This window comes from Saccharomonospora xinjiangensis XJ-54 (assembly GCF_000258175.1).
GTDB classification, from domain to species: domain Bacteria; phylum Actinomycetota; class Actinomycetes; order Mycobacteriales; family Pseudonocardiaceae; genus Saccharomonospora; species Saccharomonospora xinjiangensis.
Genome location: NZ_JH636049.1, coordinates 2,326,439 through 2,384,109, shown reverse-complemented (window position 1 = coordinate 2,384,109; position 57,671 = coordinate 2,326,439). Strand labels below are relative to the sequence as shown.

Genomic DNA, 57,671 nt, shown 5'->3' with positions numbered 1-57,671 from the left:
GCCCGACCGAACCCTGGAGGGTGAGGCGGAGGATGCCGCCGAGTTGCTCCCTGTGCAGCTCGGTGTGCCCGATCGCGAACTCCTCGACCGCCGTGACAGGACCGGTCACCGTGACGGCCTGCGAGCGAAGGGACTCCGAGCTGTCGTCCATGAGAATCCGCCCCGAGTCGATCACGATGACGTGTTCGATCAGATCGGCGACCTCGTCGATGAGGTGGGTGGACAGCACGATCGTGCGGGGATGCTCCGTGTAGTCGGCGAGCAACCGGTCGTAGAACATCTGCCTCGCCACGGCGTCGAGCCCGAGGTACGGCTCGTCGAACAACGTCAGTGGCGCGCGGGCGGCCAGCCCGATGATCACCCCGACAGCCGAGAGCTGGCCACGGGAGAGCTTCTTGATCCGCTGCTGGGTACGCAACCGGAACTCGTCAACGAGTTCGGCGGCGAAGTCGTCGTCCCAGTTCGGGAACACCAGGCTCGCGGCCTCGAAGGCGTGCCGCACCCGGAAGATGTCCGGATACTTCTGCGACTCCTTGATGAAGCAGATGTTCCGCAACACCTCGGCGTTCTCGTACGGCGAGGCGCCGAACACCTCGACGCTGCCCCCGGTGGGCACGTCCTGGCCGGTGAGCATCCGCATCACCGTGCTCTTGCCCGCACCGTTGCGGCCGAGCAGGCCGTGGATGCGGTTCTCCCGCAGGTCGAAGGACACGTCGGACACGGCGGTGGTCGAACCGTAGCGCTTGACCACCCCGCGCAGGCTCGCCACGGTCATGCCTCGTCCTCCCAGCTGTCGATCATCTTCTTCAGGTCCTCCGCGTCCATCCCCAGGCGTCTTGCCTCGGCGAGCAACGGCGCGATGAACTTCTCCGCGAACCCGTTGCGGCGCCGCAGCAGCAACGTCTCGCGCGCCCCGGCTGTCACGAACATTCCGACCCCCCTCTTCTTGTAGAGCAGCCCGTCGGCCACGAGCTTGTTGATGCCGTTCGCGGCCGTCGCCGGGTTGATCCGGTGAAAAGCGGCGAGTTCGTTGGTGGACGGCGCCCGGCTCTCCTCAGGCAGGGAGCCGTCGATGATCGCGTCTTCGAGCTGCTCCGCGATCTGCTGGAACAGCGGGCGACCGTCATCCATCAAGCGCTCCGCCCGTCGAACCATCTTGGTTCATTAGTCATGTGGGTAACCATGACACCATGGAGGCCGAGCTGTCAACGTGCCGAAAAGCTCGGGCCGCCCTCCTCGAACGGCGGGCGGCCCGATCCGGTCAGTCCTCCAGGAGCGGTTGTCCGAGGTACTCGCCGTCGCGACAGCCTCGCGGCACGGCGAACACCGCCGATCCGATCGGCGTCGTCCAGTCGTTGAGCGAGTCGAGTTCGGCCAGCCTGCGCTGGATCGGCGTGAACTGCGCCTCGACGTCGGCCTGGAAGGTGATGAACACGAGACCGCTGTTCGACAGCTGCCCTGCGGGGGGAGGGTCGTCGTAGTTGTAGCTGCGGCGCAGGAACCGCTGGCGCGGGTCGTCGGAGCGGGATCGGCGGATGTGGGCGAACTTCGGGATGACCGAAAGCCCTCCCGGCCCTGTCGCCGCGAGGTCCGGCTCGTCGTGCTCCGCCACGCCGGTCAGCGGCGCTCCCGTGTCCAACCGCCGCCCGATCACCTGCTCGCGCGCCGAGCGGTCGAGTTCGTCCCAGGTGTCGAGGTTCATGGCGATGCGGCGCACCACCATGCTCGTGCCACCCCGGAGCCATTCCGGCCCCTGCTCCCCGATCCAGATCAGCCGATCGTCGTCGGCACCCGGCCGCAGGTTTCGCGTGCCGTCCACCTGGCCCATCAGGTTGCGCATGGTGGTGCCCTCAGGCACCGTGCCTGGGCTGTTGCGGAAACCGCGTTGCACCCAGCGGGGACGGGCGAACGTCCGCGCCTGCCTTGTGAGCACCCTGACCGCGTGCGCGACGGTGATCTCGTCGTCGGCACCCACCTGCACCACGAGGTCGCCACCGCTGTACTCGTCGCGAAGGCGATCGATCGGGAACGGCGGCAGCGGGGCGAGCCAGCGGGGCCGCAGCCGTTCACGCCGCGCGACGGCGAGGAAACCGGGGCCGAAACCGACCGTCACGGTGAGCCGCGCCGGCACAGTGGCCAGCTCCGGTTCCGTGTCGGACAGCGCGGGCCGTCCACCGGTGAGCCGCTCGATGTCGTCGGTCCAGACCCGCATGAGCCGCACGAGTGCCGCCCTGTCAACACCGTCGAGCAGATCGAACGCCACCAGCGTGGCGAAGGACTGCGGCGGCGTGCCCACACCGGCCTGCCGGGGACCCCGGAACGGCACGGTGGCCGTTCCGGCCGTTCCCCCGCCCGCCCGCACCCCGTACGGTGTCTGCTCGTCACCGTCGAGCAGTTCCCTTCCACCGAGTGCGGCGGCGCCACCCAGCGCCGCCGCTCCGGTGACAAGGAACGCCCGGCGGCCGATTCGCCGGGCGGACATCAGTGCCCGCCGTCGTAGGACTCGTTCGCGCCGCTGAACGACCGCGCCACCACAGTGAACTCAACCGTGGAGCCGTCCTCAGCGGTGAGGGTCACCGGCACGTCCTGGCCGGCGAGAACGGGTTCGGAGAGGTCCATCAGCATCAGGTGATCACCGCCGGGTTCGAGGACGTACTCGCCGCCAGCCAGAACGACGAAGCCACCCTCCTTCTCCCTCATCTTCGGCTTCGGGCCCCCGCCGCCCATGCCGCCCACCGTCTCGTGCAGCTCGCCCGTACCCGCGACAGGCGAACTCATCTCGACGACCCTGACGTCGGCATCGGAACCGTTCGTCAGGGTGCCGAAAACACCGGTCATGTGCCCGTCCGACGCCTTGGCCCACCCGTCTTTCAGGGTGAGCGCGGACGCCCCGTCCGAGGCGTCCTTCCCCGGGTCGGGCGCGGCTGTCTCGGCCGCACCGCACCCGGAGAGCAGCAGGGCCAGCGCGGAAACACCGGCGACGCCGATGATGCGTGTACGTGAAGAACGCATGTCGTCTCCTCCAGGAACAAGAACTTCGAGAACACGCCACGGGCACGCGCGGACAACCGGCCCTTGAGCAAGCCGGATCGCTCCGCGCGGCGGAACGCGCGGCGTCAAGCGGCCCGTGTCATCCGGACACGGCCGCGCGGAAGGAGACGATCCACGGTGGCCCTCGACGCGAGGCGGCACTCACCAGCCCTCGGCGGGCACGTGACCCGCGTCGCTGCCCACGCGGGCGAGGCGGGGAGGCCGGTCCAGCAGGCGACGGCAGGCGGATCGCGGCGGCGACCGCGCGGCTCAACCACGACCACACCGCCCACAACAGACGCTCGCCGCGCGTGAGCCACATCGCCGTGATCCCAGTCGCCACGAGGTGGGCGCCTGCCATACCGGGAGACCACAACGAGATGGCTTCGGCCTCGTGGTGCCGGCCCGCTGCGGTGAAGACGTGGTGGAGCACGACCTGCCCCGACAGCAGGAGCAGCGACAGGGTGCGGAAGGACAACCGCCGCCGCGACACGACGAACACGGAAGGCAGGACGATCAACGATCCCGCCACGAGTGTCGAGGCATCGACGGGCGCGCCGCCGACAAGATGCGCGATCGCGGACAGCACGACGACCGTCGCCGTCACCGCCGTGACCCGCACAAGTCGAAGAACCCCGGCAACGGGGGTCCCGCTGAGCCGCGCACCCACGTCGGCGACGCTACCAGCGGCGTCGCTCCCACCAGCGGGAATGTGGGCGGATCGTCACCTCCTGCACGCGCGGCGCGCACCGCGTTCGCCCCTGTCGGGGAAGGTGGTGAGATGGTCCTTGTGAGCAGCGGCATGGGAGCGCGGGAAGCGACCAACCGCCGCATGCTCAGGGCACGGGACGCGATGGACCGCGACTTCGCGAAACCGCTCGACGTCCCCGCACTCGCGCGCATCGCGCACGTCTCGGAGGCGCATTTCACGCGCACGTTCCGCGCCACGTTCGGTGAGACTCCACACCGCTACCTGCAACGCCGCCGCGTCGAGCGCGCCATGTTCCTGCTCAGGGAGACCGAGCGCAGCGTCACCGACATCTGCTTCGAGGTCGGGTTCGGCAGCCTCGGCACGTTCAGCCGCACCTTCAGCGCCATCGTCGGCCGCTCGCCACGGACCTATCGCGGGGAAACGGCCTCGGCCGTCGTCCCGACCTGCTTCATGATGACCTGGGCACGGCCACGCGACTGAACCACAGGGCCAGGGCGATCTGAGCAGTTCCGGAGAAGTAACGGGGTGCGGCTCGCCCATAGTGTCGTGGACATGTTCAACGCCATCACACACTCGCAGATCTACGTACTCGACCAGGACGAGGCACTGGAGTTCTACGTCGGCAAACTCGGCCTCGACATCGCCGCCGACATCGACATGGGATTCATGCGCTGGCTCACCGTCTGCGTCCCCGGCCACCACGAGCGGCAGATCTTGCTGGAGAAGCCCGGAACTCCGGGCATGTCCGAGGAGACGACGCAGCAGGTTCGCGACCTCGTCACCAAGGGAGCGATGGGCGGCTGGCTCATCTTCACGACGGACGACTGCCGCAAGACCTACGAGACCCTGCTCGCGAAGGGAGTCGAGTTCACGGAGGAACCGACGGAACGCCCCTACGGCATCGACTGCGGGCTTCGTGACCCGTTCGGCAACCGCATCCGCTTCACCGAGCCCAAGAGCTAACGCGTGGGCCTCGGACGGATGGTGACCTCCGTGAGGTGAGCGTCGGGGCTCGCGGTGACGGCGGCCACGACGGCGGCGGCGACGGACTCGGGACGCAGGTACTGCTCCGGCGAGTACTCGCCGCCCTCGTGGCTCACCACGGCCCGCTGCATGTCGGTGTCGGTGCGGCCCGGGTAGACGCTCGTGACCCGAAGGCCACGGCCGGACTCCTCGGCGCGCAGCACATCGGCGTAGGCACGGAGGGCGAACTTGCTCGCCGCGTAAGGGCCCCAGCCCTCGCGTGCCGCGAGTCCCTGGCCGGAGTTGACGAAGACGACGTGGCCCTTCGCAGCACGCAGCGCCGGCAGTGTCAGCCGGGTCAGCTCTGCGACGGCGACGACGTTGACCTCCAGGTTCTGCCGCCACACCTCGGCCTCGGAGTCCGCCACCGAACCGAGTTTCGCCACACCGGCCGAATGCACGAGCACGTCGAGTGCGTCGATCGACGCGCACGCCTCGCGAAGCGCCTCCGCGTCGGTGAGATCGACCGGCCACGGCTCGGCCGCGGGCAGCTCCCGCGCACGCTCCGCCAGCACGTCGGCGTTCCTTCCGCCGAGCAGCAGCCGGTGAGTCGGAGCGAGGGCAGCGGCCACGGCCGCGCCGATGCCGCGAGTGGCACCTGTGACAAGAGCGAGGGGTCGGTCGGCCATGCGTCCACCGTAGACGCACGGCCGACCGGCCCCTCAGCTCGCGGGTGTCAGACCATCAGGAACCGATGCGGCCCGACCGCCCCCACTTGCCCTTCTTCCACACCGCGACGATCGACGGCCTCGGCTGGGCCGCACCGCCGTCGGGCCAGTGCGACTCCGGGTTCTCGGCCGTGCCGCCCTCACCGGGGTGCTGCACGGCGACGAGCACGACGTCGTCGGTGATCACCGGGCCACACGCCTCCGCGCCGATCGGGACGGTCAGGAACTGCTTGACCTGGCCCCGGTTCGGGCCCTCGACGGGAACGGCGAACAGGCCGTCGTTCGAGCCGAGCGCGTTGCCGTCCGTGGAGATCCACAGGTTGCCGTGACTGTCGAACGCTACGTTGTCGGGGCAGGAGATCGGGCTGACCTTGCTCTTGTCGAACCCACCGAAATAGGTGTCGGCCTCGGCGGGGTCACCACACACCAGCAGCAGGCGCCACGCGAACGTCGTTGACGCCGCGTCGCCGCGGTGCTCCTCCCACTCCAGCACGTGGCCGTTGCGGTTGCCGTTGCGCGGGTTGGCTTCGTCGGCCGCCGCCTTGCCGGCCTTGCCACGGTCGCTGTTGTTGGTCAGCGCCGCGTACACCCTGCCGTTGACCGGGTTCGCCTCGATGTCCTCGGGACGGTCCATCTTGGTGGCTCCGACCTTGTCGGCCGCGAGGCGCGTGAAGACGTACACCTCCTCGGCCGTCATGCCCGGAACGTGCGAGACGTTGCCGCTGGCCAGCGGAATCCAGGTGCCCGTTCCGTCGAACTCGCCGTCGGAGGGCAGCCTGCCGCTGCCGTCGATCTCGTTCGCGGGGCTGTCACCGGTGAACTTCGCGACGTAGAGCGTGCCGTCGTCGAGCAGGCGCGAGTTGTGCCTGCGGGCGTGTGCGCTGCGACCGGGCTTGTACCTGCCGTTGGAGACGAACTTGTAGATGTAGTCGAAGCGCTCGTCGTCACCGGAGTAGACCGCGACGCGGCCATCCTTCGTGATCTTGATGTTGGCGCCCTCGTGCTTGAACCGGCCGAGCGCGGTGTGCTTGATCGGTGTCGAGTTCGGGTCGTTCGGATCGATCTCCACGACCCAGCCGAACCGGTTGGCCTCGTTCGGTTCCTGTCCGAGGTCCCACCGCTTGTCGAACCGCTCCCACTTGCGCCTCGACGCACCCGCCTTGAACCCGTAGCGGCGGAGCCGCTCGGCCTCGACCGGATCGGTCACCGCGTCCGCGTTGGCGAAGTACTGGTTGAAGTTCTCCTCGCCCGACAGCACGGTGCCCCACGGGGTCACCCCGCCCGCACAGTTGTTCTGCGTGCCCAGCACGACACGCCCCGAAGGGTCGGCCGACGTCTTGAGCAGGTCCGAACCCGCGGCGGGACCACGCACCTCGAACTCGGTGTCCATGGTGATCCGGCGGTTGTACCGGCTCGGAACGACCTTGAGACCACCCTGCGGGTCACGAACGGTCTGCACGACCGACATACCGTGCGCGGCCCACGCGATGCGCACCTGCTCCTCGGTCGGGTTGTTCGGGTCGTACGTACCTGCCGGGAACATGTGGGTCTCGGTGGTGTACTCGTGGTTCACCACCATGAGGTGGCGCCATCCCGAGGAGTCCTGCGGGATCAGGCCGACGAAGTCGTTGTTGTACCCGAACTGCATGGCCTGCGCCGCAGCGGTCTGGTTCCGGTGGTCGAACCGGGGAGCGCCGGGCAGCACCGGGTCGCCCCAGCGGATCACGACCTCCTGGTCGTAGCCGTCCGGGATCACCACGGCGTCGGCGGTGTTGGGCGCGACGGGCGTGAAGTCGGTGCCGGGTACGGGACGTGACGGCTTGCCGTGGCCGTTGCCACGACCGGCGAGTGCGGCGGGGACCTCCGCCGCCGCCGTGCCGGACAGCGCGGCGAACCCGGCCGCGGTCGCCGACATCACGGCGGTGGCCTTCAGCGCACCGCGCCGGGAGAGCACGCTCTTCGCGACGTCGCCGAAGTAGGTGTTGTCGGAGGTGTTGGGGGCGGGGTGGGCGCAGGCGTTACCGCAGCGGTACTCGCACGTGACGGCCGAACGGCCAGGACGGTGAGAGCTCAGCAGGGGCAGCAGTCGTCTCGGCTCAGTGGACACACTGTCTCCATGTCACTCGATCAGGGCAAGCTCCGGTGACGTTAGGTGCGCAAAGCAAGCCACGGTATGCCTGACGGTGAACATCAAACGAACGGGCTAAACCACCCATTCCCATCGTGCTACCAGCGAGGGCGGGCTCGCGGACGTTCGAAGCCCTCGACAACGCGAAGGGGCCGCCCCGCCCGACGGCGGAAACGGCCCCACACTGCTCGATGTGACGACGGACGCGCTGCCTCAGCGCTCCACGTCGCCGCGGATGAAGCTCTCGACGGCGTCGCGGGCGGTGGAGTCGTCGTACTGCTGCGGCGGCGACTTCATGAAGTACGACGACGCGGACAGCAGCGGGCCACCAACACCCCGGTCCTTGGCGATCTTCGCCGCGCGAACGGCGTCGATGATGATGCCTGCCGAGTTCGGCGAGTCCCAGACCTCCAGCTTGTATTCAAGGTTCAGCGGCACATCACCGAACGCCCTGCCCTCCAGCCGCACGTAGGCCCACTTGCGGTCGTCGAGCCACTGCACGTAGTCGGAAGGACCGACGTGCACGTTCGCCTTGCCGAGGTCCCGCTCGATCTGGGAGGTGACGGCCTGTGTCTTGGAGATCTTCTTCGACTCCAGCCGCTCCAGCTCCTTCATGTTCTTGAAGTCCATGTTGCCGCCCACGTTGAGCTGCATCGTGCGGTCGAGCTGGACACCGCGATCCTCGAAGAGCTTCGCGAGCACACGGTGGGTGATGGTGGCGCCGACCTGCGACTTGATGTCGTCACCGACGATCGGCACACCCGCCTTCTCGAACTTGGCGGCCCATTCGGGGTCGGATGCGATGAAGACCGGGATGGCGTTGACGAACGCGACACCGGCGTCGAGCGCGGCCTGCGCGTAGAACTTCGACGCCTCCGAGGACCCCACAGGAAGGTAGGACACCAGGACATCGACCTCGGCGGCCCGCAGCGCCTCGACGATATCGACCGGCTTCTCGTCCGACTCCTCGATGGTCTCCTGGTAGAACCGGCCGAGCCCGTCCAGCGTGTGCCCACGCTGCACGGTCACCCCGAGCGGCGGGACGTCGCAGATCCGGATGGTGTTGTTCTCGCTGGCGAGGATCGCCTCGGACAGGTCCTGCCCCACCTTCTTCGCGTCAACGTCGAAGGCCGCGACGAACTCCACGTCCCGCACGTGGTACTCGCCGAACCGCACGTGCATCAATCCGGGCACGCGCGAGGCCGGGTCGGTGTCGCGGTAGTAGTGGACCCCCTGAACAAGCGACGCCGCGCAGTTGCCGACGCCAACGATGGCCACCCTTACGCGGCGGTTCTCGCCCATGCCGGTATCTCCTTACTAGTCATTGCCGGGTACTGATGCCGAGCGGCGGTTCAAGGGACTTCAGCCCTGTTGTCCCCGCTGCTCGGCCTGTTCGTGCGCGATCAGCTCGTTGAGCCAGCGCACTTCCCGTTCGCTGGCCTCCAGCCCGAGCTGGTGCAGCTCACGGGTGTAGCGGTCGATCTTCTCCTCAGCCCTGGCCAACGCTGCCCGAAGACCTTCGCGACGCTCTTCGACACGGCGTCGCCTGCCCTCCAGAATCCGCATCCGAACGTCGGCCGGAGTCCTGGAGAAGAAGGCCAGGTGCACCCCGAAACCCTCGTCGTCCCAAGTCTGGGGACCGGCGTCGGCGAGGAGTTCGGAGAAACGTTCCTTTCCCTCGGCCGTCAGCTTGTAGACGCGCTTCGCGCGCCGGTTCCAGCCGCTGGTGGCCTCGGCCTGTTCCTCGACGATCCACCCTGCCCTGAGCATCCTGCGCAGGGTCGGATAGAGGGAGCCGTACGAGAAGGTGCGGAACATGCCGAGCGTTTCGTGAAGGCGCTTGCGCAACACGTACCCGTGCATCGGTGCCTCGTGCAGCAGCCCCAGGATCGCGAGCTCCAACACAGTGCACCTCCTCACGGGAACGTCGAGCATGTCGCCCGGCGTTGGCTTCAATGGCCGACATGGCCGACATGGCCCACAGGTGCCTGTCGCACGCCGGCGAAAGCCACCTGGTGGACCAGTCGTGCCACCGGGACCTTCCGCGATCCTCGCGAGGTCACGAAGGTCCTCGTTTCTTCGAGTACCCAACCTACCCCGGTTTTATATCGGGTCGATACATCGAAGTGGTGGAGCTAACCCGCACCTTGCCGACCACACGCAGCCTGTTCACCAAATCGTTACCCAAACGTCGGCGTGTCCGGCCTGTCACTCAGCGTCCTTCCGTCGAGTCCAAGCCGACACCACTGCGAAAACCCGTACCCTGTCAGCGTGCGAAACCAGCGGCAGATCGTCGATTACGCGCTCCAGCGGCGCGCGGTGCTGGCCGAGTTCTACTCGGGCAGGGTCAGCACCCTCGATGTCTGCGATGCCACTCCATACCTGCTGCGGGCCGCCAAGTTCCACGGCAGCCCGAGCCCCGCGACATGCCCGGTGTGCCGAGGTGACGCGCTGACCGAGGTCGCATGGGTCTACGGTGACGAACTCCGCCACGCGGCAGGATCGGCAAGGGCACCGGAGGAACTCGACCGAATGGCCAACCACTTCAGCGAGTTCACCGTCTATGTGGTCGAGGTGTGCCGGTCGTGCGGCTGGAACCATCTCGTCAAGTCATACGTCCTCGGAACCGGGGCTCCGCATCCGCCGTCCCGGAGGACCGCGGGACAGTGACACACGACACCGGCTGCACACTCGTTGCCACACTCGCTGCCGTAGCGCACGTAGGTTCGGTTCGCAGAACGGCGTGTCAGCAGGCGCCGATCTGGGAGGGTCTTGAGTGAACGACCAGGGAAACCACCACTGGCCTGAGGAGGAACCGGGAGATCGCCGACGGCCCGGTTCGCCCGGCACCGGCGGCACACCGTCCGGGCCATCCAGGCCTTCCGGGCCACAGTGGCCGACGGGCGACGAACGCCCGCGTGCACCCCGCCCTCCGGAGCGCGGTCCCGCACGGCAGGCCCAGCCCGGCAGGCGTCCTCGACCGCCTCAGGGTGTCCCTCCTGCCGGTGCGCGGCAGCAGCGACCTCCTCAAAACCCACAGACCCCACAGACCCCACAGAACCCGCAGACCCCACAGAACCCGCAGCGTCCTCAGCGACCTCAGGGTCCGCCCGGCGCTCCACAACCACCGCAGGGTCAGCGACGGCAGGCTAGACCGGACCAGCGGCCAGGCGCCGAACGGGGCACCAGGCGCGTGCCGGGCGAACGACCCGTACCTCCTCCACAGGCACGCAGGCAGCCGCCCCAGGCCACCGCCCGCTCCGGCGAGGGCGCCCCACCGCAGGCAGGGCGAAGGCCGGGATCGCCGGGGCAGCGACCCCCTCGCAGGCCGGGTGAACGTCCCGCGAACTCCGCTGCGGCGGGAGCCGCGGCAGGAGCGGGCGCGGGCGCGCTGGCCGGGTCGGGGGAACGGGAACCGGAACTCATCACCCACCGCGCGTACAACGGCACCGCCGACGCACCCGGTGACTACGACCGGTTCGACGACGACGGTTTCGACGGCGGCGATCGCCTTGATGACCGGGTGGAGGAGCGGCACCACGAACCCGGCCTCGGCGACGAGGGGGACGGCGACGCACCCCGGAAGAAGAAGGGCAAGGCGGCTCTCACCCCAGCCCAGCGCCGCAAGCGCCGCTGGAAGATCATCCGACGTAGCCTCTACGCCTTCGTCACGCTGTTCTTCGTCCTTCCCGCCATCGCGTTCGCCATCACCTACTTCCTCGTGGATGTCCCCTCGCCCGAGGAGGTCGCCGAACAGCAGGCCAAGGTCGTCACCTACTACTACGCCGACGGCAAGACCGAGATGGGCCGCGACGTCCCGCCCGACGGCGGCAACCGCATCCTGCTCAAGCCTCACGAGATCACGCCACAGGTGAAGCACGCCGTCTACGCGGCCGAGGACGCCACGTTCGAGACCAACCCCGGTTTCGACGTCAGCGGCATCCTGCGCGCGGTGTACAACCAGCTCACCGGCGGCGTGGGCGGTGGTTCCACCATCACCCAGCAGTACATCAAGAAGGCCACGGAGAACGAGGAGTACTCGATCACTCGTAAGTGGACCGAGCTCGTCAAGGCGTTCAAGATGAGCAACGAGCAGTCCAAGGACGAGATCATCACCGCCTATCTCAACACGATCTACTTCGGCCGTAACGCCTACGGCATCGAGACGGCGGCGCAGGCGTACTTCGGGAAGTCGGCCAAGGAGATCAACGCCTCGGAGGCGGCGTTGCTCGCCGGGATGATCCAGCAGCCGGGCCGCTCCGAGTACCCGGAGGTCCGGGAGAAGCGCTGGAACTACGTGATGGACCAGTTGGTGGCCAACGGCTGGCTCACCAAGGCCGAACGCGACGCGGCGAAGCTGCCCCAGCTCATCGACCTGGAGGATTCGAGGCCCGAATCCATCAGCGGCCCCGAGCGGTTCATCCAGCAGCGGGTGAAGGAAGAGCTTGAGGCGAAGGGCTACCCGGAGGAGAAACTCCAGGCAGGCGGCTACCGGGTCTATCTCACGATCGACCAGAAGGCGCAGGAGGCAGCCGAGCAGGCCGTCAAGCAGGTGATGGAGGGTGAGGACCCCGAGTTGCATGAGGCACTCGTCGCCGTCGATCCCAAGACCGGCGCCGTGCGTGCCTACTACGGCGGGCCTTACGACCCCGAAGTGCCCGGCGGCCAGTACGACTGGGCTTCGGCCCAGCGCAACCCGGGCTCGTCGTTCAAGCCGTTCGACCTCGTCGCGCTACTCAAGAAGGGCAAGGGCCTCGGGGAAACCTACGACGGCACCTCACCGAGGATGTTCGGCGATCGCCCGGTGCGGAACTCGAACAACGAGAGTTGCGGCCCCAACTGCACCGTCGAAGAGGCGATGAAGCGCTCCATCAACACCGTGTTCTTCGACATCGTCGTGAACGAGGTCGGCCCGCAGGCCGTCGTCGATGCGGCCACCGAGGCAGGCGTCCCTGAGGAGGGCAGTGGTGTCGATGGCAGGCCCACCATGCCGACCCTCGACGGCAACATCTCCATCGGTGGTGGCGACACGATGGTCTCGCCGCTGCACATGGCAGCTTCCTACGCCACCTTCGCCGACGACGGCATCCGGCACGAGACGCACTTCGTCGCGAAGCTGACCACCGCGGACGGCGAGGTCGTGTTCGACGAGACCTCGGAGGTCGCCACCGAGGGCGAACCCGCTTTCTCGGACGACCCGGCCGAGAGCAAGCAGATCGCGGGCAACGTCACGAAGTCGCTGATTCCCGTGCTGGAGCACTCCGAGTTGATGTGTGCGGGCGAGCGGGACTGTGCGGGCAAGACGGGAACGCACCAGTACGTTGACCCGTCGGGCGCGACGGTTGACGAGAACGCCGAGGCGTGGATGGTCGGCTACAGCCCGCAGATCTCGGCCGCGGTGTGGGTCGGTACGGGAAAGAACAAGCCCATCCGGGATGCCGCAGGCAACCGGGTCTACGGCAGCGGCCTTCCGGGCGAGATCTGGAAGCTGTTCATGGACGCCTACCACGAGGGCAAACCGCTGATGGAGTTCCCCGAGGTGGAACCCATCGGCAAGATCCCGACCACGCCGCTACCGGAGACGTCGCAGCCGCCCGTGACTAATTCGAGTTCGTCCGCAGTCGTGACCTCCAGTTCCGCGGCCACCTCGGAGTCGTCGAGGCCGTCGAACACCGACTCGAACCGTCCTTCGAACACAACGGGCAACGGCGACGAGGACGACGGCAAGACCACCGACGTCACCAATCCCGGAGGTGAGCCGGGAAGGCCGGGCGACGAATGGGACTGGCTACGCGGAAGGGAAGCTGACGCGAGCGAAACCCAGTAGCCGAAGGGCGAGGCGGCCACTCGGCGGCGACACGTAACATTCGCGACGTGTCCAGCGATATTCATGGTTCGCCTGAAGCCCCGACGCCCGACACCGCGTCGCTGGACGCCACCCAGCGGGAGATTCCGAGTTGGTCCGACCCACTCGTGGAAGGGGCCACCCGCCCCGTCGGCGGACCGCTGGGCACACACGCGGCTGTCGGAAGGCACTGGTTCTGGACCCCGCTGCGGGTGTGCCTGCTGCTGGCCATCCTCGGCCTGACAGCGGGCTGGTTCGGCAAGGCCGCCTGCATCCAGCAGTACGTCACCGACGACGGTGGCGTCGAGCTGGACTGGCGGTCGGGCAGACAGTACGTGGCGATGTGCTATTCGGACATCGTCCCTCTCTACACCGCCGAGCGGCTGGACGATCCTGGCACGTTCCCCTATGCCACGAGCTGGGTCGAGAACCAGGGGACCGAGCACGAGCAGGTGCGGTACATGGAGTACCCCGTCCTCTCCGGCCTGTTCCAGTGGGTCAACGCGAAGCTGACCCACGCCTGGACCGGCGCCGCGCAGGCGGGCTGGCTTCCCGCGGCATTGCCGGTGGCGGTGTACTTCAACATCACCGCCTTCTTCCTGTCGGTGGCGTGGCTCGTCACCGTGTGGGCTGTGGCGAGGACAGCGCGACGGCGGGTGTGGGACGCCGCCATCGTCGCGGTGTCGCCGCTGGTGGTGGTGCACGCCTTCACGAACTTCGACGCACTCGCCACCGCGGCCGCCGCCACGGGACTACTCGCGTGGTCACGCAGCAGACCGGTACTCGCCGGCGTGCTGTTCGGGATCGGCGCCGCGACGAAGCTCTATCCGCTCTTCCTGCTCGGCCCTCTGCTCGTGCTGTGTCTGCGGGCAGGGCGGATGCGAGCGTGGAGCGCCGCAGCCGGTACCACCGCCCTCACCTGGACGATCATCAACCTGCCCTTCATGCTCTTCCTCCGCGAGGGCTGGTCGGAGTTCTTCCGCCTGAACACGCAACGGGACATGGACCCCGACTCGCTGTACAACGTGATCTCGTACTTCACCGGGTGGCAGGGCTTCGACGGGCCGCTCGCGCCCGGCGAGGCGCCTGCGGTACTCAACACGGTGAGCGGGGCACTGTTCCTGGCGCTGTGTGCGGGTATCGCCTACGTGGGGCTCTCCGCTCCCCGCAGGCCGAGAGTGGCGCAACTGTGTTTCCTCGTCGTCGCGGCTTTCCTGCTCACCAACAAGGTCTGGAGCCCGCAGTACTCGCTGTGGCTCGTGCCGCTGGCCGTGCTCGCGCTGCCCCGCTGGCGGCTTCTGCTGGGGTGGATGGTGATCGACGCCCTCGTGTGGGCTCCGAGGATGTTCTACTACCTCGGCACCGAGAACAAGGGCCTGCCCGAAGGCTGGTTCCTCGGGACCGTGGTCGTGCGCGACATCGTCGTGGTGCTGCTGTGCGTCGTCGTTCTGCGGGAGATCTATCGCCCTTCCCGCGACCCGGTGCGGGTCGCGGGCATCGACGATCCCGCTGGTGGTGTGCTGGACGGCGTGGCGGACTCCGTCGTGATCAGGCGGCGGCGTGGACCGGACCGGCGTGAGGCGCGCCGCGATCAGAGTCTCGCGCGCAGGAACTCGATGTCGGCCGCCTGACCGTCCTGCGGGGTTTCCACGATCACCGGAGCCCCGGCTTCCCTCGCCACCGCGACGAGCAGTTCCGGGTCGATGGTGCCCTCACCGCCGACGACGCCTGCGTGGCGGTCGCGCTGCGAACCGTGCTCGTCGCGCGAGTTGTTGAGGTGGACGAGATCGATCCTCCCCGTGATGGCGAGCACTCGGCCAACGGCCTCCTCGAGATCCCATCCCGCCGCGTAGGCGTGGCAGGTGTCCAGGCAGAACCCGGCGCCGAAGTCGGCCACCTCGTCCCACAGGCGGGCGAGCATGTCGAGATCGCGTGCCATGGCCCCCTCGCCGCCCGCGGTGTTCTCGATGAGCAGCGGGACGCCGAACCCGCCCTGCTCCTGCTGCCGCTCGAAGAGCTTGCGCCAGTTGGCAAGGCCCTCGGCAGGCTCCTCACCCTTGCGGACGTGGCCGCCGTGCACGATCAGTCCACGCGCCCCCGTCTCGGCCGCGGCTGCGGCGTGCGCGGCAACGGTCTTGCGAGAGGGAATCCGGATCCGGTTGTTGAGCGAGGCCACGTTGAGCACGTACGGCGCGTGGATGTACACCGCGATCCCCGCTTCGGCGAGTTCGGTCGCCTGGGGATGCGAGTGCGGGGTCTTCCAGCTCTGCGGATCGGCGAGAAAGAACTGCACCGCTTCCGCCGCTCGCTCTCGTGCCGCCGACAAAGGGTCGTCATCGCGGACATGCGCGCCGATCTGCATCGTCAGAGGGTAACGATTCGCGGCGCCCGAAATCGAGTACGGTGACCGTGTCCCAGACATTTGACCAAGATCACATCAATGGAAAGCGGGACGGGGACCGCACCCGAGAGTGAGGGCGACACGGCTCATGGAAAGCGGGTATCGGCACATGCGCATCGGCTCGGCGGGATTGGCTCTGGCGACGATGGCGGGGCTGGCGTGGCCGTCGAACGCGGCCGCCGAGGAGACTGAACATGTTCTCGCAGGTGACTGCGTCGAATGGTGGTCCGAGCAGGACGAGGGCAGGGCGCTGTCGGCGCGGCCGGGTCTGCTGAGCCTGAACCTCGGCCGGCAGGAACGAACGACGCTCGAGGTCGGCGAGGACAGCCCCGAGAGCGGCGAGCACCAGTCCGGTGACAGGGTCCTGTCGATCTCGCTGCCCGGCAACATCAGCCTCGGCGGGGCAGGCACGCTCACCGAACTCACAGGCGAGGGCTGCGAACCCGGAAATGACACCGATGACGGTCTCGCCGAACCCGATCCTGGCGACGGTGAAACAACTGCCCCCGATTCGGGTGACACACCGCAGGATGAATTCGGTCAGAACGAGACGACGAATCCCGGCCACACCGACGCTATCCATTCACCGCCCATTTCCGAATCGGCCGCTCCTGGCACGACAACCGCGCCGTCCCCGACCGGGCACACGGCTGCGGTTGCGGGGCCCGGAGCGGGAGCCGACGGCGGAGGGCCGGGCAGGGTCAGCCTCGACCAGGCACCGGGCACAGCCGAGCGGACTCCCTCAGCACAGCGATCAGCGCAGCGGGAGGAAGGGAGCACGTTCGTCGCAGTGCCCCACGACTCTCGTGCCACGCAGGACGCCAAGGCCGCCAAAGCCGTCGAACGGCTTCCGTTGCTGCTGGCGATCCTGTCGCTGGTGCTCGTGGCCGCTGCCCTCGTCCACACCTGGGCGAGGAGAACCCTGCTGCGCTGACCGGCGGAGGGGGCCTGTGTAGCCCAGGTCACTCCCATCCGGCGCGTCACCTCCGGCGTACCCCTGTCGTTGTCCTTGTCAACACGTCGTCAACGAGGAGGACGCCCGTGCGGATCAGCTCCGCCGCTCTCACCCGGGTGGCTCGAAGGACGCTCGCAACGACCGCAGTCCTCGCGGTCCTCGCGGGCACGGCGGTGGCGACAGCGGGCACGGCCTCGGCGGCCACGGTCACAGCGGAGCACTGCACCTCCGTTGTCGGGGGCAGGGTCGGCGACACTGTGCTCCTCGACGGCGCCGCGGTGTCCGAATTGGTGCGCCAGGGTGCCGAGCAGGCCAGGACCATCGTCGTCGTCCACCACCTCACGATCTGGCCGAACCATCTCGCGAGAAAGATCGAGGGTGAGCAATTCGAGGTCGGCACGATCGCCGACAAGCGCGTCGGCACCATCGGCGGCGAGGCCATCGGTGAGGTCGTCAGGGACGCGCTGGAGGGCAGCGCGGGTCTCGGCGCCCTTCCCTCAACGCAGGAGACGACGCTCGACACCATCGCCGCGCGCGTCGCCGGTGCGTGCTCGATGACGGTCGAGGCCACCAACTACACAGCTCCGAGCAAGACGAAACAGCCTGCTGAGAAGCGTGATCAGGACAGCTCGCAGAATTCGCAAAGCGGGACAGAACCGAGGTCCGGCTCCGATTCCCGCGCCGAGGGACGGCAGTCCTCCGCAGACGGCGGCTTCCAAACCACAGGAGACGCCACGGCTGCGCGCCGCGACTACGGCGGCATCCCCGTGGCAGAGGCCCCCGGAGCGGGGATCTCCGTGCCCGAGGACCTGCGCTACGGACCGTCGAGCGGCCTTCCCGGCGAACTGACCACGCCCAAGTACGGTGTCGTCGGCGATCCCGAGGGCAGCGGCGGGCACGGTTCCGCCGACGTCCGCGACGCGGGCGAAGCCTCCGCACTCGCCGTACAGGACCAGCGGCAGGCGGTACAGCTGCCCATGCTGCTCGCCGTCGTGGCGCTGGCCGCCGTCACAGCAGGGCTCGTGCGCACCTGGGTGCGCCGGCGCACCGCCTGAGCCACCGCGTCCTCCGCTCCTCCACGGGGCGGAAACGGCCTGGTCGGACCCGGCGGCTAGACTCTGTTCTCGACAACCCTCCTGCCACGGACAGTCCGTGGCCGCTCAAGCCCGTAGGAGGTGAGTGGTTGTGTCACGCCATTACGAGGTCATGGTGATCCTCGACCCTTCGCTCGACGAGCGCACCGTCGCTCCGACCCTGGAGAACTTCCTCCAGGTCATCCGCTCGGCCGGTGGCAACGTCGAGAAGGTTGACGTGTGGGGCCGCCGCAGGCTGGCTTACGAGATCGCCAAGAACGCGGAAGGCATCTACGCCGTCCTCGACCTCTACACCGACCCCGACGCGGTGAAGGAACTCGACCGGCAGCTGTCACTTCAGGAGACCGTGCTGCGCACCAAGGTCGTCCGCAGGCGCGCTCCGCGCGGCGCGAAGAAGGCCGCCAAGGCCGCCGCGAAGGCCTGATACCGATGGCCGGAGACACCATCATCACCGTGGTCGGCAACCTCACCGCCGACCCGGAGCTGCGGTTCACGCCGTCCGGTGCGGCCGTCGCGAACTTCACCGTCGCCTCGACGCCGAGGACCTTCGACCGCCAGACCGGTGAGTGGAAGGACGGCGAGGCCCTGTTCCTGCGCTGCAACATCTGGCGCCAGGCCGCCGAGAACGTCGCGGAGTCCCTCACGAGGGGGGCCAGGGTCATCGTTCAGGGCAGGCTGAAGCAGCGGTCGTTCGAGACCAAGGAAGGCGAGAAGCGCACGGTCGTCGAACTCGAGGTTGACGAGATCGGCCCATCACTGCGTTACGCCACGGCGAAGGTCAACAAGGTCAGCCGGGGCAGCGGCGGAGGCGGATTCGGCGGAGGAAGCGGCGCGCCTTCCGACGACCCGTGGGGCTCCGCACCTCCCACCGGCGGCGCGGGCGGCTTCTCCGACGAACCGCCGTTCTGACGGGCCTGCGGCCTCGACCTGAACCAACCACATCGACGTTCCCCAGGAGTACATCGTGGCGAAGCCACCAGTTCGCAAGCCGAAGAAGAAGGTCTGCGTGTTCTGCAAGGCCGAGAAGCAGGGTCACCCCGAGCTGATCGACTACAAGGACACCAACATGCTGCGGAAGTACATCTCCGACCGCGGCAAGATCCGGGCCCGCCGGGTCACCGGCAACTGCAGCCAGCACCAGCGCGACATCGCCACCGCGGTGAAGAACTCGCGCGAGATGGCGCTGCTTCCCTACACATCGACGGCTCGCTGAGGAGGGCGTCGGACATGGCTAAGATCATCCTGACGACCGACGTGGCGAACCTCGGAGGCCCCGGCGACATCGTCGAGGTCAAGGACGGCTACGCCCGTAACTTCCTGTTGCCGCGCGGCCTCGCCATCACGGCGACGAAGGGCGCGGAGAAGAACATCCGCACCATCCGGCGGGTCCAGGAGGCGCGGCGCATCCGCGACCTCGACCACGCCAAGGAGATTCGCTCCACACTGGAGGGTCTCGGCACCGTCCAGGTCAAGGGCAAGGCCGCGGAGGGTTCGAAGAAGCTCTTCGGCTCGATCACGGCCGCCGACATCGTCGGCGCGATCTCCTCTGCCGGTGGCCCGCAGCTCGACAAGCGGATCATCGACACCGGCCAGCACATCAAGACGCTGGGCAAGCACCAGATCAAGGCCCGCCTGCACCCCGATGTGACGGTGGACCTGCGACTGGAGGTCGTCCCCCAGTAGGGGCCCGGACCTCATGAGGAGGACAACGGCGGAATCTCGTACGCGAGGTTCCGCCGTTGCCGTTTCGAGACCACGAACGGGAACCCACGGGCGCCCCGGGGCGTCGGACGTAACGGGCGACAACAGCGCTTGACGCGCTTCGTCCGCCCTGAGCAGACTGCTTCTCACCGCACGGCGTTGAAGGGGACAGGGCATGGTAAACGCGGCAGTGGATGGTGGCGGCGCGGCGATCGGCGCGGCAGCCGGGGGCATGATCGCGGTTGCGGCACCCGCTGTCGCAGGCGCCCCCGCCCCCAGCAGTGGTGGCTACAAATTCTCTCGCGAGGAGATCGACGACGTCATCCGCCAGTGGGAGGACCTGCACGGCAAGCTTCTCGAGGACCGCAGGACCGCCAACTACATGATCGGTGTGAGGCCGCCGGGTGCTGAACCTGCGAGCGAGGACTTCACGGCGAGCGCCAATCCGTCGGGCACAGCGTTCGCGCAGGCACTCGAGAAGATGATCGACTACGTGCAGAGGTACATCCAGGCGCTGCGCAACGCCCGCGACGGGATCACCACTCGCGAAGACGAGTCGCAGGAGCACATCAGCAACGTCGGCTCGGGAGTGATGGAGGTATGAGCCGCCGCACGGCTCGCGCATTCTCCGCGCTCACACTTGTCACGGCCGCGTCCGTACTGACCGCCTGCGGTGACGACTCCGCGGCGAATCCACCGGGCCTCGCCGACCAGAAGGACACAGCCACCTCCTCGGCGGCGGGTGCCGGAGCCGACGTGCCGACGGTGTCGAACCCGCTCGATGTCACCTCGTTGGCGTCGGACCCATGTGCGGCCCTGTCCTCGGCGCAGCTGACCCAGTTCGGGTTGGGCGACGGAGAGACGCAATCGAACGCCGGGCACGCAGGCAAGGCCTGCCGGTGGAAGCGGACCGAGGAAAGCCTCGACTCCGTCGATTTCACCGTTGTCACCGAGAACACCGACGGCCTCGCCAGCGTCTACGCGTCGAAGGACGGGAGCGCCTACTTCGAACCGACCGAGATAGCCGGATATCCCGCCGTCTACACGGGTCTTACTGACAGCAGGGACTCGGGAACATGCGATCTGTGGGTCGGGGTCAGTGACCAGCAGGTCGTGTACATCATGACAAATCTCGTCTCGGCGGAGTCCGCCGAGGCATCGTGCGGACTGGCCGCCGACGTCGCCGAAGCCGCCATCACCACCCTGGGGGGTTGATCACATGCCACTTTTCCTGGTTCCCTTCGTGGCCGGTGCCGTCGTGGGCGCGGGCACATACGGTGCCGTGACGCAGGACGAGGCAGGCGACTACTCGGCCGACGCCGGTGGCCGTCAGCTCAACGCACACCAGATCTACGAGCAGCTCCAAGCGGGTGACCACGGCAGTTCGCTGATGACCGGCCGGGATTCCGCGAGCACGCTGAAGAACAGCTTCGGCGACCGCGTCACCGAGATGGACGCGCTCGCCGCCAGGATGGACGAGGCGTGGCAGGGCGACTCGGCAGAGGCCGCCAAGGCCGGCGCACACCCACTGAAGCAGTGGCTCGAAGATTCGCAAGTCAAGTTGCACGAGAGCGACAACACCATGGCCTCGCAGCTCGACGCCTTCAACACGGTGCGTTCGCAGGTGCAGCCTGTGCCCGCCGAGCCGCCGAACAGCAACTTCATCAACGACATCACGCCGTGGGAGACCGACACCGACCGCGCCATCAAGCAGTACAACTCGATGGCTCAGGCCAACGTCGAGGCCTACAACGCCTATTACGCGGCGAGCGGCTCCAACGCCCAGTCGCTGCCCACCTACAGCACCGTCGATGGCCAGTTCGGTGACGTCGAGGTGGATGGCAACGGCGGTGGTGACGGTGGTGGCGGGATCGGTGGTGGCCCGTACCCCGGCGGTGGCGGGGGTGCCGGCGGCGGTGCTTACCCCGGCGGCGGCAGCGGTAGCGGTGGTGCGTACCCCGGTGGCACCTATCCCGGTGGTAGTGGATCAGGCGGCGGCACTGGCGGTTCGTATCCCGGTGGCGGTATCGGCGGTGGCCCGGCGCCGTATCCCGGTGGCAACTACCCCGGCGGCGGTGGCTTCCCCGGTGACGGGATCACCGGTGGCCCGGCCCCGTACCCCGGCGGTTCGTATCCCGGCGGTGGCTTCGGCCCTGGTGAGCCGGACGACAGCACGAACGCCTCCAGGTTCACCCCGACGAAGCCCACAACCCCGAATTTCGGAGGCGGCGGCGGGGACTTCTCGCCCGGCCTCGGTGGCGGACCTGGCCTCGGTGGCGGCCCCGGCGGTGGCGGCCCCGGGCTTGGTGGCGGTCCCGGCCTCGGCCCCGCCGGTGGTGCCGGCCTGATGGGCCCCGGTGGTGCGGGTGCCGCGAGCGGCGCTGCCGCACCGGGCGCCGGCGCCGGTTCGGGTTCGGGCCTCGCTGGAGGCCGGGCCGCGATGGGTGGCGCTGCCGCCGCGGGTGCGGGCCGGGGCATGGGCGGTATGCCGATGGGCGCCATGGGCGGAGCAGGCGGAAGGGGCCAGGGCTCCGAGGACGAGGAACACCAGACGAAGTACCTCGTCGAGGAGGACGGTGACTCCTTGTTCGGCAGCGACGAACTCACCGCACCGCCTGTCATCGGCGAGTAACTCGAGTCCGCTCAGTAACAGAAGGAACGGAAAACACCGTGCTGGAACAGCAGGTGAGCATGTCAACGGCCACCATGCTCAACCTCATCCGCCGCACCGGCGCCGAGCCCCACATCGTGCTGGCCGGCACGCCGACGTGGGAGGACGAGCGGGCGAGGACGAAGGCGGACGAGCGTGCCAACACCGAGTTGGCCCGCCTCGGGCTGTACGACGGTCGTAACGTTCATCCCGGCTTGAAGGCCACGGTGGAGGCGATCGCCCGCCCTGCTCTGGAGTACTACGCGTGGGTCAACGGGGGCATCGACAACCAGCGGCTGAACTACACGGTGCTGGCGGGAACGGCTGCGGGCGAGGCTTTCGTCGTGGTGCGGCACTCCGATGCCGACCGGGTGGCGTTCGGTTCCGTGCATCCGAACGAGCTGATGGAGAACTTCCTGGCGCAACTTCCGAACCTCGGGCCGGGTCGGGGCCATCCCCTTCGGGTGCCGAAGAGCGAACTCTCCGGTGGAACCAAGCGGCGCGAGTTCGACGGTGAGAACTTCTCCGTGATGTCCAACGGGCGGCGCAGCGCGGGGAGCTCCGAAGTGGCGGAGATCCGTCGCATTCTGGGCTTGCCGAGGCTCGGCGGCGGCAGTCTCTATGTGGCTGCCCGCAGCCGTGGCGGCAAACGGGAACGGGCCGAACGCCCGGTGAATTACATCGACACCACCGAGGGGCGCTGGCTCACCGAGGAGGTGCCCGGCAGCGGCGAGCCCGCCGTCTCCTTCACACCGGCGACCCCGCACCTGCTCGGCGAGCGGTTACGCAACGCACAGAGCCGGATACCGGTCACCTGATTACTCTCCACCCATTCAGTCCAGCGTGCGCTTACTGAACGCTGTGTCACGTTATCCACAGCTTCGGCTCGGGGTGCCACGTGCCCCGAGCCGCGACACGCCGACGAACGTGTTTCGCGCGACACGCCGAAGTTTTTCCCACAAAGTTGTCCACAGGTTATCCACAGGGTTTGACCTGCGAGTTTCTCAAACCGGACAGAAGTTGTCCCCAGTTTATCCACAGCTTTGCGCCAGCCTGTGGTTTGTTGGGGCCAGTCATCCCCAAGTTATCCACAGGTGTATCCACAGGCTGGATTGCGATAGTCCTTCTGAGCGATCTAGCGTGCCTTGCGGGCGCGCGAACACCGAGCCGCGACGCGCGGCTTCTCGCGACGTCCTCACCTAGACTGTCGAACAGGCGTTCGACCGTGCCGTCATGCCGACCATGCGTCGATCGACCTTTCAGGAGGTGCCTGCACCAGTGGCGATCACCGACGACCGCGGTCCCGCGTTCACCGCAGAGAGCGGTGGGTTCGAGCGCCAGCCGCCGCAGGACACGGCGGCGGAACAGTCGGTGCTCGGAGGCATGCTGCTGTCCAAGGACGCGATCGCCGATGTCGTCGAGGTGCTGCGACCCGGCGACTTCTACCGCCCCGCACACCAGGCCGTCTACGACTGCATCCTCGACCTCTACGGGCGAGGGGAGCCAGCCGACCCGATCACCGTCTCGGCGGAGCTGGAACGAAGGGGCGAGCTGGCACGTGTCGGAGGAGCGCCGTACCTGCACACGCTGATCGCCACCGTGCCGACGGCGGCCAACGCCGGGTACTACGCGAAGATCGTGGCGGAGAAGGCCATCCTGCGCAGGCTTGTGGAAGCGGGCACCCGCATCGTGCAGTACGGCTACGGGGCCGACAACAGCGATGGCGGCGACGTCAACGAGGTCGTTGACAGGGCACAGTCGGCGATCTACGAGGTCACCGAACGGCGCACCAGCGAGGATTACGTCGCGCTCGAGGAGCTACTCCAGCCGACGATGGACGAGATCGACGCCATCGCGTCGAGAGGCGGCACCGCACAGGGCATCCCGACGGGGTTCACCGACCTCGACGAGGTGACCAACGGTCTGCACCCGGGACAGATGATCATCATCGCTGCCCGCCCCGGTGTCGGTAAATCGACGCTGGGACTCGATTTCGCGCGTTCGTGCTCCATCAAGCACGGGATGACCAGCGTGGTGTTCTCGCTGGAGATGAGCCGCACCGAGATCGTCATGCGCATGCTCTCCGCCGAGGCGAAGATCAGGCTCGCCGACATGCGCGGTGGCCGCATGTCCGACGACGACTGGACCAGACTGGCAAGGCGGATGAGCGAGATCAGCGAGGCGCCGCTGTTCATCGACGACTCGCCGAACCTGACGATGATGGAGATCAGAGCGAAGGCTCGCAGACTCAAGCAGCGCAACGATCTCAAACTCGTCGTCGTTGACTACATGCAGCTGATGACCTCCGGCAAGCGTGTCGAGTCGCGACAGCAGGAGGTCTCCGAGTTCTCAAGGCAGTTGAAGCTGCTGGCCAAGGAACTCGAGGTGCCCGTCGTGGCGATCAGCCAGCTCAACCGTGGCCCCGAGCAGCGCACCGACAAGCGCCCGATGCTCGCCGACCTGCGCGAAAGTGGTTGCCTCACCGCTGCGACGCGGTTGCTGCGAGCCGACACCGGGACCGAGGTCAGCTTCGGAGAGTTGCTGTGCACGGGAGAGCGACCCATCGTGTGGTCACTCGACGAGCGGATGCGGCTGGTGCCGCGTCCGATCACCAACGTCTTCTCCAGCGGTGTCAAGGAGGTCTTCAAGGTCCGGTTGGCGTCCGGCCGCGAGATCGAGGCCACCGGCAACCACCCGATGCTCACCGTTGACGCCTGGTTCCCACTGCGGGAGTTGCCGGTCGGTTCGCGCGTGGCGGTTCCCCGCCGCACCCCCGAACCCCTCACCGTGGAGCCGCTCGCGGCGGCGGAGGTGAGCACGCTCGCGGCCCGGCTCGGCGACAGCTCGCGCGGCCACGAGAAGTCCGTACCCGGTCGGGTCTTCTCCCTGCCGAGGGAACAGATCGCACTGTTTCTGCGGCACATCTGGGCAACCGATGGTTCCGTGCGATGGGACGAGAAGGCGGGGCAGGCTCGGCTGTACTACGCGACGACCAGCAGGCGGCTCGCCGACGACATCGCCCGGTTGCTGGCCCGCATCGATGTGTTCGCCCGGATCGAGCCGACGACGAGGTCCCTGGACCGGGGGTGCTACCACGTGGTCGTCCACGGCGCGGAGAACCAGCTCGCTTTCCTGGAGGAAGCCGGTCGCCACGGAGCTCGGTCGTTGCAGGCCGAGGTCGTCGAGAACAAGCTGCGGGAGATCACCGGCAACACCGATATCGACACCGTGCCGAACGAGGTGTGGTCGCGGGTTCGTGAGCTGTTGTCGGTCCGCTCGATGACGCACAGGGACGCTGACGAGCCGGGGGACACCCGGTTCCGCGGGTCAACGACGCGGGAATCCGCTCCGAGCCGGACTCGCCTTGCGCAAGCGGCGGCGGTGCTGAACGACGCGGACCTGGACATGCTGGCCACCAACGACGTCTTCTGGGACGAGATCGTCGAGATCACCAGCCTCGGACAACAGCCTGTCTACGACGCCACCGTCCATCAGACGCACAACTTCGTGGCGAACGGCGTCGTCCTGCACAACTCGCTGGAACAGGACGCCGACATGGTGATGCTCATCCACCGGCCCGACGCCTGGGAGCGCGACGACCCACGCGCGGGCGAGGCCGACCTGATCCTGGCCAAGCACCGCGCGGGCCCGACGAGCACCATCAGCGTTGCGCACCAGCTCCACTACAGCCGCTTCACCGACCTCGCCACCGAGTGAGGCTGCCTGCGGGGACATCGCCGTGCCTGGCCTGTAGCCCGCAGGGTCGGCCTGCGTCGAAACCGGGACCGGCGCCTGCACCGGCCTGCCACTGACCGCGACGGGGCCTTCGGAGTCCTGCCTTCCGCATGCCCGCGTGCGGTGCCCGGCACCGAAACAGCGACACCTCTCGCCCATTTGAGGGTTGCACGCCAAGACCCCAGCTCTCTGAGAAAAAGTCCCAATAAGCAGTTCAATGACACACTTGAAGTGCAGGAAAATCGCTGTTCGAAGGGACTTTGTCGTGAATTCCGTGGCTCCCGTAACTCCCGTGGCTCCCGTAACCGCCGAGTCGGTCGTGCGTCACATCGCCGAGTCGTTCGACGGGGTCCACGTTGTCGAACACGACGGTGACACGTTCTGCTTCTACGGGCCGGGCGGCGACGTCGATATCGCTCGCACCCTGCCGTTCGCCACCGTCGTGACTGGTGATCACCACGAGGCCGTGTCCCGGCTGGACGCCGACGGCGCGTACCGCCTCAACATCGGCCTCACCAAGGCCAGCTACGTCGAGCGGTTCGGCCCAGCGCCGACCGAACGGGACGAGGACGGAGTGCTCGTCACCGACGCGGACTACACGGCGAGGGACGTCCTGATGCCACATCCGTTCTACGCATCGCAGTACTGGGTGGGCGTGGTGAACCCGAGTGCCTCGACGTTCGACACGGTGCGTCCGCTGCTGGCCGGCGCGTACGAATTCGCGGTGAGGAAGTACGACAACAGGACCGCCCGAGCCGAGCGCTGAATGCGCGGCCGCGCGGATTGCCGGCGGATGGCTGTTCTCGGGACACGGCCATCCCCCAGGTGTCGTCGCCAGCCGGGAAACTCGGGGCGACCACGGCAGGGATCATCTGAGGCGCCTCACGAGAGCACGATTCCCGCGTCACACAGTGCCTGCTCCACGCGCAGACGCTCGATGTCCCGCTCGATGCCCTCGGCGACCTCGTCGAGACGCTGGGCGACACCGACGGACTCGCACGTCTGCGCGAGCAGGGCGTCGTAGGCAGCGGTGGCGGCCCTGCGCCGGACGACGGGTGTTCCCGGGCCGAAACAGGCGAGTGCCCTGCGGAGGCGGCGCAGGTCCGCCGCCAGTCGTTCGACGGGAGGGTGGGTCGGCTCCGGAGACCGTCGTGATCTCCGGCGCCGGACCGCCGTGAGCAGGCGCGGCAGCGACAGAACCACGGAGAACACCAGCGTCGGGGCCACCACGACGCCGAGATAGATCAGGAGATTCCCGACCACGACTCATGGTAGGCGCGGAGCGCTGCTGGCGGACAAGCCTCGCGCGACGGTAGACTTTGGTTGAAAATTCAATTTCCTGGAGTCCTCGATGACCGATCGCATGCCGGTTCTGTATCTCAGCCACGGCGCACCCCCACTCGCCGACGACCCCGTCTGGACAGGGGAGCTGGCCCGCTGGTCCGCGAACCTTCACCGCCCGAAGGCGATCCTCGTCGTGTCCGCGCACTGGGAGGAGGCCCCGCTGACCATCGGCGCCACGACCACGGTGCCGCTGGTGTACGACTTCTGGGGCTTCCCCGAGCGGTACTACCGGGTGACCTATCCGGCGCCCGGCGCTCCCGAACTCGCCGACACGGTCGAGCGCCTGCTGCGCACCACATCGACGCCGGTGCACCGCGACCCGGCCCGCGGCCTCGACCACGGCGCCTACGTGCCGCTCGTCGAGATGTTCCCCGCCGCCGACATCCCGGTGCTCCAGATGTCCATGCCCTCGCTCGACCCCGCCAAGCTGTTCGAACTCGGGCGCAAGCTCGCGCCCCTGCGCGACGAGGGGGTTCTCGTGATCGGCAGCGGCTTCTTCACCCACAACCTGAGCGCGATGCGCGGCCAACCGGACGGGCCGCCGCCCCAGTGGTCGGCCGAGTTCGACCACTGGGGTGCCGAGACGCTCGCCGCCGGTGACATCGACGCCGTACTCGACTTCGCCAACAAGGCACCTGCCGCCTCGCTGGCACATCCACGCACCGAGCACTTCGCGCCGCTGTTCGTGGCACTCGGCGCGCAGGACACCGGTCCCTCACCCCGCACGGTGATCGACGGCTACTGGTTCGGACTGGCCAAACGCTCGGTGCAACTCGACTGACGGCCACGTGCGGGAAGGCAGCGAGTCCGGGGCCATCACCTGCGAAAGACCCGATACGGTTGCCTCGTGAGCGAGTCGGAACACGGGGGACGTCACGGCCGCACGAGTCGTAAGGTGCCGAAACTGTCCGAGGAAGCGGACGTCATCGGCTGGGTGCCCAAGGGGCTTCGGGTGAGCGCGGCCCTGTCGTGGCGGTTCCTCGTCGTCGTGGCGGCCCTCTACGTGGTCGTGTGGATCGTCGGTTACCTCTCTTTCGTGGTGGTGCCGGTGGCGATCGCGTTGCTGCTCGCGGCGCTGCTCGCGCCCGCCGTTCAGCAACTGACGGACCTGCGGATGCCGAGACCGCTCGCCGCGGCCGTGGTGCTGATCGGCGGACTCGGCGCGGTCGGTGGCCTGCTGACGTTCGTGATCGTCGAGTTCACCGCAGGTCTTCCCGAACTCCAGGAACAACTGAACCGAAGCCTCGACCAGGTGAAGGACTGGCTCATCAACGGGCCACTGCACCTGCGTGAGACGCAGATCGTGGACTTCGTCAACAACGCGGTGGAGTTCATCCAGCAGAACCAGGCATCCATCGCGGACAGCGCGCTCACCACGGCAGGCACCGTCGGGGAGATCCTCACCGGCTTCCTGCTGACCCTGTTCGTCCTGATCTTCTTCCTCGTGAACGGAGGCGAGATCTGGGGCTTCCTCATGAGCGGGGTGCCCGAGCCTGTGCGCGACCGCTTCGACACGGCAGGCCGCAGGGGTTTCGCCTCGCTCGTGAGCTACGTGCGGGCGACGGCAGGGGTCGCCGTCGTTGACGGTGTCGGCATCGGCATCGGGTTGTGGATCGTCGGTGTTCCGCTGGTGTTCCCGCTGGCAACGCTGGTGTTCCTCGGCGCGTTCATCCCGATCGTCGGCGCTGTCGTCACCGGCGCCGTCGCCGTGCTGGTGGCACTGGTCACCAACGGTTTCGTCACAGCCCTCATCGTCCTCGCCATCGTCGTCGGCGTGATGCAGCTCGAAAGCCACGTACTCCAACCACTGCTTCTGGGGCGGGCCGTGCGCCTGCACCCGCTGGCCGTCATCCTCGCCATCACGGCAGGCATGACGGCGGGAGGAATCCCGGGTGCCCTGCTCTCGGTGCCCCTGCTCGCCGTCCTCAACTCAGGCATCAAGTCGCTGCTGCACGAACGTGATCCGCACCCTGACGCCGTCGATGTGCTCGGCACCGACGATCCGAACAAGGGGATCGTCTGGGACACCGCAACCAGCGGCGAGCGGCGCGACGACTCCGGCGGCAACTCCGGCCGCGACGACTCCGGCGACGGCGAACCCAGGGCGGATGCGGAGCCTGGACACCGGGAGCCTGACAGAGCATGACCGCGTCACCATCACTGCGGGACCCGGCGACACCGCTGTGGTACGGCGCCGTCGTGCTGCGCTGGGTGACCCTCTTCTTCGCACTCGGCGCCCTCCTCGTGCATCTCGACGGCTACGTCCGGCCCTGGCTCGCGTGGACGGCGTTCGGCTGCATGGCTATCTGGACCGTGGTCACCACTCTCGGCTACCTGCGGCCGGGAGGCCGTGTCCCGCTGCTCGTGGTCGCGGACGTGCTCGTCACCTGCGGCATCATGCTGACCTCGCCCTTCGTGCTGTCGGACGTTCAGTACGCGGAACTCGCGCCGCTGGTGACCACGGTGTGGGCGGCGGTACCACCGGTGGCGGCAGGTGCTCGGTTCGGCGGGGTCGGCGGCGTCGTGGCAGGGCTTGCCATGGCCGTCAGCACGGCAGTGGCCAGGATGGAGATCAACCTTGACGTGGCGCGCGACGGCGTCCTGCTGACGGCGAGCGGTCTTCTGATCGGAGTAGCGGCGGCAACCGCGCGAAGGTCGCAGGCCGCGCTGGCACGAGCCATGCGTACCGAGGCGGCGACAGCCGAGCGCGAACGGCTCGCCAGATCCATCCACGACAGCGTGTTGCAGGTGCTGGCCCGGGTTCGGAGGAGAGGCTCCGAACTGGGCGGGGAAGCCGCCGAACTCGCCAGGCTCGCGGGAGAGCAGGAGATCGCGCTGCGGGCACTCGTCACGACGGAACCGCCAGGCACCTCCGACAACGACACGGCGGACCTGCGTTCGGCGCTTCAACTCCTCTCCACCTCGCGGGTACAGATCGCGGCACCGGCGGGAGAGGTGCGACTGCCCTCGGACGCCGTCACCGAACTCGTGGCCGCCACAAGAGAAGCACTGTCCAACGTAGACAAACATGCGGGGCCGTCGGCGAAGGCCTGGGTCCTGCTCGAAGACCTGGGGGAGGAGATCGTGTTGACGATCAGGGACGACGGTCCCGGCATACCGCAGGGCAGGCTCGAACGTGCCCTGGCGGAGGGACATCTCGGCGTGGCGAAGTCGATCAGGGGGCGGGTCACTGAACTCGGGGGAACCTGCACTCTCGTCACCGCACCTGATGAAGGCACCGAATGGGAACTTCGAGTTCCGAGGCCGCGGCAGGGAAGGAAAGCGCGATGACCGTCTCCGTCATGATCGTTGACGACCATCCGATCTGGCGCGACGGGGTGGCCAGGGATCTCGCCGAACACGGCTTCGATGTCAAGGCCACCGCCCCCGACGCCGACGCGGCCACCCGGATCGCCCGCGCCGTGCGCCCCGACGTCGTTCTCATGGACATCAATCTCGGCGGCACCTCCGGTGTCGATGCGACGAGGGCCATCACCGGCGAGCTCCCGGACACCAGGGTGCTGGTGCTCTCGGCAAGCGGTGAGCACGACGACGTGCTCCAGGCCGTCAAGGCCGGAGCCTCCGGATATCTCGTCAAGTCGGCCTCCGTGGCCGAGCTGGTGGACGCCGTACGCCGGACGTCCGAGGGCGATCCGGTGTTCACTGCGGGGCTGGCAGGCATGGTGCTCGGCGAGTACCGCCGCATGGCCGACGCACCCACCGCGGGGGATCCCCCACCGAGGCTCACCGAACGCGAGACGGACGTGCTGCGCCTCGTCGCCAAGGGACTCACGGCGAAGCAGATCGCCGATCGGCTGGTGATCTCGCATCGCACCGTCGAGAACCACGTGCAGTCCACGCTCCGGAAACTCCAGCTGCACAACCGCGTCGAGCTTGCCCGCTACGCCATCGAGCACGGACTCGACAGGGACGGGTGAACACTCCGGGCAAGTCTCAGGGTTCTCCCGGATCTCGCGAGGCCGTGTGCTCTCTAGCATCGACTGCGTGAGCGACGACAAGGACGAGCGGGACGCCGGTGAAGAGATCACCGAGGAGCAGCGCCGGTTGCGCGGACTGCGGGTGTCCGACTCCGAGCGGGAACATGTCGTCGAACTGCTGAAGGCGGCCATCGGCAGGGGCATGCTCGACCTCGACGAGTTCAGCGAGCGAGCCGACGTCGCCTACGCCGCGCGGACCAGGGGCGAGCTGAACAAGGTGCTCATCGACCTGCCTGGGCTGGTTCATCCCGAAGCCGCCATGGCATCCGGGGGCAGGGCGGGGTGGGAGGGAGACGCCGCATTCGCGCCCGGTTCGTACGCGGCGGGCAAACCGCTCGTCATTCGCGCGCACGGCTCCGCGGTGGTTCGCAAGGGCCGCTGGGTCGTGCCGCCGCACTTGCTGGTGCGCAACCGGTACGCCGACACCCGGCTCGACTTCAGCGAGGCCCAGGTGACGAGTGACGTCGTGCGGATCGAACTCGACGTCAAATGGGGCGGCGTGACCATCGTCGTCCCCGATCACGCAGGTGTCAGCCTCAACGAACTGCACGACCTCAAGTGGTCGTCGGTGAGCGACAAGAGCAAGGGCGATTCGGGTTCCCCGCGCTACCTCGTGACCGGCAAACTGCACGGCGGGTCGCTCAGTGTGCGCCACCCCCGCAAGGGCCTGTTCTCCTAGGCGACAACGAGTCACCCGGTCGGCGCGTGACTCGTTGTCGGCATGGCCGCGCCGGCGTCCGTGACCGGTCACCCGATCTCGGCGACGGCGGCGCGCGCGGCCCTCGCTGTCGGTGCCGCGACCGCGGCGGCTGCGGCACGCTCACAGTCGGCGAAGGTGACCGCCGCGAGGCTGGCGCCCACCGCGCGCACCGCGCCCGCGTTCATGGAAAGGCTCGTGATGCCGAGCCCGGTCAGCACCCGCGCGAGCAGGGGATCGGCCGCGGCCTCGCCACACACCCCAGCAGGCTTGCCCTTCTCTTTCGCCGCCTCGCCGACGAGCGCGACAAGACGCAGCAGCGCTGGCTGCCACGGGTCGTTCAACGTCGCCACCGCACCGAGCTGACGGTCGGCGGCGAACGTGTACTGCGCGAGGTCGTTGGTTCCGAGTGACACGAAATCGACGGCGTCAAGGACCTCACGCGCGGTCAGCGCCGCCGAAGGCACCTCGATCATCACTCCCACCCGCGAGAGGCCCGAAGCCCTGGCCCGGTCGGCGAACCACGCCGCCTCCTCCGCTGTGGCCACCATCGGCGCCATCACGGAGACATCGGCGCCCGATTCTTCCGCCGCACCGGCGATGGCTTCGAGCTGCCGGTCGAGCACGCCTGTGCGCTCGAACGACACCCGGATGCCACGCACGCCGAGTGCCGGGTTGGGTTCGTCCTCCTGCGCCAGGAACAGCAGTGGCTTGTCCGCGCCCGCGTCGAGCGTGCGCACGATGACCGGTTTACCCGCGAACGGGCCGAGCACCGCCGAGTAGGCGGCCTTCTGGTCGGCGACGGCGAGTTCGACATCGACGTCGAGGTAGCAGAACTCGGTACGGAAGAGACCGATGCCCTCGGCACCGGCCTCCGCCGCTGTCAGCGCGTCGGCAGGCGCGCCGACGTTGGCGAGCACCTTGACCCTGCGACCGTCCGATGTGGACCCGACGCCGTCCCACTCGGCTCGCGCGGACTCCGTCGCCGAGACGACCGGCGCATCGCGATCGACGGCCTTCACCTCACCGGTGACACCGTCAACGGCGACGGCCTCGGCCTCCATCGCGAGCGCGCCCCTGACCGCCACCACGGCGGGTATGCGCAGCGAACGCGCGAGGATGGCGGTGTGGCTGGTGGGGCCGCCCTCCTCCGTGACGAGGGCGAGCACCTTGTCCGGGTCCAGCGCGGCGGTGTCGGCAGGGGCGAGATCGCGGGCGACGAGCACGCTGGGGCGCTCCAGCGTCGGCACACCGGGCGGTTCGATGCCGAGCAACTCCGCGATGATGCGGTCGCGCACGTCGTGGATGTCGCGCACCCGCTCGGCCATGTACCCGCCTGCCGAGGCCAGTGCCGTCGCGAAGCCGTTCGCCGCCTCGTACACCGCTCTCGCCGCTGGGATGCGTTGCGCCGTCACGAGCTGTTCTGCCTGGCTCACCAGCGCTGGGTCGGCCGCCATCGCCGCCGTGGTGGTGAGGATCATCGCCGCGTCGCCGGTCGCCGCGGCGGCCGTGGCTTCGAGCCGAGCGGCCACAGCCTGCGCCGCCGGTGCGACACGGGCGGCCTCCGCGTGCGGGTCGTCAGGGGCGGGCGTGCTCGCCGGCTCCTCGATCGACTCGGTGACCTTGACGACGGGGCCGCTCGCGCGGCCGGGGCTGACCCCGACCCCGGACAGCTGCGGTTCACGCATTCCGGCTCACCTCAGTTCGGCGACGGTGGGATAGGACGGCTGGGCACCCCGGCGGGTCACCGAGAGCGCCGCGACCCTCACGGCGTCCTCGACCGCGTCGGCGAGCGCCGACCCTTGGGCGAGGGCGGTGGCCAGTGCCCCGGCGAAGGCATCGCCTGCTCCGGTCGTGTCAACGACATCGACACTGGGCGAGGGTATCTCTGTGAGCCCGCCGGCCTCGACGACGACCGCGCCCCTCGCACCGGAGGTCACCACGGCGGCGCGGGGGCCCAGTTCGAGCAGAGCCGGTAACTCGGAGGTCGTCACGGCCGAGTCCTCGGCACGCCCGAGCAGCCAGGCCGCCTCGTGCTGATTGACGACCAGCACGTCAACGACCGCGAGCGTGGGCGCGGGCACGGCTGCGACGGGGGAGAGGTTGAGGATCGTCGTCGTCCCCGCCGCCGCAGCCGCGTTGACGGCGTACTCGACGGTGTCGAGGGGGACCTCCATCGACACGACCACGACCTCGGGCCCGGGAAGGCAGCCCGCGACGTCGTCGGGGCGCAGCGCGTGGTTGGCGCCGGGCGAGACCAGGATCGAGTTCTCGCCATCGGGCGTCACCGTGATGAACGCGAGGCCGGTCGGCTTCGGCACCACGCGAACGAGGTCGGTGCGCACACCCGAGGAGCGGAGGGAATCCAGCAGGAGCGTGCCGTTCGCGTCGTCGCCGACAGCACAGAGCAGAGCGACGTCGGCACCGAGCTTGCCTGCCGCGACCGCTGTGTTGGCGCCCTTGCCTCCCGGAAGCACCTCCGTGTCACCACCGAGCACCGTCTGCCCGCCTTGGGGACGGCGATCGGCGGCCACCACGAGGTCGGCGTTGGCCGAACCCACGACGAGCACCTGTGCGGTCACATCAGCAAGAGTGCCACGGAAGGTCACCATCGCGTCGAGCCCCCGCACATCGTGTCCGCAAGCTGTGCACAGGTGTCTGCACTTCCCGTACGAGCTCGCGTGCAGGAAGTGCACACACACGTACAAGAGGTGCGGACACGAGTGCAGGAAGTGCGGACACGGGTACAGAAAGTGCGGACACGGACCGCGTTTCGGCTTGTGCCGACCTAAAGGATCTCTGTAACTTTCACACCCGTCGGAACGACAGGTAGGCGAGAGCTCGCAAGGCTCACTCGATAGGGTGAACTTCGTGCCGGTGCGTCACAACACCGCCACGAGGAGTTCTTCACTGGCACCACCGCCACCGTGCGGGGTGTGTCCGGGCTCCTGCGAGGGAGCATCGGGCATCGGGTCGCCGGCATCGGTCACGTAGCCCCCCGAGTGATCGGTGCCGGCGGCGCCCGGGCCCTGCTACTTCACCACGTTCACCAGGCGATTCGGCACCACGATGACCTTGCGCGGTTCCGCGCCGCCGAGGAGTGCCACGATCTTCTCGTCGGCAAGAGCGGCCTTCTTCACCGCGTCCTGGTCCGCGTCGGCAGGCACCGACACCCGCGAACGGACCTTGCCGTTCACCTGGATCGGATACTCGACCTGCTCGTCAACGAGGTACTTCTCGTCCGGCACAGGGAACGGCCCGTGAACCAGCGTGTCCTCGTGGCCGAGCCTGCTCCACAGCTCCTCAGCCACGTGCGGGCACAGCGGCGCGAGCATCAGCACGAGCGGTTCGGCCAGCCCACGCGGCGTCGCCTTGGCCGAACCGTACTTCTTCGTGACGTGGTTGTTCAGCTCGATCAGCTTCGCGCCCGCTGTGTTGAACCGCAGGTTGGCGTAGTCCTCCCTGACTCCCGCGATGGCGCGGTGCAGCTGCCGCAGGTCGTCGTCGGACAGCTCGGTGTCGTCAACCCGGACCTCGCCGGTGTTCTCATCCACCACGAGCCGCCACAGTCGCTGGAGGAAACGCTGCGCGCCGACGACGTCCTTCGTGGCCCACGGCCGCGACACGTCGAGAGGGCCCATCGCCATCTCGTAGAAGCGGAAGGTGTCGGCGCCGTAGTTCTCAGCGATCTCGTCGGGAGTAACGACGTTCTTCAGGCTCTTGCCCATCTTGCCGTACTCCTGACGGACCTCCTCCCCGTTGTGGAAGAACCTGCCGTCGCGTTCGGTGACCTCGTCGGCGGGGACGTAGACACCACGGGAGTCGGTGTAGGCGTACGCCTGGATGTAGCCCTGGTTGTACAGCCTGCGGTACGGCTCCTCCGACGACACGTGACCGAGGTCGTAGAGCACCTTGTGCCAGAACCGCGAGTAGAGCAGGTGCAGCACGCCGTGCTCGACACCGCCGATGTACAGGTCGAGACCACCCGGGTCGCCTGGGCCGTGTTCTTCGGGGCGAGGGCCCATCCAGTAACGCTCGTTGGCGGGGTCAACGAAGCGTTCTTCGTCGAGCGGATCGATGTATCGCAGCTGGTACCAGCACGAACCCGCCCACTGCGGCATCACGTTGGTGTCGCGGCGGTACGTCTTCGGGCCGTCGCCGAGGTCGAGGGTGACCTCGACCCAGTCGGTCGCCCTCGCGAGCGGCGGCTCCGGCTCGGCCTCGGCGTCCTCCGGGTCGAACGTCTTCGGTGAGTAGTCGTCCACCTCAGGAAGCACGACGGGAAGCTGGTCCTCCGGCAACGCGATCGGCGTGCCGTCGGAGTCGTAGACGACGGGGAACGGTTCACCCCAGTAGCGCTGGCGGGCGAACAGCCAGTCGCGCAGCTTGTACTGGACCGTTCCCTCGCCGTACCCCTTGCGCTCCAGCCATTCGATGATCGCCCGCTTGGCGTCGTCAACACCGAGCCCGTTCAGGCTGATCTCGTCGTTGGCGGAGTTCACAGCAGGGCCGTCGCCGGTGAACGCCTCACCGTCGAAGCCCTCGCCCGGCTGCACCGTACGGACGATGTCCAGCCCGAACTTCGTCGCGAAGTCCCAGTCGCGCTGGTCCTGCGCGGGCACGGCCATGATCGCGCCGGTTCCGTAACCCATCAGCACGTAGTCGGCGATGAAAACGGGGATCTGCTTGCCGTTCGCCGGGTTCGTCGCGAACGCGCCGGTGAAGACACCGGTCTTGTCCTTGCTCTCCTGCCTGTCCAGCTCGGACTTGCGGGACGTCTCGCGCCGGTACTCAGAGACGGCCTCGGCCGGGGTGGCGGCTCCGCCGGTCCAACGCTCATCGACGTCGCCGGGCCATTCACCGGGCACCAGCTCGTCCACGAGCGGGTGTTCCGGGGCGAGCACCATGTACGTGGTGCCGAACAGGGTGTCCGGCCGGGTGGTGAACACCTCGATCGTGTGCTCACCCGCGCTGAACCGGACGTTCGCGCCCCGCGAGCGGCCGATCCAGTTGCGCTGCATCGTCTTGATCTTCTCGGGCCAGTCGAGCCGGTCGAGGTCGTCGATCAGCCGGTCGGCGTACGCGGTGATGCGCATCATCCACTGGCGCAGGTTGCGCCGGAACACGGGGAAGTTGCCGCGCTCGGTGCGGCCGTCCGCCGTGACCTCCTCGTTCGCCACCACGGTGCCGAGTCCGGGCGCCCAGTTCACCGGCGCCTCGGAGAGGTAAACGAGCCGGTGGGAGTCGATGATCTCGCGCTGCTCCTTGCGCGACAGCTCGCTCCACGGCCTTCCGTCAGGGGTGGCTTTCCTCCCCTCCTCGAACGCCTTCTCCAACTCCGAGATAGGCCGTGCCTTGTCCTGCTCGGTGTCGTAGTAGGAGTTGAAGATCTGGAGGAAGATCCACTGCGTCCAGCGGTAGTACTCGACGTCGGTGGTCGCGATGCGGCGACGCTCGTCGTGCCCGAGGCCCAGCCTGCGGATCTGCGCGAGGTACCGCTCGATGTTCGCCTCGGTGGTGGTGCGCGGGTGCGTTCCCGTCTGCACGGCGTACTGCTCGGCGGGCAGCCCGAACGCGTCGAAGCCCATCGTGTGCAGCACGTTGCGGCCGACCATGCGGTTGTAGCGGGCGAACACGTCGGTGCCGATGAAGCCGAGCGGGTGGCCGACGTGCAGACCTGCCCCCGACGGGTACGGGAACATGTCCTGCACGAAGAGCTTGTCCGACGGCACAGGCGAGTCCTCGGCGAGCGCGCCCACGGGGTTGGGTGCGTGGTAGGTGCCGTGCTCGGTCCAGTAGTCCTGCCAGCGCTTCTCGATGCGCTCCGCCAACTCCGCCGTGTAGCGGTGCGCCGGCGTCGTCGCCTCGGTGCCGTCCGTCATCGCGACCCTCCTGTGGACCCGCCTCCAAAGACAACGCAACCCCCCAAGCCCGAAGGCGTGAGGGGTTCGCCGCGCCGACCCGGTCAACCGGTCAGCGCGGCCAGCTAAGGAGCGAGCGTGCCGTCGTCATCACCTCTTATGGTAGCCGCCCCGCACACCGCTTTCCCCGAAGGTCCCAAGGCGAGGGCGGTGCGAAGGCCCCGTCGTGGGCAACAGCACGTCCGGCGGTCGTCGTGATGGGGCGCGGGGCCAGTATCCTCACGAGCGTGTTCGTGCTCGCGCTGATTCCCGCACTGCTCGGCGTCCTGGTCGGCTGGGGCGGCTTCCTCGGCTGGCAGGAGAAGCTTCCCCGCTCACGCGGCGCGGGAGTGCGGACCGAGGCGACCATGCGCAGCGACGAGGCGTTCCGCGTCGCCAACCGCGTCGCCGGCCTCCCGACGATGGTCGCCGGCGCCGTCGGGGTGCTGGCCGGTGCCGCCACGCTGGCCATGCCGAGCACACTCGGCGCGGTGCTCGCCGCCACCTTCGGCGTCGTGGCCGTGTTCGTCCTCGTCGCTGGCGGCGGCGTCCTCGGCCACCGTGCGGCGACCCTGATCCCCGCGCCTGTCGAACCTGCGGGCTGCGGTGGTTGTGCCTGCGGTGGCGGTGGCTGCGGCGCCCTTCGCTGAGCCCGCCGTCCGGTCCGCCGTTCTCTGATCACCCCACCGCCTCGGGCTGCCGCACGCCGGTGGTGAACCGCCGCAGCGGCGCGTTGCCCAGAGCCAGCACGCCGAGGCAGACGAGACACAGCAACCCGCCCGAGGCCGCCGCGAAACCGGGCGAGGTGAAACCCGCGACGGCACCGGCGCGGAAGTTGCCAAGGTCGGGACCCGCGATGCCGATCACGTTCTCGACCCCGCTCACCCTTCCGCGATGCGAGTCCGGCGTCGCGAGCTGCACGAGCGCCCCACGCGTGATCACCGAGACCGTGTCGGCGGCACCGGCCACCGCCAGCAGGACCAGCGCCAGCCACAGGGGTTGGGCCAGCCCGAACGTCGTGAGCGCGGCAGCCCACACCATCGCCGCCACGAGCTGCACGACCCCGAGGCGGCGAAGCCGCGTGAAGGAGCCGGAAAGAAGCCCCGCCGCCGTTCCGCCGACCGCGATGGCGGAGAGGAAGAGACCGAGCGTGGCGGGGTCGCCTGCGAAGCGCTCGTCGTTGATCGCGGGAAACAGCGCGATGGGCATGGCGAGCACCGTGGCGAACACGTCGGTGAGCAGCGCTCCCGCGACGACGGGCGATCGGACGACGAACGCCAGCCCCACGACGATCGATCTCGGCCCCTGCCGCTCCTTGGACGCGGCCCGGCGCATGGGCGGAAGGCGAAGGACCCCGTACGCGGCCACGAGCAGCGTCGCGGCGTCGGCCGCGTAGCAGGCGCCGACGCCCCACGCCGACGTCACGACGCCGCCGAGAGCCGGACCCGCCAGCATGGCCACCTGGAAGCTGAGGTTCGTCCACGCGAGTCCCGCGCTCACCTGCCCTTCCGGCAGCAGGGTCACGACGAAGGTCTTGCGGGCGGCCGAGCCGAGCCCCGCGAAGGCGAACTGCGTCGCCACCAGGGCGAGCACGAGAGCGAGTGAGGACACCTCAGCGAGCGCCTGCACCGCCATGCCCGCGGCCGCGAGCGCCTGCACCGCGGTGGTTACCAGGACGAGCTTGCGACGGTCGAGCACATCGGCGAGCACTCCACCGACCAGCCCGCACACCACCATGGGCACCGCCTGCGCGAGACCGACCACACCCACCGCGACGGGGTTCGCCGTCAGGTCCCACACCTGCGCGAGCACGGCCACCACCGCGAGCTGGTGACCGATCGTCGAGAACGACGAACTCACCAGCAACCGACGGAACGCGGCGCTGCCGCGCAGCGGCCGTGCGTCGAGGAAACCCGCGAGCAGGCTCACCGTTCCGCCTCGATGCGGGCGAGCCGCTCGGCGACCCGGTCGCGGAACGATCGCGTGCGCAGAGCCTCTTCCATGTCGCGGACGGCGCGGGCCAGCGAGTGCGGCAGCTCCGCGTCGAGTTCGGCCACGGCCTCCTCGGTGGCCAGCCATTCGGCTTCGAGGAACGGCAGCAGTTCCCGCGCGGCTTCGGTCAGCTCCACGACCTTCGTCCGCGCGTCGGAACCCTGCCTCGTCGTCACCAGCCCGTCGCGCCGCAGGACGGCGACCGTCTGGCTCATGGCCGAGTGGGTCACCTCGACGGCGGCGGCGAGTTCCCTGATGGTCATCGGGCCGCGCCTGCCGAGCTTGATCAGCGGCATGGTGTGCCGGGGCCGCACGGTGACGCCACGCTCGGCGTAGATTCGCGCGATCTCGTCGTCCATAGCCTCCTGCAACCGCCTCAGCGGTCGCCAGAAGCCTTCGTCCTCCGTGGGGTCACGAGAAATCATGACAGGACTGTAACAGTGCTTATGTAAATGCTGTCAGAGATCCCCGGACCAGTCGCACGGAGCCCTCAGTTGCGCTGGAGATCGCCGGGATGAGTGGCGAGCAGAGCCGTGGGAAGGCCCTGCCTGCGAAGGACCTGACCCCACAGGTCACGGGCCGGCGTCGCGAGGACGTCTCCTGGCAGTGCGGGCACGATGAGCCAGTCTCCCCGCTCGATCTCGCCTGCGAGCTGGCCCGCATCCCAGCCCGCGTAGCCCGCGAACACCCGCAGCCCTCGCACCTTCGCGACCAGCGCGTCGGGATCCGAGTCCAGATCGACGAGCGCGACAGGGCCCCGGACCGCGATCACGCCGGGCACGGTCGCCGCCGTCTCGCCCGTCCGCAGCGTGGCCAGGCACAACGCCGTCTTCTTCTCAACCGGCCCGCCGACGAACACCGACCTCGGCTCCGCGACGTGGTCGCCCCAGTGCGGCAGAACCTCGTGAACCGCGACCTCGCTCGGCCGGTTCAGCACGACGCCGAGTGTGCCTTCCGGCCGGTGATCGATCACGAAGACGACCGTCCTGCGGAAGTTGGGATCGAACATCGTGGGGGCAGCGACCAGCAGCGTTCCCGGTTCCACCTCGGCGTCCGCACTCACCGCTCCATGATCCCACCTCATGCCGTCACGGACGGTGCGGTATCGCCGCCTCAACCGATTCCGGGCACGCGTTAGGCTCCTCGCTCGTGACAACGGCTGGCACAACGGCACCGATCACCGTCACCTCGGCCGACGGCCTCGTGAGTGTCACCTCGGCCCGAACGGTGAGGTCAACGACGTGGAGTTCGAGCCAGGCATCCATCGCTCGGCCAGCCCGATAGGTTGAGGCCGAGCTGGCTCGTTGCTCACATCCGCGGCACCCTGCCACACCGCGACCCCCAGGCACGGTAAGAAACATGTGAACTCATGGGGGACACACCGATCGAGGGGGAAATCCGTGCGCTACAGAGTCGAGGTGGCCGACCGACCTGATGCGTTGTACGCACTGTGGGACGGTCGGATCTTCCGCGCCAACCGCTCCACTGCCGACGGCACAGTCCTGCTCGTCGTTCCGGAAGGCGAAGAGCCGCCGGACGGTTTCGACGCCGTGTCCGAAGGCAGGCCGGCCAAGGTGGTGTCGGCCGACGAGGCGCCTGCCACCTTCGCCCTGCACACCTACTGCCTCTACGACGACGAGCCGTACCGCATCGAACCGCGCTCCGCCGAGGCCGAACTCACCCTGCGCTGGGCAGGCACCGACGAGGGCCTCGCGACGGAACTGGGACTCACCGGCTTCAGCACCACCACCGACGACCCCGAGACGCTGAGCGCACTCTGGCAGGAGCGGCACGACTTCGCCGACGGCGACGCGCCCCGCAGCGAACCGGGCAGCGGCGATGCGGACGTGCTGCTCGCGGCGGTCGGGCGCACGCTGCGGTCCTTCCTTCCCGCGGGCTGGGAACAGGTGGCCGCGCAGTTCCGGCAGATCGGCGACTACTCAGAACTGGAGGTCAGGGCCGTCGCCGATGACGTCGTGGTGGCGCTCTCGGCCCCGCCTCAACTGGGCCAGCTCTTCTGCCAGCTCCGTTCGGCCATGTACACGCCGGAGGAAGGCACCTGGTTCCAGGGCACCTACACGCTCGACTCCTCCGCGAACTTCGACTTCGACTACGACTCGCTGGGCGAGCCGACGTGGCGGCTCGCCCCTGAGGGGCGGAGGACCGCCGCGAGCTACGACGTAGAACTGCGGTACTTCCCGAGGAAGGACGTGCCGCGATGGCTCGCGGCGAGGGCTGGGCTTCCGCTCGACGTCCTGTTCCGGCACGCGAGAGTGGTTGACGGTCACGCGCCGGGGGAGAAGCCGGTGGTCAACCGGGCTCCCGTTCCCCCGGAACAGGTGCGCGACCTGCTGAACTACCTCTACCGGGCGCCTGTGGTGCAGGCCAAACCTGGCGCGCTGCCCGACATCTTCGTGCCTGGCCCTCCCAACGTGCCCGACGCCTTCCACACCGACGGCACATGGATCTGGCCTGCCGCCGTTCCGCACTACCTGCGCAAGTACGGCGTGCCTCCCGAGCCCGACCTGCTCGATCACATCAAGGCTGCCGGGTTCGCCGTCCCCTACGTCGATCCGCAGGTCAGGGCGGCCGCCGAGGCCGATGTGCTCGGCGCCGTCCGCCCGCCGCAGACGTTCGACGGCGCGGAGCACGACCCAGTGAGCCGCGTCCGTCGCGGCGAGGAGCCAGGGCGGGCGCTGAGGGCCTCGGAGATCCTTCGCATGGTGCGCGAGCGCCTCGCCGAACTCGGGGTGCCCGACAGCGCCTACCGCATCGGCGAGGCGGCCGACGGCGTGTGGTGTCTCCGCAGGACCGCGCAGGGGTGGGAGGTCGCGCGGCACGCCGAAGGCGAGCCGGTGGAGCCTCGCTACTTCAGCCGGGTTCAGGGTGCCGCCGAAGCACTCCTCGGCGCGCTGCTGCTGTTCCCCGGCAGGGCGTGGCCGGAAGCGGCGTCCAAGTCCACCCCGTCCCTCCCCGCCACCGCCGACGCTGATAACCACGACCCGGTCGCAGGTGCCACCGAGTGGCCGATCCTGCCGTTACGCGGGGAGCCGCCACTGCCGTTCTACCGTGGCAAGCGTTTGCTCACCCTTCCGGCGGGAACCGTGGTCGATCGTTACGGCGGCGACACGGGCAATCTGGTGCATCCGCAGGGCACGCCGTTCGCCCAGACGTCGCTGACCTTCGAAAGGGAGTCCGACCGGCGCCGATACCGCGTGGCACGGCCGATCGGTGTGCTCAGCGGTGTGCTCCGCCCGTGGGGCACATTGCCGGGGGGAGGCGTGGGTTACCTGCTGCCCCGCTCCGTCTGCCAGCACGTGGAGAGCGGGGCGCTGGAACCACTGGCGTAGTCCCCGCGCCCCACGCGGCCGCGTCTACTCGCTGGAAGCGCCGGTGTGCTCGCCGGGCGAAGCGGCGCCGATGCCCTGGTCCGCGGCCCACCGGTGCAGCTCTGCCACGGCCTCGTCGTGACTGAGCGGACCCCTGTCGAGCCGGAGCTCCTTGAGGTGCTGCCACGCCTTGCCCACCAGCGGGCCCGGCTTGAGACCGAGGATGCGCATGATCTCGTTGCCGTCGAGGTCGGGCCGCACCCTGGCGAGGTCCTCCTCCTCGGCGATGCGGGCGATGCGCTCCTCGAGATCGTCGTACGAGCGTTGAAGAGCGGCTGCCTTGCGCCGGTTGCGGGTCGTGCAGTCGGCGCGCACCAGCTTGTGCAGCTTCGGCAGCAGCGGGCCCGCGTCCGTCACGTACCTGCGCACGGCGGAGTCGGTCCACTCGCCGCGACCGTAGCCGTGGAAGCGCAGGTGCAGGAACACGAGCTGGGCCACGTCGTTGATGACGTCCTTGGGGTACCGCAGGGCGCGCAAACGCTTGCGCACCATCTTCGCGCCGACCACCTCGTGGTGGTGGAAGCTCACACCACCACCCGGCTCGAACCGCCGGGTCGCGGGCTTCCCGATGTCGTGAAGCAATGCCGCGAGCCGCAGCACAAGATCGGGCTCCAGCTTCGGCTCGTGGGTCGCCTCAAGGTCGATCGCCTGCTCCAGCACGGTCAACGAGTGCTGGTAGACGTCCTTGTGCTGGTGGTGCTCGTCGATGGCGAGCCGCATCCCCGGCACCTCGGGCAGCACGTACTCGGCCAGCCCCGTGTCCACGACGAGTTCGATGCCCTTGCGCGGATGACTGCCGACGATGAGCTTCGACACCTCGGTCTGCACCCGCTCCGCCGTGATGCGCCGGATCTCACCTGCCATGTCGGTCATGGCCTTCACAACCCTCGGCGCGGGCTCGAAGCCGAGCTGGGAGGCGAACCGTGCGGCGCGAAGCATCCTCAGCGGGTCGTCGGCGAACGACTCCTCGGGGGTGGCGGGCGTGTCGAGGGTCTTCCTCGCGAGCGCCTCCAACCCTCCGTGTGGATCGACGAACGTCTTCGTCGCCACCTCGACCGCCATCGCGTTGACCGTGAAGTCACGGCGAACGAGGTCGCCCTCGATGGAATCGCCGAAGTCCACCTCGGGGTGCCTTCCGACACGGTCGTAGGTCTCGGCACGGAACGTCGTGATCTCGCACGTCGTTCCGGACTTCGCCGCCCCGACGGTGCCGAACTCGATACCTGTGTCCCACACGGCGTCGGCCCAGCCCGACACGAGACGCTGGATCTGGTCGGGACGAGCGTCTGTGGTGAAGTCGAGATCGGTGGAGAGACGGCCGAGCAGCGCGTCCCTGACGCTTCCCCCCACGAGATAGAGGCGGTGGCCTGCTGCGGCGAACCGGGTGGCGAGCTCGTCGGCGATCGGGGAGACGCGCATCAGCTCGGCGACGGCGTTACGCTTCGCCTCCGTGAGCCGCCGCGCGGCGGATGCCTCGCTGTTCCGCTCGTTCACCGAGGTCTGACTGCCCAAGGGGTCCCCTTACTACACGGCCGGATCGAGATGGATACGCCAAGCCAGGGTAGGCGACGTGCTGTTTGCTCTAGCATCGCAGCATGCCTGGATCGGCCGGTCGCTCCGGCGGCCCGAAACCGGGACGCCGGTCCCGGCGCCGCCGTCGAACGCGGCTGACCACGGTGAACGAGACGTCGGCGGGCGGTCTCGTGGTGGACCCGCAGCGACGGCAGGCGGTGTTGATCGGCAGACTTGACCGGCACGGCAAACTGCTGTGGTCCCTCCCGAAGGGACACATCGAGGACGGCGAGACCACGGAGCAGACAGCGGTGCGCGAGGTTAAGGAGGAGACCGGCATTTCCGCGCACGTGCTGCGAGAGCTGGGGACGATCGACTACTGGTTCGTCGCCGAGCGACGCCGGGTCCACAAGACCGTCCACCACTTCATTCTCGAAGCCGACGGCGGCGAACTCTCCGACGAGGACGTTGAGGTGACCGAGGTCGCGTGGGTTCCGCTGTCCGAGCTCGACGCGAGGCTCGCCTACGCGGACGAACGGAAGCTGGTGCGCAGAGCCCGCGAGTTCTTCGAAAGACAAAGGACCGATGAAAGCTGATGGGTTGATGTGGGACGGGAAGTGCAAGCCGTGAGGAAACTCGCCGCGTTCGGCCTCGCACTGCTGTTCCTCACCGGGCAGGCGTTGTTCGCCGCACCGGGCTCCTCGTGGCAGGCCGCCGCGTACGCCAAGGACACGGGCGCGCAGCCACCTCTGAGGGTGCGGGTCCACCAGTTGTCCCCGCGCATCGTGGACTCCGGCACCACCAAGGTCGAGATCGTCGCCAGTGTCACCAACGTCGGTGACCGGCCCATTTCGGACATCGTCGGCCGGATTCAGGCAGGGCAGCGGCAGTCAACGGCGGCGCAGCTCGCGCAAACGCTTGCCGAACCGCCGCCATCGGAGTCCGGCTGGTCGGAATGGGTAGGGGTGCCGGGGAAGCTGGCGCCCGGTGCGTCCGCCAGGCTCGTCGTCACAGCGTCACCGTCGGCGCTCGGGTTGAACCAGCGTGGTGTGTACCCCTTGCTGCTGAACGTCAACGGCACTCCCTCTGGCGGCGGTGCGGCGCGGCTCGCCACTGTCGATCTGTTGCTGCCCGTGCTCGACGACTCCGGTCGGGGCACGCCTGCGAGCGTGTCGGTGTTGTGGCCGATCGCGGCGCGCGAACCGAAGGTGGTCGCCTCGCCTCACGACGGGAAAATCGTTCTCGCCGACGACAGCCTCGCGGCGGAGCTCGCGGAGGGCGGGCGGTTGCACGCGCTGGTCGCCGCAGCCGAGAGCAAGCGAGGTGACGCGACCCTCGCCGGATCGCTGTGCTACGCGGTGGACCCCGACCTGCTCGAAACGGTCAACGCGATGTCGAAGGGCTATCTCGTCAGGACGGGGTCGGGAACCGTCGAGGGCAAGGGCGAGCAGAACGCGCGGCGGTGGCTCGACGACCTCCGCGCTCTCGTGGCCAACCAGTGCGTCATCGAGCTCCCCTTCGCCAACGCCGACCTCGGAGTGCTCGGAGACGTCGAGTCCGATCACGACCTTGTGGGCGAGGCGGTGACCAACGGCGCGACGATCCTCGACCTGCTGCACCTCGAACCGAGCCCTGGTGTGCTGTGGCCGCGTGGCACCTTGACCGACCACGCCGTCAAGGCCGCCGCCGACGCAGGCGTCACCACCGTGATCACCGGAGCGGGAGGTGTGAGCGCGGAGGGCGATCCCGGCTCGCAGTCCGGCGGGCAGGGCGTCCGCCTCGTCGCCTACGACTCCCTCGTCGCCTCGGGGTTCGGCTACGCGTCCGCGCGTGACAAGAGCAGGGGAGAACAGCCGGGGGTCGCCGCGCAGAATGCGATCGCCGCCATCGCGCTGCGGGGCGGGCTCTCCGACGAGACGGGGGGCGGCACCGTCCTTGTGGCGCCCCCGCACGACTGGAACGCCACCCGCGAGGAACTCGACGCGATGCTCGATTCGCTCACCCGGCTGCACGGCGGCAACCTCGTTCGACCGACTCCTCTGCACCAACTGCTCGGAACCGAATCGGTGGAGGGAGCGCAGAGCGGCAACGCCTCTCCCGCCGACGGCCTGTGGAGCGAGAGCGACTCTGCCACGCTCAACGCCGACCAGCTGGCGACGCTGTCCCAGGTGGAGTCCACCATCGCCGACCTCCAAGGCGCGATGTCCGTCGATCCGACCCGGCAGTACGAACCGGTCAATCTGCTCAGGCCCTTGCACAACGCGGTGATCAGGGCGACATCGACGTCATGGGACGACGCGAAGGACCGCCGGAAGGCCACCGAGGCTGCCGTGAGCCAGTTGCGGCAGCTCAGCGGCAGGGTCACCGTGACGACACCGTCCCAGCCGGTGTCGCTGGCATCGGGGTCGAGTCCGCTACCTGTGACGTTGAGCAACGACTTGCCGGTGGCCGTGACCGTTCGCATCAAGCTCACCAACAGCCCCGGGCTGCGGCCGTCAAGGATCGAGGACACCCCGCTCGCGGCCAACAGCAGGGTCAGCCGTTTCATCCCTGCCGAGACGCTCCGGTCGGGCCGGTTCATGGTGAACGTGTCGCTGGCCACCCCCGGCGGCACCACGCTGGGCCACACAGCCCGCATGGAACTGATGTCCACCGAATTCGGCGTGCTCACCGTCGTGTTGACCGCCACGGCAGGCGCAGCCCTGGTGTTTTTGTCCGGACGGCAGATATACCGTCGGGTGAAGACCCGGGGGGAGGAACGCGGCTGAGGGCGTGCCGCGAATCCGTTTACCCTGGATCGACGAAGCAGACCACCGACGGATAGGGCACGTGTTGGACGAACAGTCGGGCAACCCGCCCGAGCGTGGGGGCGGGCCCGCGCGTTCGGCGCGCGTGCCACCTCGACCACCCGCGCCGCAACCACCGCACAACGGGCCGGTGCCGAGGTATCAGCCACCACCGGAGTGGCGGGACACACCACCACCTCCCGGCAGGCCACCGCAACCACCGCAACCACAACAGCCGCCGCAGCCACCGCACCCGCAGCAGCCGCCGCCCACCCGGCACCTGCCTCCGCCGCCGGTGCCGCAGGGCAGTGGAGGCCCCCACCCGCAGGGCCCGCCCGTGCCGCCGGCACCGCCTGCCGCCGTGCCTCCGGTTCCTGCCGGACGCTCCCCGCAAGGCGGGCCGCCGCACGCCCCGGTCCAGGGTCACCCCGCGCCGCCTCCGGGCCCGCCGCCTGCCGCGCCGGGACACGCCCCTCCCGGCGGCCACCCGCCAAACCCGCCGAACCCGCCGGGCCCGCCGCCGCACGCCGGTGCCCCTGGTTCCGGACCCGCACCCGTGGCGCCCCGGCGTGGCCGTTCACCACAGCCGCGCAGGCAGCCGGTAAGGCCGTGGAGGCAGGAGGCACGACAGCAGGAGACGAAGCACAGGAAACCGCCACCACCGCCGAGGGACAGCGAACGCACGATCTTCATCCCGAGGGAACGCGGTATCCCGCCGGGCGTGCGCTGGCCCGCGGCCGACCCCGACGTGCTGCGGCCGTACGACGAGCTCGCGACCAGGATGATGCCGCGCATCTCCGCCGAACCGATCGGCGAGCGGCTCCCCGAGGTCCAGCTCGACCGCCCGAAGGACGATCAGCAGAAGGCGCCTTCGCTGGCGAAGGCCGGTGGCCGCATGGCCATCGCCACACTGACCAGCCGCATCACCGGCTTCGCGTGGAAGGTGATGCTGGCGTGGGTGGCCACGCTGGGAGTGCTCTACGACTCGTTCACGGTGGCCAACACACTGCCGCTCATCATCAACGAGCTGCTGCTCGGCGGTGTGCTCACCAGCGTGGTCGTGCCACTGCTCGTGCGCTCGCAGGACGACGAGGACGGCGGTGAGGCGTACACCCAGCGGCTGCTGACGCTGTCCATCACTGTGCTGGGTGTCGGGACCGTGGTCTCGACCGCGGCGGCGCCGTGGCTCACCGGGCTGCTGATGGACGACAGCGGCGACAGCCAGGCCAACCCCCAGCTGGCGACGTGGTTCGCCTACCTGCTGCTGCCCGGCCTGCTGTTCTACGGGCTCTTCGCGGTGTTGTCGGCCATCCTCAACGCCAAGCAGATCTTCGGCCCAGCCCAGTGGGCTCCGGTGATCAACAACCTCGTCATCTTCGCCACCATCGGCGCCTTCGCGCTGGTGCCGGGCGACCCGACCGTCATCCCGACCCGCATGACCGAGCCTCAAGTTCTCGTGCTCGGCGTCGGCGTGCTGACCGCGATGGTGGCGCAGGCGCTGTTCCTCGTGCCCGCACTGCGCCGTTCCGGATTCCGGTTCAAGTGGCGGTTCGGCATCGACGATCGGCTCAAGGAGTTCGGCGGGCTCGCCGCCTGGATTCTCGGCTACGTCGCCGTGAGCCAGATCGGCATGGTGGTCAACACGCGCGTGCTCACGGGCGGTGCCGCCGGTGGTCCCTCGATCTACTCCAACGCCTGGCTGCTGTTCCAGCTGCCGTACGGCGTCATCGGGGTGTCGCTGCTGACCGCGTTGATGCCCAAGATGAGCAGGGCCGCGGCCGACAACGATCATCGGAAGCTCGTCGGCGACCTGTCGTACGGCTCACGCATCACCACGATCATGCTGATGCCCGTGTCCGCCGTCATGGCGGTGGCAGGCCCTTCGATCGGTGTCGCGCTCTTCGCGCTCGGCAAGGGCTCGGTGGACGACGCGGAAAGGCTCGGTCAAGCGCTGGCCGTCTCGGCGTTCGGCCTCGTTCCCTACGCGCTCGTGATGCTCCAGATGCGGGTGTTCTACGCCATGAAGGACTCCCGCACGCCGACGCTCATCATGTGCGTGATGACGGCGGTGAAGATTCCGCTGCTCTACCTCGCTTCTGCCGTCCTCGACCCGGTCAACGTGGTGCTCGGCGTGATGATGGTGAACTCGCTGGTCTTCGTGGTCGGCGCCGTCATGGGCCAGGTGTGGCTGTGGGTGAAGCTCGGCAACCTCCGCAGCAGGCGGGTGCTCGGTGTCATCCTGTTCACCGTCGTGGCGAGTGGCCTCGGCGCCCTCGCCGCGGCACTGGTCGCTCTCGTCGTTCCCGACCTGTTGGGACCCATCGGTAAGGCGTGGGTGACGCTCGTTCTCCAGGGAGTCGTGGGTATCGCGGTGTCGTTCGGCGTGCTGATCGCACTGAAGGTGGAAGAGCTTGCTCCCGTCACGCGCCGAATATCCGCTTTGGTCCGTCGCGGGTAACCCTCTCGGCACGGACGCCCCGCAGCCTCTTCAACGGTTCACGTACCCTCGTTACAGGCGCTGTGTGAGTCGAAGCGGCAGGGGGAGGGCGACCGAGTGGGCATCCGAACACACGGTGGATCGCTGGCACCCGGAGGGGTTGTCGGCGACGGCCGTTACCGCCTGCTCGCGCAGTTCGGCATCGACGAACGCGGAGGCGCTCACCTGTGGAGGGCCCGCGACGGGCAGCTCAGAAGGGATGTCGCGCTGACCATACTGGTCGGCGACCCCGCCGACGTCGAGGCGGCCCGGCAGGGCAGGAGGACGCTGGAACGCGCGGCGCACGCGGCGAAGTTCAACCACCCCAGCGTCGCCAAGGTCCTCGACGTGCTGACCCTCGGCAACGGCATCTCGTCGAGCGAAGGACTGCTCGGCATCGTCGTGTCCGAGTGGACCAAGGGCACAGACCTCATCGACCTCGTCAACGAGAAGCGCATCCCGCCGAGCACCGCGGCCAGGATGGTGCAGGCACTGGCCGAGCCGGTGGAACGCGCCCACCTTTCGGGCCTCGTGCTCGGTCTCGACCATCCCCAGCGGCTGCGGGTCACCCCTGACGGCAGGCTGCGGCTCGCCTTCCCCGGCCCGCTGCCGGACTCCACCCTGCGCGACGACGTGAAGGCGCTCGGCGCCGTCCTGTACCTCCTGCTCACCGGAAGGTGGGCGTTGCAAGGCGGACCGCCTGCGATCCCCGCCGCACCAAGGGACCCGCAGGGGCAACTCGTTCCCCCGCACGTGCTCGAACCGCGCGTGCCGCGTGACATGTCGGCGCTCGCGGTGCGCACGGTCTCCGACGGCGGGCAGGGCGGTATCCGCACCAGCGCCGCCATCCTCCGCGTACTCGACAAGGTCGCCTCCGCCGAAGAGCGCACCCCCAAACCGCCGGAGAACGTCGATCCCGACGGCACGGTGTGGACCACGAAGAAACCGGTCAAGGACGCCGCGAGGAGGCGCAAACTCGCGCTCGGTGTGAGCGCGCTCGTCATCGCCGCTGTGGCCGCGCTCGCGTGGGTCGGCATGATGGCCATCAGTTTCTTCCGCGACGACCCGCCGTCGGGCCCTCCCGTGAACCTCGCCGAGCAGAGTGAGACCAAGAAGCCGGGTGGCCAGAGTGACAGCTCGAACGGTGACGGCGGTGATCAGGGTGCCTCGCTCGGTGACGCCGTCGATCCCTCCGAAGTGGCTGTGTACAACCCCGAGGGTGAGGGTGACGGCGTGGCGGAGGCTTCCAACGCCGTGGACGGTGACGAGAGCACCGCGTGGCAGACCGACAAGTACAGGCAGCAGTTCCCCGCCTTCAAGTCGGGTGTGGGGCTGATCGCGGCCTTCGACGAGCCGATCGAACTCGGCGGCGTGCACATCCTCTCCGACACCCCGGGAACGGAGATCGAGATCCGCATCGCCGATTCGGCACAGCCCTCGCTCGCAGAAACTCGCACCGTCGCCTCGACCCGCTTGTCCGAAGGCACCACGAAGATCGAACTAGACGAAGCCGTTCCCGGCGAGTACGTGATCGTGTGGGTCAAGACTCTGTCCGGAGAAGAACCCGAGTTGCAGTCCCGGCTCGCGGAAGTGGCGTTTCTGCCGTCGAAATGACACCTCGGTCGCCGACCAGCTCGCCGAGGTCACCAGAACTGCGGGTCACTGACTTAGTACGCTCTGCCGGGTGACCGCAGCAGCGCCCACGGACGCCGATCTGATAGCCGCGCACGCGGCTGGAGATCCTCACGCCTTCAACGAGCTGGTCCGCCGACATCGGGACAGGATGTGGGCTGTGGCCCTGCGCACAGTCCGCGATCCGGAGGAAGCCGCCGACGCACTCCAGGACGCCTTCATCTCCGCCTTCCGCGCCGCGTCGAACTTCAGGGCCGAGTCGCAAGTGACCACCTGGCTTCACCGCATCGTGGTCAACGCCTGCCTCGACAGGGTGAGGCGCAGGCAGGCTCGCCCCTCGGTGCCGTTGCCGGACACCTCCCACCAGGAACCCGCCGTGCCGCGCGACTCGATGGCGGAGCGCGAGACGCGACTCGTCATCAAGGACGCACTCGCTGAACTGCCGGAAGAACAGCGGCTGCCTATCGTGTTGGTTGACGTCGAGGGGTATTCCGTCGCTGAGACGGCGCAGTTGCTCGGCATCGCGCAAGGAACCGTGAAGAGCCGATGCGCCAGAGGCAGGGCGAAGCTCGCGAAACTTCTTGGTCATCTGCGGAACCCCGGCAACGAGGGTGACGTCCCAACTCACGAAAGCAAACACGGGGAGGGACGATGACGGACGAGAGCAGGGGGCGTGGCGGGCTCGTCGGTCCCCCATGGTCTGTTGACGTGCTCGCCGACCTGCACGCCGGCGTGCTGGACGAGCAGCAGGCGGCGGAGTTGTGGCCGCGCGTGAACGCAGACCCCGACGCTCGGGCCATCATCGAGGCGCTGGAGTCCACCACGACCGACCTCTCCGGATTCGCGTCGCTGGACGTCGAGCCAATGCCTGCCGATGTGGCGAGCCGGATCGACGCGGCACTCGAACTGGAACGGCAGGGGACAGCGCAGGCGGCGCAGGCGCCGGATCGGGGGACGGCACAGGCATCACCGCAGACTTCACCGGGACAGGGAACGCCGCTGTCACGGCCGGAGGAATCCGACGTCGTGAGCCTCGACGCGGCGCGCCGCAGGAGGAACAAGCGACTGGGCTGGGGCGCGGGGCTGCTGACCGCGGCCGCCGCCGTGGTCGCCGCGGTACTCGTAGTGGTTCCCGGCATGGATGAGAAGCAGGGCGGTGACCTGGCTCAACCTCCACAGCCTCCGAAGTCGTCCGTAGCGGGGGAGGCGCCTCCGCTCGCTGTGGACAGCGGAAACCTCTCCGCAGCGGTGGGAGAGATCAGCGGAGCCCGTGATTTCGGCCCGCTGGGTGATCAGCAACGGCTCAGCGCGTGCCTCGCGGCCAACGGCGTCGATCCCTCGGTGCAGCCGGTCGGTTTCCGGCCCGTCACCATCGACGGCGACGACGCACTCGTGGTCCTGCTCACCACAGGCAAACTGGGACAGCTTCGGCTGCTGGCGCTCGCACCGGACTGCGGGGAGGGCAACCCCGGGCTGCTGATGGACGAGACCGTGGGGCGGGGTTGAACGCCGCCCGAAGGTCGCCTGCGCTCTCCGCCGGTCGCTGAGCCGGGAACAGTCGCGCCTACGATGCTGTTGAGCCGGATGTAGGCATTGATCCGGCTACAGTGATTCGTTCGCTGTGGCGGAGTCGAAGCGGAGGGCGCAGGTGACCGAAGACATCCGAAACCTCATCGTCGTGGGGTCCGGCCCCGCCGGTTACACGGCCGCGGTCTACGCGGCACGAGCGCAGCTTCAGCCGCTGGTGTTCGAGGGAACCCAGTACGGCGGCGCGCTGATGACGACCACCGAGGTGGAGAACTACCCGGGGTTCCGCTCCGGCATCCAGGGCCCCGACCTCATGGAGGAAATGCGGGAGCAGGCCAAGACGTTCGGCGCGGAGCTCCGCCAGGAGGACGTCGAGGAGCTCGACCTCACCGGCACGGTGAAGTACGTCACCGCCCACGGCACGCGGTACGCGGCGCGCGCCGTCGTCCTCGCCATGGGTGCCGCGCCTCGGTATCTCGGTATTCCTGGTGAGCAGCGCCTGCTGGGCCATGGCGTCTCGTCCTGCGCCACCTGCGACGGCTTCTTCTTCCGCGACCAGGACATCGCGGTGGTCGGCGGCGGGGACTCCGCGATGGAGGAGGCGACCTTCCTCACGAAGTTCGCCCGCAGTGTCACCGTCATCCACCGCCGCGAGGAGTTCAGGGCGTCGAAGATCATGTTGGAGCGGGCCCGCGCTAACGAGAAGATCCGGTGGCAGCTGAACTCGCAGGTTACCGAGGTTCTCGGCGATGGGAAGGTGACCGGGGTCAAGCTCCGCGACACCGTGTCGGGCGAGGAGTCCACTCTCGACGTCACCGGCTTCTTCCTCGCGATCGGCCACGACCCGCGCAGCGAATTGGTACGCGGTCAGGTGGATCTCGACGACAACGGCTACGTCCTGACCGAGGGCCGCACGTCGTACACGAACCTCGACGGTGTGTTCGCCGCTGGCGACCTGGTGGACCACACCTACCGGCAGGCCATCACCGCAGCGGGTTCCGGCTGCTCGGCCGCCATCGACGCGGAACGCTGGCTCGCCGAGCACGCGGACGTCGCACAGGCACACGAAAGCCCCGAACTCGTGGGTGGCGGATACGCCACTCGCGCCAACTGACCCGGTCGAACCACGACAGGAGAGAAGATGACGAACACGGTCAACGTGACCGATTCCACATTCGCCGACGAGGTGCTGATGCACGACAAGCCGGTGCTCGTGGACTTCTGGGCGACCTGGTGCGGACCCTGCAAGATGGTCGCACCGGTGTTGGAGGAGATCGCGGCCGAGCACGGCGACAAGCTGCGTATCGCCAAGCTCGACACCGACGCCAACCCGAACACGGCGAGGGACTACCAGGTCATGTCGATCCCGACCATGATCCTGTTCAAGGGTGGTAAGCCGGTGAAGCAGATCGTCGGCGCGAAGCCCAAGGCCGCGCTGCTCTCCGACCTGGCCGACGTGTTGCAGTGACATCACGGCCGTCGCACCTCGCGAAAGCAGGCGACGGCCGGAGATTCGAGAACCCGGGATGCGCCCATTCGGTGGCGCTCCCGGGTTTTCTTTCGTTGGGCCATCCGTGTGGGGGAAGCGGCGGCATAGCCCTTCGTCCTCACGCTCCGTCCGCACGGCACAATGGAGTAGCAAGGCCCCCGGCCGACCAGAATCTGCACGACGAATCACGAGCGCACTACGTGCCCAACGAATAGCGAGGAGTGCATGCGGGTACTCCGCCGCGGCGACACCGGTCCGGAAGTCGCCGAGATCAGGTCCATGCTGTCCACGCTGGAACTCCTTCCCTCCAGCGACGAGGCGAACGGACACGGATCGTTCTTCGACCTCGCGGTCGAACACGCGGTTCGGGCCTTCCAGCAACAGCGCGGGCTCATCACGGACGGGGTGGTGGGCCCTGCCACCTACCGGGCGCTACGCGGCTCCACCTACCACCTCGGCAGCAGGCCGCTGGCGTACCTGGTCTCCTCGCCGGTTCACGGCGACGACGTCTTCGCGTTGCAGGAGCGGCTGACCGAGCTGGGGTACGACGCGGGGCGGCCCGACGGAGGGTTCGGTCCGCAGACCGAGAAGGCGCTCAAGAACTTCCAGCGCGACTACGGTCTGACGACGGACGGCATCTGTGGACCGGCGACCGTGCGGGCGTTGCGGCAGTTGTCGCCGCGCGCGCGTGGTGGCCGGCCGGTCTTCCTGCGCGAACAGGAACATCTACGAAGGGCGGGGCCCCGGCTGCGGGGCAAGCGCATCGTGATCGACCCCGGCCACGGTGGTCCTGACCTGGGTGTTTCGGTCGGAGGCGTGCACGAGTCCACCATCGTCTGGGATCTTGCCCGCAGGCTGGAAGGCCGTATGAAGGCCACCGGCATGGAGGCGTTGATCTCGCGCGGGCCCGATCACAGCCCTTCGGAGTTGCAGCGAGCCCAGTTCGCCAACGAGGCTGGTGCGGACCTGTTCCTCTCGCTGCACTGCGACGGCAACCGGTCTCCTCGCGCGCAGGGAGTGGCGAGTTTCCACTTCGGCACGGGCAACGGCACGACCTCCACGGTCGGCGAGTTGCTGGCCGGCTACATCCAGAGGGAGATCGCGGCCCGCACGGGCATGCTCGACTGCCGCACCCACCCGAAGACGTGGGACATCTTCACCAGGACCCGCTGCCCTGCCGTTCGCATGGAGATCGGATATCTCACCAACGACCAGGACCGGCAACGCATGTCCGATCCGGCGTTCCGCGACGTGGTGGCCGAAGGAATCCTCATCGCCGTGAAGCGGCTGTACCTGCTCGGGGAGAACGACCAGCCCACGGGCACCTTCACGTTCGCCGACGTCCTGGCGCACGAACTGCTCAAAACGGAGTAACACACAGCGAACCCCGGCTACCGCCCTGTGGACAACCTGTGGATAACTCGGCAAGTTATCCACAGGTTGTGTATAACTATGCCCGAACGGCGCTCGGCTCAGCGGTGGTCACGCTGACCTGCCCGAGCAGCTTCTCCAACGCGGCTTCGACGTCGGCCTTCCACGAGATACCGGCTCGCAACTCCAGCCGCAGCCTCGGCCAACGAGGGTGCGGGCGCACGGTTTTGAAGCCGACACTGCGCAGGAAGGCTGCGGGAACGACACAGACGTGGTCGTCATCGGCGCTGTCCGGAGCCGCGTCGCCGAACGATTCGACGGCCCGCACGCCACGCCCTGTGAGATCGGCGACGACGGCCTGAACGAGAGCGCGCCCGAGGCCACTGCCACGGAACTCGGGCAGCACGTGGAACGCCGTCAGCAACACGGCGTCAGGGCTCGCGGGTGAGGTGGGGAAGGCATTCGCCCTCGGCACCGCGTTCGGCGGCGCGTACAGCACGAAGCCCACCGGGATGTCACCGCTGTAGATGATCCGGCCGCACGAACCCCATTCGAGCAGCACGGACGACACCCAGGCTTCCTTCTCCACCTCGGTCTCGCCGAACTCCTCGGCCTGCTCCTTCAGATGTGGAGCGACCTCCCAATACACGCAACGCCTGCACTTGCGCGGAAGCTGCTCAAGGTTGTCCAGCGTGACGCCGACGAGGTGTCGCGACACGGAACCTCCCCACGAAGAATCATCACCTGTGGTCGATCACCGAACGCCCACACGGTGGCGACCGCCGACAGCCCCGCACGAGCATATGGCTCTGTGAGAAGCCCCGCCAAGCCCGGAGACCGACGAGGGACTGAAGTTACACTCGGGTCACGCCTTCAGCAGGGACGCCCCACTCCACTGCAACCTTCGCGAAGCGGAAGCGATGTGTCTATGACTTCCTCCCAGTCGCCGGAACCGGTACGGCAGGGCTTCGAGCCCAGCAGGCAGAACCTCGACCCGCACATCGACCGCTATGCCGCGCGCACCGCGGGGATGACGGCCTCGGAAATCAGGGCACTGTTCGCGGTGGCCAGCCGTCCGGAGGTCGTGTCACTGGCGGGCGGCATGCCCAACCTCGCCGCGCTCCCGCTCGACTCGCTCTCGACCCAGATGGCGGAGCTGATCGCAGAGGACGGGCTCGTCGCGCTCCAGTACGGCTCCGCGCAGGGTGTTCCGGTGCTGCGAGAGCAGATCTGCGAGGTGATGGCCATGGAGGGCATCACGGCGCACCCCGACGACATCGTCGTCACCGTCGGCTCCCAGATGGGTCTGGATATGGTGACCCGCCTGTTCTGCGACCCCGGCGACGTCGTCCTCGCCGAAGGGCCGTCGTATGTCGGCGCCCTCGGCTCGTTCGCCGCCTACCAGGCGAAAGTCGTGCACGTCGCCATGGACGACGACGGGCTGGTGCCCGACAACCTGCGCGAGGCGCTCGCCGCGGCCAAGTCGCGGGGACAGCGCGTCAAATGCCTCTACACCATCCCGAACTTCCACAACCCCGCAGGCGTGACGCTATCGGTCGAGCGCCGTGCGGAGATCGTCGAGATCTGCGCCGAGCACGACGTTCTGATCATCGAGG

The 57,671-nt window shown here is 68.4% G+C and carries 53 protein-coding genes (2 of these 53 running past the window's edge); 34 read left to right on the top strand and 19 right to left on the bottom strand.

The window, feature by feature from the left end; translation table 11 throughout:
• From SACXIDRAFT_RS10430 to SACXIDRAFT_RS10410, 5 genes are all read right to left on the bottom strand, one after another.
• Window positions 1-775, bottom strand: partial view of an ABC transporter ATP-binding protein gene (locus SACXIDRAFT_RS10430; RefSeq protein ID WP_006238523.1) — the 5' portion only. It extends 134 nt beyond the left edge of the window; only the first 775 of its 909 coding nucleotides appear in the window; it begins with the start codon at window positions 773-775; its stop codon lies off the left edge, out of view.
• Window positions 772-1,131 (bottom strand): GntR family transcriptional regulator, encoded by a 360-nt coding sequence (locus SACXIDRAFT_RS10425; protein WP_006238522.1) that lies wholly within the window; start codon window positions 1,129-1,131, stop codon window positions 772-774. The genes SACXIDRAFT_RS10430 and SACXIDRAFT_RS10425 overlap by 4 nt, the downstream gene beginning before the upstream one ends.
• 130 nt (window positions 1,132-1,261) lie before the next feature.
• The gene (locus SACXIDRAFT_RS10420; protein WP_006238521.1) at window positions 1,262-2,482 is read right to left on the bottom strand and encodes a Dyp-type peroxidase; all 1,221 of its coding nucleotides are present in this window, start codon (window positions 2,480-2,482) and stop codon (window positions 1,262-1,264) included.
• Window positions 2,482-3,012 (bottom strand): copper chaperone PCu(A)C, encoded by a 531-nt coding sequence (locus tag SACXIDRAFT_RS10415; protein WP_006238520.1) that lies wholly within the window; start codon window positions 3,010-3,012, stop codon window positions 2,482-2,484. The genes SACXIDRAFT_RS10420 and SACXIDRAFT_RS10415 overlap by 1 nt, the downstream gene beginning before the upstream one ends.
• Before the next feature lie 118 nt (window positions 3,013-3,130).
• Window positions 3,131-3,700, bottom strand: a complete 570-nt coding sequence (locus SACXIDRAFT_RS10410) for a hypothetical protein (RefSeq protein WP_232285287.1) — start codon at window positions 3,698-3,700, stop codon at window positions 3,131-3,133.
• A gap of 111 nt (window positions 3,701-3,811) precedes the next feature.
• On the opposite strand from SACXIDRAFT_RS10410, the gene SACXIDRAFT_RS10405 reads away from it, so the two are divergent.
• Complete coding sequence (locus SACXIDRAFT_RS10405) at window positions 3,812-4,222, top strand: helix-turn-helix domain-containing protein (protein ID WP_006238518.1); 411 nt, start codon at window positions 3,812-3,814, stop codon at window positions 4,220-4,222.
• A gap of 72 nt (window positions 4,223-4,294) precedes the next feature.
• Window positions 4,295-4,705 carry a VOC family protein gene (locus tag SACXIDRAFT_RS10400; protein WP_040922585.1) on the top strand — a complete coding sequence of 137 codons (411 nt, stop codon included), beginning with the start codon at window positions 4,295-4,297 and terminating at the stop codon, window positions 4,703-4,705.
• On the opposite strand, the gene SACXIDRAFT_RS10395 is transcribed toward SACXIDRAFT_RS10400, so the two are convergent.
• From SACXIDRAFT_RS10395 to SACXIDRAFT_RS10380, 4 genes are all read right to left on the bottom strand, one after another.
• Entirely contained in the window at window positions 4,702-5,394 is a 693-nt protein-coding gene (locus SACXIDRAFT_RS10395; RefSeq protein ID WP_006238516.1) for an SDR family oxidoreductase, read from the bottom strand. The genes SACXIDRAFT_RS10400 and SACXIDRAFT_RS10395 overlap by 4 nt on opposite strands.
• A 55-nt stretch (window positions 5,395-5,449) precedes the next feature.
• Window positions 5,450-7,540 (bottom strand): PhoX family protein, encoded by a 2,091-nt coding sequence (locus SACXIDRAFT_RS10390; RefSeq protein ID WP_006238515.1) that lies wholly within the window; start codon window positions 7,538-7,540, stop codon window positions 5,450-5,452.
• A gap of 234 nt (window positions 7,541-7,774) precedes the next feature.
• Entirely contained in the window at window positions 7,775-8,863 is a 1,089-nt protein-coding gene (locus SACXIDRAFT_RS10385) for an inositol-3-phosphate synthase (RefSeq protein WP_006238514.1), read from the bottom strand.
• A gap of 60 nt (window positions 8,864-8,923) precedes the next feature.
• Complete coding sequence (locus SACXIDRAFT_RS10380) at window positions 8,924-9,466, bottom strand: PadR family transcriptional regulator (RefSeq protein ID WP_006238513.1); 543 nt, start codon at window positions 9,464-9,466, stop codon at window positions 8,924-8,926.
• A 366-nt stretch (window positions 9,467-9,832) separates the two neighbouring features.
• Here SACXIDRAFT_RS10380 and SACXIDRAFT_RS10375 point away from each other — a divergent pair, with 366 nt between their 5' ends.
• The 3 genes from SACXIDRAFT_RS10375 (at window position 9,833) to SACXIDRAFT_RS10365 (ending at window position 15,037) form a co-directional block, all read left to right on the top strand.
• Window positions 9,833-10,231: a DUF5318 domain-containing protein gene (locus SACXIDRAFT_RS10375; RefSeq protein WP_006238512.1), complete on the top strand. Its 399-nt coding sequence runs from the start codon at window positions 9,833-9,835 to the stop codon at window positions 10,229-10,231.
• Between the two features lie 523 nt (window positions 10,232-10,754).
• On the top strand, window positions 10,755-13,388 hold the full coding sequence (locus SACXIDRAFT_RS10370) for a transglycosylase domain-containing protein (protein ID WP_006238511.1): 2,634 nt from the start codon (window positions 10,755-10,757) through the stop codon (window positions 13,386-13,388).
• 47 nt (window positions 13,389-13,435) lie between these two features.
• On the top strand, window positions 13,436-15,037 hold the full coding sequence (locus SACXIDRAFT_RS10365) for a glycosyltransferase family 87 protein (protein WP_006238510.1): 1,602 nt from the start codon (window positions 13,436-13,438) through the stop codon (window positions 15,035-15,037).
• On the opposite strand, the gene SACXIDRAFT_RS10360 is transcribed toward SACXIDRAFT_RS10365, so the two are convergent.
• On the bottom strand, window positions 14,998-15,768 hold the full coding sequence (locus SACXIDRAFT_RS10360) for a deoxyribonuclease IV (RefSeq protein WP_006238509.1): 771 nt from the start codon (window positions 15,766-15,768) through the stop codon (window positions 14,998-15,000). The two genes, SACXIDRAFT_RS10365 and SACXIDRAFT_RS10360, sit on opposite strands and share 40 nt — an antisense overlap.
• A 109-nt stretch (window positions 15,769-15,877) precedes the next feature.
• Between SACXIDRAFT_RS10360 and SACXIDRAFT_RS10355 the strand changes: the two genes are divergently transcribed.
• From SACXIDRAFT_RS10355 to SACXIDRAFT_RS10300, 12 genes are all read left to right on the top strand, one after another.
• On the top strand, window positions 15,878-16,741 hold the full coding sequence (locus SACXIDRAFT_RS10355; RefSeq protein WP_232285286.1) for a hypothetical protein: 864 nt from the start codon (window positions 15,878-15,880) through the stop codon (window positions 16,739-16,741).
• Between the two features lie 107 nt (window positions 16,742-16,848).
• The gene (locus tag SACXIDRAFT_RS10350; protein WP_006238507.1) at window positions 16,849-17,817 is read left to right on the top strand and encodes a hypothetical protein; all 969 of its coding nucleotides are present in this window, start codon (window positions 16,849-16,851) and stop codon (window positions 17,815-17,817) included.
• A 130-nt stretch (window positions 17,818-17,947) separates the two neighbouring features.
• Entirely contained in the window at window positions 17,948-18,280 is a 333-nt protein-coding gene (gene rpsF, locus SACXIDRAFT_RS10345) for a 30S ribosomal protein S6 (RefSeq protein ID WP_006238506.1), read from the top strand.
• Window positions 18,281-18,285: 5 nt separating this feature from the next.
• Window positions 18,286-18,765: a single-stranded DNA-binding protein gene (locus SACXIDRAFT_RS10340; RefSeq protein WP_006238505.1), complete on the top strand. Its 480-nt coding sequence runs from the start codon at window positions 18,286-18,288 to the stop codon at window positions 18,763-18,765.
• Window positions 18,766-18,820: 55 nt separating this feature from the next.
• Window positions 18,821-19,069: a 30S ribosomal protein S18 gene (rpsR, locus tag SACXIDRAFT_RS10335; protein ID WP_005460546.1), complete on the top strand. Its 249-nt coding sequence runs from the start codon at window positions 18,821-18,823 to the stop codon at window positions 19,067-19,069.
• A gap of 14 nt (window positions 19,070-19,083) precedes the next feature.
• The gene (rplI, locus tag SACXIDRAFT_RS10330; RefSeq protein ID WP_006238504.1) at window positions 19,084-19,539 is read left to right on the top strand and encodes a 50S ribosomal protein L9; all 456 of its coding nucleotides are present in this window, start codon (window positions 19,084-19,086) and stop codon (window positions 19,537-19,539) included.
• Window positions 19,540-19,732: 193 nt separating this feature from the next.
• On the top strand, window positions 19,733-20,161 hold the full coding sequence (locus SACXIDRAFT_RS10325; RefSeq protein ID WP_006238503.1) for a hypothetical protein: 429 nt from the start codon (window positions 19,733-19,735) through the stop codon (window positions 20,159-20,161).
• Window positions 20,158-20,772 carry a DUF3558 domain-containing protein gene (locus SACXIDRAFT_RS10320; protein ID WP_006238502.1) on the top strand — a complete coding sequence of 205 codons (615 nt, stop codon included), beginning with the start codon at window positions 20,158-20,160 and terminating at the stop codon, window positions 20,770-20,772. Before SACXIDRAFT_RS10325 ends, SACXIDRAFT_RS10320 begins: the two co-directional genes overlap by 4 nt.
• A gap of 4 nt (window positions 20,773-20,776) precedes the next feature.
• Entirely contained in the window at window positions 20,777-22,189 is a 1,413-nt protein-coding gene (locus SACXIDRAFT_RS23705; RefSeq protein WP_006238501.1) for a hypothetical protein, read from the top strand.
• Between the two features lie 38 nt (window positions 22,190-22,227).
• Window positions 22,228-23,025 carry an ESX secretion-associated protein EspG gene (locus tag SACXIDRAFT_RS10310; protein ID WP_040922122.1) on the top strand — a complete coding sequence of 266 codons (798 nt, stop codon included), beginning with the start codon at window positions 22,228-22,230 and terminating at the stop codon, window positions 23,023-23,025.
• Window positions 23,026-23,485: 460 nt separating this feature from the next.
• Window positions 23,486-25,924 carry a replicative DNA helicase gene (locus tag SACXIDRAFT_RS10305; RefSeq protein WP_006238499.1) on the top strand — a complete coding sequence of 813 codons (2,439 nt, stop codon included), beginning with the start codon at window positions 23,486-23,488 and terminating at the stop codon, window positions 25,922-25,924.
• Between the two features lie 310 nt (window positions 25,925-26,234).
• The gene (locus tag SACXIDRAFT_RS10300) at window positions 26,235-26,708 is read left to right on the top strand and encodes a DUF6194 family protein (RefSeq protein ID WP_040922121.1); all 474 of its coding nucleotides are present in this window, start codon (window positions 26,235-26,237) and stop codon (window positions 26,706-26,708) included.
• 116 nt (window positions 26,709-26,824) lie between these two features.
• Here SACXIDRAFT_RS10300 and SACXIDRAFT_RS10295 read toward each other — a convergent pair whose 3' ends face one another.
• Entirely contained in the window at window positions 26,825-27,205 is a 381-nt protein-coding gene (locus tag SACXIDRAFT_RS10295; protein WP_006238497.1) for a hypothetical protein, read from the bottom strand.
• Window positions 27,206-27,293: 88 nt separating this feature from the next.
• Between SACXIDRAFT_RS10295 and SACXIDRAFT_RS10290 the strand changes: the two genes are divergently transcribed.
• The 5 genes from SACXIDRAFT_RS10290 (at window position 27,294) to SACXIDRAFT_RS10270 (ending at window position 31,963) form a co-directional block, all read left to right on the top strand.
• Window positions 27,294-28,067, top strand: a complete 774-nt coding sequence (locus SACXIDRAFT_RS10290) for a dioxygenase family protein (RefSeq protein ID WP_006238496.1) — start codon at window positions 27,294-27,296, stop codon at window positions 28,065-28,067.
• Window positions 28,068-28,133: 66 nt separating this feature from the next.
• A complete protein-coding gene (locus tag SACXIDRAFT_RS10285) occupies window positions 28,134-29,432 on the top strand; it encodes an AI-2E family transporter (protein WP_408640378.1) in 1,299 nt (432 codons plus the stop codon).
• On the top strand, window positions 29,429-30,577 hold the full coding sequence (macS, locus tag SACXIDRAFT_RS10280) for a MacS family sensor histidine kinase (RefSeq protein WP_006238494.1): 1,149 nt from the start codon (window positions 29,429-29,431) through the stop codon (window positions 30,575-30,577). Before SACXIDRAFT_RS10285 ends, macS begins: the two co-directional genes overlap by 4 nt.
• Window positions 30,574-31,224: a response regulator gene (locus tag SACXIDRAFT_RS10275; protein ID WP_006238493.1), complete on the top strand. Its 651-nt coding sequence runs from the start codon at window positions 30,574-30,576 to the stop codon at window positions 31,222-31,224. The genes macS and SACXIDRAFT_RS10275 overlap by 4 nt, the downstream gene beginning before the upstream one ends.
• 67 nt (window positions 31,225-31,291) lie before the next feature.
• Window positions 31,292-31,963 carry a DUF1707 SHOCT-like domain-containing protein gene (locus SACXIDRAFT_RS10270; protein WP_198284313.1) on the top strand — a complete coding sequence of 224 codons (672 nt, stop codon included), beginning with the start codon at window positions 31,292-31,294 and terminating at the stop codon, window positions 31,961-31,963.
• Window positions 31,964-32,031: 68 nt separating this feature from the next.
• Here the strand turns inward: SACXIDRAFT_RS10270 and ptsP are convergent, their stop codons facing one another.
• The 3 genes from ptsP to leuS form a co-directional block, all read right to left on the bottom strand.
• Window positions 32,032-33,669, bottom strand: a complete 1,638-nt coding sequence (gene ptsP, locus SACXIDRAFT_RS10265) for a phosphoenolpyruvate--protein phosphotransferase (RefSeq protein WP_006238491.1) — start codon at window positions 33,667-33,669, stop codon at window positions 32,032-32,034.
• 6 nt (window positions 33,670-33,675) lie between these two features.
• The gene (locus SACXIDRAFT_RS10260; protein ID WP_040922583.1) at window positions 33,676-34,563 is read right to left on the bottom strand and encodes a ribokinase; all 888 of its coding nucleotides are present in this window, start codon (window positions 34,561-34,563) and stop codon (window positions 33,676-33,678) included.
• Between the two features lie 450 nt (window positions 34,564-35,013).
• A complete protein-coding gene (gene leuS / locus SACXIDRAFT_RS10255; protein WP_006238489.1) occupies window positions 35,014-37,863 on the bottom strand; it encodes a leucine--tRNA ligase in 2,850 nt (949 codons plus the stop codon).
• 266 nt (window positions 37,864-38,129) lie between these two features.
• Between leuS and SACXIDRAFT_RS10250 the strand changes: the two genes are divergently transcribed.
• The gene (locus SACXIDRAFT_RS10250) at window positions 38,130-38,531 is read left to right on the top strand and encodes an SdpI family protein (protein ID WP_040922582.1); all 402 of its coding nucleotides are present in this window, start codon (window positions 38,130-38,132) and stop codon (window positions 38,529-38,531) included.
• Window positions 38,532-38,559: 28 nt separating this feature from the next.
• On the opposite strand, the gene SACXIDRAFT_RS10245 is transcribed toward SACXIDRAFT_RS10250, so the two are convergent.
• The 3 genes from SACXIDRAFT_RS10245 to SACXIDRAFT_RS10235 all read right to left on the bottom strand — a co-directional run bounded on the left by SACXIDRAFT_RS10245 (window position 38,560) and on the right by SACXIDRAFT_RS10235 (window position 40,957).
• On the bottom strand, window positions 38,560-39,810 hold the full coding sequence (locus SACXIDRAFT_RS10245) for an MFS transporter (RefSeq protein WP_006238487.1): 1,251 nt from the start codon (window positions 39,808-39,810) through the stop codon (window positions 38,560-38,562).
• Complete coding sequence (locus tag SACXIDRAFT_RS10240; protein ID WP_006238486.1) at window positions 39,807-40,298, bottom strand: MarR family winged helix-turn-helix transcriptional regulator; 492 nt, start codon at window positions 40,296-40,298, stop codon at window positions 39,807-39,809. The genes SACXIDRAFT_RS10245 and SACXIDRAFT_RS10240 overlap by 4 nt, the downstream gene beginning before the upstream one ends.
• Before the next feature lie 65 nt (window positions 40,299-40,363).
• A complete protein-coding gene (locus SACXIDRAFT_RS10235; protein WP_040922120.1) occupies window positions 40,364-40,957 on the bottom strand; it encodes a YqgE/AlgH family protein in 594 nt (197 codons plus the stop codon).
• 316 nt (window positions 40,958-41,273) lie between these two features.
• Between SACXIDRAFT_RS10235 and SACXIDRAFT_RS10230 the strand changes: the two genes are divergently transcribed.
• Window positions 41,274-43,223, top strand: coding sequence for a TNT domain-containing protein (locus SACXIDRAFT_RS10230; RefSeq protein ID WP_006238484.1), 1,950 nt, complete (start codon window positions 41,274-41,276; stop codon window positions 43,221-43,223).
• A gap of 24 nt (window positions 43,224-43,247) precedes the next feature.
• Here the strand turns inward: SACXIDRAFT_RS10230 and SACXIDRAFT_RS10225 are convergent, their stop codons facing one another.
• Entirely contained in the window at window positions 43,248-44,774 is a 1,527-nt protein-coding gene (locus SACXIDRAFT_RS10225) for a CCA tRNA nucleotidyltransferase (protein ID WP_006238483.1), read from the bottom strand.
• An 83-nt stretch (window positions 44,775-44,857) separates the two neighbouring features.
• Between SACXIDRAFT_RS10225 and SACXIDRAFT_RS10220 the strand changes: the two genes are divergently transcribed.
• From SACXIDRAFT_RS10220 to SACXIDRAFT_RS10180, 9 genes are all read left to right on the top strand, one after another.
• A complete protein-coding gene (locus tag SACXIDRAFT_RS10220; protein WP_006238482.1) occupies window positions 44,858-45,370 on the top strand; it encodes an NUDIX hydrolase in 513 nt (170 codons plus the stop codon).
• A gap of 30 nt (window positions 45,371-45,400) precedes the next feature.
• Window positions 45,401-47,542, top strand: coding sequence for a DUF6049 family protein (locus tag SACXIDRAFT_RS10215; RefSeq protein ID WP_040922581.1), 2,142 nt, complete (start codon window positions 45,401-45,403; stop codon window positions 47,540-47,542).
• A gap of 574 nt (window positions 47,543-48,116) precedes the next feature.
• Entirely contained in the window at window positions 48,117-50,018 is a 1,902-nt protein-coding gene (gene murJ, locus SACXIDRAFT_RS10210; protein ID WP_006238480.1) for a murein biosynthesis integral membrane protein MurJ, read from the top strand.
• A gap of 96 nt (window positions 50,019-50,114) precedes the next feature.
• Complete coding sequence (locus tag SACXIDRAFT_RS10205) at window positions 50,115-51,650, top strand: protein kinase family protein (protein WP_006238479.1); 1,536 nt, start codon at window positions 50,115-50,117, stop codon at window positions 51,648-51,650.
• 70 nt (window positions 51,651-51,720) lie between these two features.
• Complete coding sequence (gene sigM / locus SACXIDRAFT_RS10200) at window positions 51,721-52,323, top strand: RNA polymerase sigma factor SigM (RefSeq protein ID WP_040922118.1); 603 nt, start codon at window positions 51,721-51,723, stop codon at window positions 52,321-52,323.
• Window positions 52,320-53,174, top strand: coding sequence for an RsmA family anti-sigma factor (locus SACXIDRAFT_RS10195; protein WP_006238477.1), 855 nt, complete (start codon window positions 52,320-52,322; stop codon window positions 53,172-53,174). The genes sigM and SACXIDRAFT_RS10195 overlap by 4 nt, the downstream gene beginning before the upstream one ends.
• Window positions 53,175-53,316: 142 nt before the next feature.
• Complete coding sequence (gene trxB, locus SACXIDRAFT_RS10190) at window positions 53,317-54,309, top strand: thioredoxin-disulfide reductase (protein WP_006238476.1); 993 nt, start codon at window positions 53,317-53,319, stop codon at window positions 54,307-54,309.
• Window positions 54,310-54,336: 27 nt separating this feature from the next.
• Entirely contained in the window at window positions 54,337-54,663 is a 327-nt protein-coding gene (gene trxA, locus SACXIDRAFT_RS10185) for a thioredoxin (RefSeq protein WP_006238475.1), read from the top strand.
• A gap of 246 nt (window positions 54,664-54,909) precedes the next feature.
• Window positions 54,910-56,058 carry an N-acetylmuramoyl-L-alanine amidase gene (locus tag SACXIDRAFT_RS10180; RefSeq protein ID WP_006238474.1) on the top strand — a complete coding sequence of 383 codons (1,149 nt, stop codon included), beginning with the start codon at window positions 54,910-54,912 and terminating at the stop codon, window positions 56,056-56,058.
• A gap of 76 nt (window positions 56,059-56,134) precedes the next feature.
• Here SACXIDRAFT_RS10180 and SACXIDRAFT_RS10175 read toward each other — a convergent pair whose 3' ends face one another.
• Window positions 56,135-56,773 (bottom strand): GNAT family N-acetyltransferase, encoded by a 639-nt coding sequence (locus SACXIDRAFT_RS10175; protein WP_006238473.1) that lies wholly within the window; start codon window positions 56,771-56,773, stop codon window positions 56,135-56,137.
• Window positions 56,774-56,983: 210 nt separating this feature from the next.
• On the opposite strand from SACXIDRAFT_RS10175, the gene SACXIDRAFT_RS10170 reads away from it, so the two are divergent.
• Window positions 56,984-57,671, top strand: partial view of an aminotransferase-like domain-containing protein gene (locus SACXIDRAFT_RS10170; RefSeq protein ID WP_006238471.1) — the 5' portion only. 647 nt of this gene lie beyond the right edge of the window; only the first 688 of its 1,335 coding nucleotides appear in the window; the start codon lies at window positions 56,984-56,986; its stop codon lies beyond the right edge, outside the window.

Bases quoted from the DNA above. Each gene is read 5' to 3' on its own strand.
- SACXIDRAFT_RS10425 (WP_006238522.1), bottom strand. From the start codon at position 1,131: ATGGATGACGGTCGCCCGCTGTTCCAGCAGATCGCGGAGCAGCTCGAA.
- SACXIDRAFT_RS10420 (WP_006238521.1), bottom strand. From the start codon at position 2,482: ATGTCCGCCCGGCGAATCGGCCGCCGGGCGTTCCTTGTCACCGGAGCG.
- SACXIDRAFT_RS10415 (WP_006238520.1), bottom strand. From the start codon at position 3,012: ATGCGTTCTTCACGTACACGCATCATCGGCGTCGCCGGTGTTTCCGCG.
- SACXIDRAFT_RS10405 (WP_006238518.1), top strand. From the start codon at position 3,812: ATGGTCCTTGTGAGCAGCGGCATGGGAGCGCGGGAAGCGACCAACCGC.
- SACXIDRAFT_RS10400 (WP_040922585.1), top strand. From the start codon at position 4,295: ATGTTCAACGCCATCACACACTCGCAGATCTACGTACTCGACCAGGAC.
- SACXIDRAFT_RS10395 (WP_006238516.1), bottom strand. From the start codon at position 5,394: ATGGCCGACCGACCCCTCGCTCTTGTCACAGGTGCCACTCGCGGCATC.
- SACXIDRAFT_RS10385 (WP_006238514.1), bottom strand. From the start codon at position 8,863: ATGGGCGAGAACCGCCGCGTAAGGGTGGCCATCGTTGGCGTCGGCAAC.
- SACXIDRAFT_RS10360 (WP_006238509.1), bottom strand. From the start codon at position 15,768: ATGCAGATCGGCGCGCATGTCCGCGATGACGACCCTTTGTCGGCGGCA.
- SACXIDRAFT_RS10340 (WP_006238505.1), top strand. From the start codon at position 18,286: ATGGCCGGAGACACCATCATCACCGTGGTCGGCAACCTCACCGCCGAC.
- rplI (WP_006238504.1), top strand. From the start codon at position 19,084: ATGGCTAAGATCATCCTGACGACCGACGTGGCGAACCTCGGAGGCCCC.
- SACXIDRAFT_RS10325 (WP_006238503.1), top strand. From the start codon at position 19,733: ATGGTAAACGCGGCAGTGGATGGTGGCGGCGCGGCGATCGGCGCGGCA.
- SACXIDRAFT_RS10320 (WP_006238502.1), top strand. From the start codon at position 20,158: ATGAGCCGCCGCACGGCTCGCGCATTCTCCGCGCTCACACTTGTCACG.
- SACXIDRAFT_RS23705 (WP_006238501.1), top strand. From the start codon at position 20,777: ATGCCACTTTTCCTGGTTCCCTTCGTGGCCGGTGCCGTCGTGGGCGCG.
- SACXIDRAFT_RS10290 (WP_006238496.1), top strand. From the start codon at position 27,294: ATGACCGATCGCATGCCGGTTCTGTATCTCAGCCACGGCGCACCCCCA.
- macS (WP_006238494.1), top strand. From the start codon at position 29,429: ATGACCGCGTCACCATCACTGCGGGACCCGGCGACACCGCTGTGGTAC.
- SACXIDRAFT_RS10275 (WP_006238493.1), top strand. From the start codon at position 30,574: ATGACCGTCTCCGTCATGATCGTTGACGACCATCCGATCTGGCGCGAC.
- ptsP (WP_006238491.1), bottom strand. From the start codon at position 33,669: ATGCGTGAACCGCAGCTGTCCGGGGTCGGGGTCAGCCCCGGCCGCGCG.
- leuS (WP_006238489.1), bottom strand. From the start codon at position 37,863: ATGACGGACGGCACCGAGGCGACGACGCCGGCGCACCGCTACACGGCG.
- SACXIDRAFT_RS10240 (WP_006238486.1), bottom strand. From the start codon at position 40,298: ATGATTTCTCGTGACCCCACGGAGGACGAAGGCTTCTGGCGACCGCTG.
- SACXIDRAFT_RS10235 (WP_040922120.1), bottom strand. From the start codon at position 40,957: ATGAGGTGGGATCATGGAGCGGTGAGTGCGGACGCCGAGGTGGAACCG.
- SACXIDRAFT_RS10220 (WP_006238482.1), top strand. From the start codon at position 44,858: ATGCCTGGATCGGCCGGTCGCTCCGGCGGCCCGAAACCGGGACGCCGG.
- SACXIDRAFT_RS10195 (WP_006238477.1), top strand. From the start codon at position 52,320: ATGACGGACGAGAGCAGGGGGCGTGGCGGGCTCGTCGGTCCCCCATGG.
- trxA (WP_006238475.1), top strand. From the start codon at position 54,337: ATGACGAACACGGTCAACGTGACCGATTCCACATTCGCCGACGAGGTG.
- SACXIDRAFT_RS10180 (WP_006238474.1), top strand. From the start codon at position 54,910: ATGCGGGTACTCCGCCGCGGCGACACCGGTCCGGAAGTCGCCGAGATC.